This is a genomic window from Leclercia sp. GLN_9 (genome assembly GCF_043105735.1).
Taxonomy (GTDB): domain Bacteria; phylum Pseudomonadota; class Gammaproteobacteria; order Enterobacterales; family Enterobacteriaceae; genus Enterobacter; species Enterobacter adecarboxylatus.
Window position 1 is genome coordinate 57,408 of sequence record NZ_JBICLV010000033.1, and the last position, 47,788, is coordinate 105,195.

53 protein-coding genes, 2 tRNA genes and 1 other RNA gene (1 of these 56 running past the window's edge) are annotated in these 47,788 nt (G+C 55.2%); 26 read left to right on the plus strand and 30 right to left on the minus strand.

The features are described from left to right. A protein-coding gene (locus tag ACF8PE_RS19630) for a LysR family transcriptional regulator (protein ID WP_280713115.1) crosses the window boundary here: on the minus strand, positions 1-118 show its start. Its footprint begins 821 nt before the window's first position; 118 of the gene's 939 nt are visible here — the first part of the coding sequence; it begins with the start codon at positions 116-118; the stop codon falls past the left edge of the window. 109 nt (positions 119-227) lie between these two features. Between ACF8PE_RS19630 and ACF8PE_RS19635 the strand changes: the two genes are divergently transcribed. After that, entirely contained in the window at positions 228-1,442 is a 1,215-nt protein-coding gene (locus ACF8PE_RS19635; RefSeq protein ID WP_103792930.1) for an MFS transporter, read from the plus strand. Positions 1,443-1,519: 77 nt separating this feature from the next. Here the strand turns inward: ACF8PE_RS19635 and flgL are convergent, their stop codons facing one another. The 11 genes from flgL to flgB all read right to left on the minus strand — a co-directional run bounded on the left by flgL (position 1,520) and on the right by flgB (position 11,427). Beyond that, a complete protein-coding gene (flgL, locus tag ACF8PE_RS19640; protein WP_103792931.1) occupies positions 1,520-2,473 on the minus strand; it encodes a flagellar hook-associated protein FlgL in 954 nt (317 codons plus the stop codon). Between the two features lie 14 nt (positions 2,474-2,487). After that, on the minus strand, positions 2,488-4,134 hold the full coding sequence (gene flgK / locus ACF8PE_RS19645) for a flagellar hook-associated protein FlgK (RefSeq protein WP_150870486.1): 1,647 nt from the start codon (positions 4,132-4,134) through the stop codon (positions 2,488-2,490). A 75-nt stretch (positions 4,135-4,209) separates the two neighbouring features. After that, positions 4,210-5,163, minus strand: coding sequence for a flagellar assembly peptidoglycan hydrolase FlgJ (gene flgJ / locus ACF8PE_RS19650; RefSeq protein ID WP_392495200.1), 954 nt, complete (start codon positions 5,161-5,163; stop codon positions 4,210-4,212). Further along, a complete protein-coding gene (locus ACF8PE_RS19655; protein WP_032617538.1) occupies positions 5,163-6,260 on the minus strand; it encodes a flagellar basal body P-ring protein FlgI in 1,098 nt (365 codons plus the stop codon). The genes flgJ and ACF8PE_RS19655 overlap by 1 nt, the downstream gene beginning before the upstream one ends. Positions 6,261-6,272: 12 nt before the next feature. Further along, a complete protein-coding gene (gene flgH, locus ACF8PE_RS19660; RefSeq protein ID WP_032617537.1) occupies positions 6,273-6,971 on the minus strand; it encodes a flagellar basal body L-ring protein FlgH in 699 nt (232 codons plus the stop codon). Between the two features lie 57 nt (positions 6,972-7,028). After that, positions 7,029-7,811 (minus strand): flagellar basal-body rod protein FlgG, encoded by a 783-nt coding sequence (gene flgG, locus ACF8PE_RS19665; protein ID WP_032617536.1) that lies wholly within the window; start codon positions 7,809-7,811, stop codon positions 7,029-7,031. Between the two features lie 11 nt (positions 7,812-7,822). Further along, positions 7,823-8,578, minus strand: coding sequence for a flagellar basal body rod protein FlgF (locus ACF8PE_RS19670; RefSeq protein WP_032617535.1), 756 nt, complete (start codon positions 8,576-8,578; stop codon positions 7,823-7,825). Positions 8,579-8,598: 20 nt separating this feature from the next. Further along, positions 8,599-9,861, minus strand: a complete 1,263-nt coding sequence (flgE, locus tag ACF8PE_RS19675; protein ID WP_117386057.1) for a flagellar hook protein FlgE — start codon at positions 9,859-9,861, stop codon at positions 8,599-8,601. Between the two features lie 26 nt (positions 9,862-9,887). After that, positions 9,888-10,592, minus strand: a complete 705-nt coding sequence (flgD, locus tag ACF8PE_RS19680; RefSeq protein WP_032617533.1) for a flagellar hook assembly protein FlgD — start codon at positions 10,590-10,592, stop codon at positions 9,888-9,890. Between the two features lie 11 nt (positions 10,593-10,603). Next, on the minus strand, positions 10,604-11,008 hold the full coding sequence (gene flgC / locus ACF8PE_RS19685) for a flagellar basal body rod protein FlgC (protein ID WP_032617532.1): 405 nt from the start codon (positions 11,006-11,008) through the stop codon (positions 10,604-10,606). Positions 11,009-11,010: 2 nt separating this feature from the next. After that, positions 11,011-11,427: a flagellar basal body rod protein FlgB gene (gene flgB / locus ACF8PE_RS19690; RefSeq protein WP_032617531.1), complete on the minus strand. Its 417-nt coding sequence runs from the start codon at positions 11,425-11,427 to the stop codon at positions 11,011-11,013. A gap of 161 nt (positions 11,428-11,588) precedes the next feature. Here flgB and flgA point away from each other — a divergent pair, with 161 nt between their 5' ends. From flgA to flgN, 3 genes are all read left to right on the plus strand, one after another. Next, positions 11,589-12,245 carry a flagellar basal body P-ring formation chaperone FlgA gene (gene flgA, locus ACF8PE_RS19695; RefSeq protein WP_032617530.1) on the plus strand — a complete coding sequence of 219 codons (657 nt, stop codon included), beginning with the start codon at positions 11,589-11,591 and terminating at the stop codon, positions 12,243-12,245. A 93-nt stretch (positions 12,246-12,338) separates the two neighbouring features. Continuing rightward, positions 12,339-12,626 (plus strand): flagellar biosynthesis anti-sigma factor FlgM, encoded by a 288-nt coding sequence (gene flgM, locus ACF8PE_RS19700; RefSeq protein WP_392495201.1) that lies wholly within the window; start codon positions 12,339-12,341, stop codon positions 12,624-12,626. A gap of 7 nt (positions 12,627-12,633) precedes the next feature. Further along, a complete protein-coding gene (gene flgN, locus ACF8PE_RS19705; RefSeq protein WP_032617527.1) occupies positions 12,634-13,056 on the plus strand; it encodes a flagella biosynthesis chaperone FlgN in 423 nt (140 codons plus the stop codon). 71 nt (positions 13,057-13,127) lie between these two features. On the opposite strand, the gene murJ is transcribed toward flgN, so the two are convergent. The 4 genes from murJ to rimJ all read right to left on the minus strand — a co-directional run bounded on the left by murJ (position 13,128) and on the right by rimJ (position 16,984). Then, complete coding sequence (gene murJ, locus ACF8PE_RS19710; protein WP_032617526.1) at positions 13,128-14,663, minus strand: murein biosynthesis integral membrane protein MurJ; 1,536 nt, start codon at positions 14,661-14,663, stop codon at positions 13,128-13,130. Between the two features lie 150 nt (positions 14,664-14,813). Further along, positions 14,814-15,737, minus strand: coding sequence for a Gfo/Idh/MocA family protein (locus ACF8PE_RS19715; protein ID WP_392495202.1), 924 nt, complete (start codon positions 15,735-15,737; stop codon positions 14,814-14,816). A gap of 2 nt (positions 15,738-15,739) precedes the next feature. Further along, positions 15,740-16,390, minus strand: coding sequence for a YceH family protein (locus ACF8PE_RS19720; protein ID WP_392495203.1), 651 nt, complete (start codon positions 16,388-16,390; stop codon positions 15,740-15,742). Positions 16,391-16,399: 9 nt separating this feature from the next. Next, positions 16,400-16,984 (minus strand): ribosomal protein S5-alanine N-acetyltransferase, encoded by a 585-nt coding sequence (gene rimJ, locus ACF8PE_RS19725; RefSeq protein ID WP_032617523.1) that lies wholly within the window; start codon positions 16,982-16,984, stop codon positions 16,400-16,402. A 389-nt stretch (positions 16,985-17,373) separates the two neighbouring features. On the opposite strand from rimJ, the gene mdtH reads away from it, so the two are divergent. From mdtH to ACF8PE_RS19770, 9 genes are all read left to right on the plus strand, one after another. After that, entirely contained in the window at positions 17,374-18,582 is a 1,209-nt protein-coding gene (mdtH, locus tag ACF8PE_RS19730; protein WP_059308277.1) for a multidrug efflux MFS transporter MdtH, read from the plus strand. A gap of 106 nt (positions 18,583-18,688) precedes the next feature. Further along, positions 18,689-19,249 carry a lipoprotein gene (locus tag ACF8PE_RS19735; RefSeq protein WP_032617521.1) on the plus strand — a complete coding sequence of 187 codons (561 nt, stop codon included), beginning with the start codon at positions 18,689-18,691 and terminating at the stop codon, positions 19,247-19,249. A 109-nt stretch (positions 19,250-19,358) separates the two neighbouring features. Further along, a complete protein-coding gene (gene pyrC / locus ACF8PE_RS19740; protein ID WP_032617520.1) occupies positions 19,359-20,405 on the plus strand; it encodes a dihydroorotase in 1,047 nt (348 codons plus the stop codon). Positions 20,406-20,480: 75 nt separating this feature from the next. Next, positions 20,481-20,726 carry a DNA damage-inducible protein I gene (gene dinI / locus ACF8PE_RS19745; protein WP_032617518.1) on the plus strand — a complete coding sequence of 82 codons (246 nt, stop codon included), beginning with the start codon at positions 20,481-20,483 and terminating at the stop codon, positions 20,724-20,726. A 270-nt stretch (positions 20,727-20,996) separates the two neighbouring features. Beyond that, entirely contained in the window at positions 20,997-21,251 is a 255-nt protein-coding gene (bssS, locus tag ACF8PE_RS19750; RefSeq protein WP_032617517.1) for a biofilm formation regulator BssS, read from the plus strand. A 117-nt stretch (positions 21,252-21,368) separates the two neighbouring features. Next, positions 21,369-22,487: an N-methyl-L-tryptophan oxidase gene (solA, locus tag ACF8PE_RS19755; protein WP_392495204.1), complete on the plus strand. Its 1,119-nt coding sequence runs from the start codon at positions 21,369-21,371 to the stop codon at positions 22,485-22,487. Between the two features lie 55 nt (positions 22,488-22,542). Then, positions 22,543-22,656, plus strand: coding sequence for a YceO family protein (locus ACF8PE_RS19760; protein ID WP_032617516.1), 114 nt, complete (start codon positions 22,543-22,545; stop codon positions 22,654-22,656). 260 nt (positions 22,657-22,916) lie between these two features. Beyond that, a complete protein-coding gene (locus ACF8PE_RS19765) occupies positions 22,917-23,483 on the plus strand; it encodes a cytochrome b (RefSeq protein ID WP_191152901.1) in 567 nt (188 codons plus the stop codon). Between the two features lies 1 nt (position 23,484). Continuing rightward, positions 23,485-24,060: a YceI family protein gene (locus tag ACF8PE_RS19770; RefSeq protein WP_163604533.1), complete on the plus strand. Its 576-nt coding sequence runs from the start codon at positions 23,485-23,487 to the stop codon at positions 24,058-24,060. A 45-nt stretch (positions 24,061-24,105) separates the two neighbouring features. Here ACF8PE_RS19770 and ACF8PE_RS19775 read toward each other — a convergent pair whose 3' ends face one another. Further along, positions 24,106-25,155, minus strand: coding sequence for a rhodanese-related sulfurtransferase (locus ACF8PE_RS19775; protein WP_191152902.1), 1,050 nt, complete (start codon positions 25,153-25,155; stop codon positions 24,106-24,108). Positions 25,156-25,376: 221 nt separating this feature from the next. Between ACF8PE_RS19775 and ACF8PE_RS19780 the strand changes: the two genes are divergently transcribed. From ACF8PE_RS19780 to ACF8PE_RS19790, 3 genes are all read left to right on the plus strand, one after another. Then, on the plus strand, positions 25,377-26,303 hold the full coding sequence (locus tag ACF8PE_RS19780) for a Kdo(2)-lipid IV(A) acyltransferase (RefSeq protein WP_117386051.1): 927 nt from the start codon (positions 25,377-25,379) through the stop codon (positions 26,301-26,303). A 148-nt stretch (positions 26,304-26,451) separates the two neighbouring features. Next, positions 26,452-27,702 (plus strand): multidrug efflux MFS transporter MdtG, encoded by a 1,251-nt coding sequence (gene mdtG, locus ACF8PE_RS19785; RefSeq protein ID WP_191152903.1) that lies wholly within the window; start codon positions 26,452-26,454, stop codon positions 27,700-27,702. Between the two features lie 98 nt (positions 27,703-27,800). Then, positions 27,801-28,175 carry a MysB family protein gene (locus ACF8PE_RS19790; protein ID WP_032617511.1) on the plus strand — a complete coding sequence of 125 codons (375 nt, stop codon included), beginning with the start codon at positions 27,801-27,803 and terminating at the stop codon, positions 28,173-28,175. Here the strand turns inward: ACF8PE_RS19790 and ACF8PE_RS19795 are convergent, their stop codons facing one another. The 3 genes from ACF8PE_RS19795 to mdoG all read right to left on the minus strand — a co-directional run bounded on the left by ACF8PE_RS19795 (position 28,176) and on the right by mdoG (position 32,579). After that, the gene (locus ACF8PE_RS19795) at positions 28,176-28,403 is read right to left on the minus strand and encodes a YceK/YidQ family lipoprotein (protein WP_392495205.1); all 228 of its coding nucleotides are present in this window, start codon (positions 28,401-28,403) and stop codon (positions 28,176-28,178) included. A gap of 119 nt (positions 28,404-28,522) precedes the next feature. After that, positions 28,523-31,051, minus strand: coding sequence for a glucans biosynthesis glucosyltransferase MdoH (gene mdoH, locus ACF8PE_RS19800; RefSeq protein WP_191152923.1), 2,529 nt, complete (start codon positions 31,049-31,051; stop codon positions 28,523-28,525). Further along, on the minus strand, positions 31,044-32,579 hold the full coding sequence (gene mdoG / locus ACF8PE_RS19805; RefSeq protein WP_127472146.1) for a glucans biosynthesis protein MdoG: 1,536 nt from the start codon (positions 32,577-32,579) through the stop codon (positions 31,044-31,046). The genes mdoH and mdoG overlap by 8 nt, the downstream gene beginning before the upstream one ends. Positions 32,580-32,852: 273 nt before the next feature. Here mdoG and mdoC point away from each other — a divergent pair, with 273 nt between their 5' ends. Next, entirely contained in the window at positions 32,853-34,013 is a 1,161-nt protein-coding gene (gene mdoC / locus ACF8PE_RS19810; RefSeq protein WP_032617507.1) for a glucans biosynthesis protein MdoC, read from the plus strand. Positions 34,014-34,047: 34 nt separating this feature from the next. Here mdoC and ACF8PE_RS19815 read toward each other — a convergent pair whose 3' ends face one another. The 5 genes from ACF8PE_RS19815 to csgB form a co-directional block, all read right to left on the minus strand. Further along, on the minus strand, positions 34,048-35,532 hold the full coding sequence (locus tag ACF8PE_RS19815) for a phospholipase D family protein (protein ID WP_164530092.1): 1,485 nt from the start codon (positions 35,530-35,532) through the stop codon (positions 34,048-34,050). Continuing rightward, positions 35,468-36,010, minus strand: coding sequence for an O-acetyl-ADP-ribose deacetylase (gene ymdB / locus ACF8PE_RS19820; protein ID WP_059308282.1), 543 nt, complete (start codon positions 36,008-36,010; stop codon positions 35,468-35,470). Before ymdB ends, ACF8PE_RS19815 begins: the two co-directional genes overlap by 65 nt. A gap of 525 nt (positions 36,011-36,535) precedes the next feature. Continuing rightward, positions 36,536-36,862, minus strand: coding sequence for a curli assembly chaperone CsgC (gene csgC / locus ACF8PE_RS19825; protein ID WP_032617505.1), 327 nt, complete (start codon positions 36,860-36,862; stop codon positions 36,536-36,538). A 60-nt stretch (positions 36,863-36,922) separates the two neighbouring features. Further along, positions 36,923-37,378, minus strand: a complete 456-nt coding sequence (gene csgA / locus ACF8PE_RS19830) for a curli major subunit CsgA (protein WP_059308284.1) — start codon at positions 37,376-37,378, stop codon at positions 36,923-36,925. Positions 37,379-37,419: 41 nt separating this feature from the next. Continuing rightward, the gene (gene csgB, locus ACF8PE_RS19835) at positions 37,420-37,869 is read right to left on the minus strand and encodes a curli minor subunit CsgB (RefSeq protein WP_059308285.1); all 450 of its coding nucleotides are present in this window, start codon (positions 37,867-37,869) and stop codon (positions 37,420-37,422) included. A 747-nt stretch (positions 37,870-38,616) separates the two neighbouring features. Here csgB and csgD point away from each other — a divergent pair. From csgD to csgG, 4 genes are read left to right on the plus strand one after another with little or no spacing between them, the layout of a single operon-like run. Next, the gene (gene csgD / locus ACF8PE_RS19840; protein WP_032617501.1) at positions 38,617-39,267 is read left to right on the plus strand and encodes a biofilm master transcriptional regulator CsgD; all 651 of its coding nucleotides are present in this window, start codon (positions 38,617-38,619) and stop codon (positions 39,265-39,267) included. A gap of 4 nt (positions 39,268-39,271) precedes the next feature. Then, a complete protein-coding gene (csgE, locus tag ACF8PE_RS19845) occupies positions 39,272-39,661 on the plus strand; it encodes a curli production assembly/transport protein CsgE (RefSeq protein WP_032617500.1) in 390 nt (129 codons plus the stop codon). 13 nt (positions 39,662-39,674) lie between these two features. Continuing rightward, complete coding sequence (gene csgF, locus ACF8PE_RS19850; protein WP_059308287.1) at positions 39,675-40,091, plus strand: curli production assembly/transport protein CsgF; 417 nt, start codon at positions 39,675-39,677, stop codon at positions 40,089-40,091. Positions 40,092-40,117: 26 nt separating this feature from the next. Further along, the gene (csgG, locus tag ACF8PE_RS19855) at positions 40,118-40,951 is read left to right on the plus strand and encodes a curli production assembly/transport protein CsgG (protein ID WP_032617498.1); all 834 of its coding nucleotides are present in this window, start codon (positions 40,118-40,120) and stop codon (positions 40,949-40,951) included. A gap of 42 nt (positions 40,952-40,993) precedes the next feature. Here the strand turns inward: csgG and ACF8PE_RS19860 are convergent, their stop codons facing one another. From ACF8PE_RS19860 to ghrA, 4 genes are all read right to left on the minus strand, one after another. Next, on the minus strand, positions 40,994-41,476 hold the full coding sequence (locus ACF8PE_RS19860; protein ID WP_204230911.1) for a DUF1097 domain-containing protein: 483 nt from the start codon (positions 41,474-41,476) through the stop codon (positions 40,994-40,996). A 96-nt stretch (positions 41,477-41,572) separates the two neighbouring features. After that, a complete protein-coding gene (locus tag ACF8PE_RS19865; RefSeq protein WP_032617497.1) occupies positions 41,573-42,127 on the minus strand; it encodes a molecular chaperone in 555 nt (184 codons plus the stop codon). 20 nt (positions 42,128-42,147) lie between these two features. Further along, complete coding sequence (locus ACF8PE_RS19870) at positions 42,148-42,885, minus strand: phosphatase (RefSeq protein WP_117386046.1); 738 nt, start codon at positions 42,883-42,885, stop codon at positions 42,148-42,150. 83 nt (positions 42,886-42,968) lie between these two features. Then, entirely contained in the window at positions 42,969-43,907 is a 939-nt protein-coding gene (gene ghrA / locus ACF8PE_RS19875; protein WP_032617495.1) for a glyoxylate/hydroxypyruvate reductase GhrA, read from the minus strand. 228 nt (positions 43,908-44,135) lie between these two features. Here ghrA and ACF8PE_RS19880 point away from each other — a divergent pair. After that, a tRNA-Ser gene (locus ACF8PE_RS19880) sits at positions 44,136-44,223 on the plus strand. Between the two features lie 228 nt (positions 44,224-44,451). Further along, positions 44,452-44,590, plus strand: a non-coding RNA gene (locus tag ACF8PE_RS19885) — RtT sRNA. 258 nt (positions 44,591-44,848) lie between these two features. Here ACF8PE_RS19885 and ACF8PE_RS19890 read toward each other — a convergent pair. Further along, positions 44,849-45,754 carry a LysR family transcriptional regulator gene (locus tag ACF8PE_RS19890; protein ID WP_032610807.1) on the minus strand — a complete coding sequence of 302 codons (906 nt, stop codon included), beginning with the start codon at positions 45,752-45,754 and terminating at the stop codon, positions 44,849-44,851. 110 nt (positions 45,755-45,864) lie between these two features. Here ACF8PE_RS19890 and ACF8PE_RS19895 point away from each other — a divergent pair, with 110 nt between their 5' ends. From ACF8PE_RS19895 to ACF8PE_RS19905, 3 genes are all read left to right on the plus strand, one after another. Continuing rightward, positions 45,865-46,725, plus strand: a complete 861-nt coding sequence (locus ACF8PE_RS19895) for a pirin family protein (RefSeq protein ID WP_117386045.1) — start codon at positions 45,865-45,867, stop codon at positions 46,723-46,725. Between the two features lie 20 nt (positions 46,726-46,745). Then, positions 46,746-47,423: an isochorismatase family protein gene (locus tag ACF8PE_RS19900; RefSeq protein WP_117386044.1), complete on the plus strand. Its 678-nt coding sequence runs from the start codon at positions 46,746-46,748 to the stop codon at positions 47,421-47,423. Between the two features lie 146 nt (positions 47,424-47,569). Then, a tRNA-Ser gene (locus tag ACF8PE_RS19905) sits at positions 47,570-47,657 on the plus strand. The last annotated feature ends 131 nt before the right edge of the window (positions 47,658-47,788 follow it).

A 47,788-nucleotide genomic window follows, 5' to 3' on the forward strand; every position in this document is an offset into this window, starting at 1 on the left:
TCACGGTGGCCTGGGTGGTGGCCATCTGTACGGCGGCAGCGGAAAGGGAGCCTGTTTCGATGATGCGCACGAAGGTTCGCATCAGTTCGACCCTGTCTATACGCTCTGAGCGTTTCATGATTTATCCGGTTATACGTTACACGTATAAGTGTTTTAACACTGCGCCTGCTACCACCGCAAGCCGGGCTGGTAAAGAATAGCGACACACCCGAAATGAGGAACCGTATATGAACACCAGCACCTTAACCCCAGCCGTCAGCCGTTGGGTCATTTTTATCCTTGCCATCGGCGCAGGATTCAGCGTCGCGTCCATCTATTATGCCCAACCGCTGCTGCCGCTGATGGGCACCGATCTGCATCTCAGCATTGAAGGGATGGGGATGGTGCCAACCCTGACCCAGGCAGGCTATGCGCTGGGTATCCTTTTCCTTCTGCCACTGGGCGATCGCTATGACCGTCGCACCCTGATAGTGGTAAAAAGCATTGCGCTGGCGGGATTGCTGCTGGCCTGTAGCCTGACAGGGCAGATTCACTCGCTGCTGTTGGTCAGCCTGCTGATTGGGATGGCGGCCACCATGGCGCAGGATATCGTTCCGGCGGCGGCGATTCTGGCCCCGGAAGGCAAACAGGGGAAAACCGTCGGAACGGTCATGACTGGCCTGTTGCTGGGGATCCTGCTCTCCCGTACGGTGAGCGGCGTCGTGGGTGAAGCCTTTGGCTGGCGCGTGATGTATCAACTGGCGGCGGGCAGCATTGCCATTCTTGCCGCCGTGATGTGGCTGATTCTGCCCCGTTTCGCGGTGCATTCAAACCTGCGTTATCCAGATTTGATGCGCTCAGTGGTGCACCTGTGGCGTCGTTATCCGGCGCTGCGTCGGGCCGCTCTGGCGCAGGGCTTCCTCTCTATTGCCTTCAGCGCCTTCTGGTCTACGCTGGCAGTGATGCTGATGGAGCACTATCAGTTGGGCAGTGCGGTTGCGGGGGGATACGGTATTGCCGGTGCCGCAGGTGCCCTGGCAGCGCCGCTCGCAGGTGGCCTGGCTGATAAACTGGGCGCCGGTAAAGTCACCCAACTGGGTGCCGCGCTGGTGACCGTCTCCTTCGCCCTGATGTTCCTGATGCCCGCTCTTGGCGTACACGGCCAGCTGATCCTGATCGCGGTCTCCGCCGTCGGTTTTGATCTCGGCCTGCAGTCAAGCCTGGTTGCCCACCAGAATCTGGTTTATGGCCTCGAGCCGCAGGCACGTGGTCGTCTGAACGCCCTGCTCTTTACCGGCGTGTTTATCGGGATGGCGCTGGGTTCGGCGCTGGGTAGTCAGCTGTATACGATGGCTGGCTGGCCGGGTGTGGTTGCCCTGGCAACGGTGACCGCAGCCATCGCCCTGGCCATTCGTCTGGCAGAGAGCGCCCGCACTAGCGCCTCAGTGATGCAGAATTCCTGAAAAAAAAGCCCAATCCGCGCAAACGGATTGGGCACAGAACATAACCAGTTTCAAGTCATGTCCAAAGGTCAAGACGGTTATCTGTTGAGCTGGAACAGAGACATACCCTGCATATCGCTGAACGCTTTGTAGGAAGCCTGAAGCGCAGCCTGCTGCATGGTGTAAGACGAAATCGCTGCGTTCCAGTCTACTTCCACAAGATTACTCATCTGAGTTGATTGACCTAAAGCACGGTCACTTCCCAACGTATCGAGAGATTCCAGCTCCTTCAGTTTGGTCCCCAGATCGGCACGCACAGTCAGCACGTTATCCAGCGAATTACGTAAGCCGCGGTTTGCCTTATCAATGTCAACAGCAAACTGGTCAGCTTTTGTCTGATCGCCTTCAACAGGTACTTTCAGCGCTGCAATCGCGTTATCAAAAATTTTAAACAGATTTTTTTCCGTCGCGCTGCCAACAGGTTCTGGCGCCGCATTGCTGGTAAAGGATTCAAACACTTCGCTGCCAGTATGGCTAATCTGCATGGTACGTGCAGAATCAACCTGCTGGCTAATTGGCATTGAACCGCCAGTATAAGTCCCGCTAGCCTGATCGAATGCAACGGCGTCAGTTTTATAACCGGCAAAAATATAACGTCCGTTACCATCGGTACTGTTTGCCAGGTTCATCAGCTGATCGCGAATACCCTGCAGATCGGTAGCGAGCGAGTTGCGATCGCTGTCACTCAGTGTGCCGTTGCCAGCATAGACAATTTTTTCTTGCGCCGACTGCAGCGCGGTTGTCACCTGACCCAAAATATTTTCTTCCAACGACACTTTTTGCGTAGCGAAAGAGCGGGCCAGGGTGTACTGGCTGTTCTCCGACTGCGCCTGGGACAACACCACGGCCTGTGAGGCCGCGATCGGATCGTCCGAAGGACGATTAACACGTTTACCGGTGGACATCTGCTCACCGTATTCCATCCACTTGCTCTGGGAATCGGTGATCCCGCGCATGTTCTGCTGATACATCATCTGGGTGCTAATACGCATCGTTGACCTCGGCCTTAGCGAATATTAATTAACGCGTCGAAGAGCGTACTGGCGGTTTGCAGCACTTGGGCATTGGCCAGGTAGTACTGCTGGAAACGCTGCAGGTTGCCGTACTCTTCGTCGAGATTAACCCCGGAGATCGACTGCTGCTGGTTGCTCAGCTGCGTCGCCACGTTAGCCTGGGTAGCGCTGCTGGTTTTCAGCGTCGCGGTTTTGCTGCCGACGGTACTGACCAGTGAGGCATAGGCATCGTTAAAGGTTTTGTTGCCGCCCACCACTTTGGTTTTCTGCAGATCCAGCAGCGCCTGACCATTGCGGTTATCACTTTCACCGCCGTTTGCATCAGAGGCGAGAGCCAGTTTTGACTCGTCACTGATCGCCAGATCCATATTCACGATGGCATTGGCGACAGGCTTAACGATAAAGCTGTCTTTTTTATTTGCCGCACCTGATACGTTGACCGTCAGCCCATCGAAGGACAAGTTACCGTTGCCGTCGTTGGTGGCATTTACTGTGGTTTTATCGGAGAGACGGGTGATCTGCCAGTTGGAGCCATCAAACTCCATCTTGTAGTCGGTAGCCTGCACTTTGGCATAGTTGTCCATATCAACCGTCGCGGAGACGGAAGCCGAACCACTATTTTTGCTGTTAGCCAGCACCGCCGGAGCACCGATATCAAATAATTTCTCGCCGGCCTCGCCTTCTGCGTCAAAGCCCTTTGCATGCTGACTGTTCATCGAGTTTGCAAAGGAGAGCGCCAGTTGGTTTAGGGTGTTGCGTGCAGTGTCCAGCTCTTCGGTACGGAAGGTTAATATCCCGCCCAGTGAGCCGCTGGTCAGCAGCTTTTCCGGGATCTCGACCGGGCCAGAGGTGCCATCCACAAACGCCACTGTGGTACGGGACGGGTCGGCGCTGGACTTCACGGCCGCCAGCTGGTTAGAGGTGCTGCCCTGGACCAGGTTGTAGCCGTTACCGAAGGAGACGTTATAGGTGCCGCCATCCTGGACCGAGACGTCAACGCCCACGATCTGGTTCAGCTCGCTCACCAACTGGTCACGCTGGTCGAGCAGGTTGTTCGGGGAAGCCCCTGCACCCACGCCGGTCAGACGGGAGATCTGGTCATTGAGGTTCGCAATCTGCTTCGCGTAGTTATTGATCTGATCCACGCTGGTGCCGATAGCAATGTTGATCTGCTTATCCTGATCGCGCAGATACTGATCGTTCACCTTGAACTGGTTCACCAGGCCCGCAGCTTTACCCAGCACGGTCTGACGCGCCGCCGGATCTTCGGCGTTGCTGACCAGGGTCTGCAGGCTGCTGAAGAAATCCTGCAGCGTCGTCGCCAGGCTGTTTGTGCTGCCGGACAGAACGTCGTCAATTTTGGACATCTGCTGGTAGCGGGTGGTCAGGGCGCTGCTCTGGTTCTGCGCGGCGCGCAGCTGGTTGGTAATGAATGAATCATATTCGCGCTGTACCCCGGAGACATACACGCCGTTGCCAACCCAACCGCCGCCTGTCAGGGTGCTGTTTGAGGCGCTCAGCACCGTGGTCTGACGGGTGTATCCCGCCACGTTGTAGCTTGAAATGTTATTACTGGCGGTATTCAACGCAGCCTGTGCCGCGCTGAGGCCACTCATGGCGCTGTTGATCAAACTGGACATGGGGGTTCCTTTTATACTTTCAGACACGAGTCCTGTTGGAGATTATCGGCAGCCCCCAGCCGGACTTGAGAACTTTCAGAACAGATTTTCGATATCGTTGCTGTATGCTTTGCTCACTTTTTCACCCATCGCTTTAAGCTGCTGGATCATGCTGGTCAGCTTACGGGCATACTGCGGATCGGTGGCGTAGCCCGCTTGCTGCAACGCTTGCGCACCCTGCTCTGCCGTGGCGGCCTGAGTCACTGCCGCATAGCGTGGGTTACGGCTCAGCACCCCGACATAGTCCGAAAGCGCTTCCAGATATGAGCTGTAGACGCGGAACTTCGCTTTAATTTTCTTCGCTTCACCGTTTTCATATTCGGTGGTGGTGATGTCGGTGGTTGGCCCTTTCCAGCTTCCTGTGGCCTTCACACCAAAGATGTTGAAGCTTGGCTCGCCGTTCTCACGACGGATCTGCCGTTGCCCCCAGCCAGATTCCAGCGCCGCCTGGGCCAGAATCAGGTGATGCGGCACCCCGCTCTGCTGGCTGGCAAGACGCGCCGGGAGCGAGAGCTGGGCCAGGAAGTCTTTGCTGTCGCCGGTGAGCGGCTCATCGTTACTTTCTGGCACTTTCGGCACCGCTTTACGCACCATTTGCGTCAGGGACTGGTTTTGATAGCTGGTCACCCTTTCCAGGTCGAACTTCATCGGTACCTGTTGAGGGGTCTCTTCCGGCGGCACGCCCTGGGCGGCCGCCATCTGCTTAACAATCACATCCGCCAGCCCCAGCCCTTTACCGGAAGTCATCTGCTGCGCAATCTGCTGGTCATACATGCTGGTATACAGACGCGTTGAATCGCTGCTGAAGATGCCATCTTTCGGTAGCGCCTCACGCATGCTTTTCAGCATCATCTGGACAAACATCCCTTCCACCTGGCGGGCAACCGGGCGGATATTACCCGCCGGATCTTTGCCTGCTTTGGATTTCAGTTCGTTGAGCGACTGGGTATCCCAGGCCGCGCTGCTCAGCAGTTTGCTATCGGTCAGCATCAGATAATTTCCACTTTGGCGCGCAGGCAGCCTGCGCTCTGCATGGATTGCAGAATCGACATCAGATCGATCGGGGTCGCGCCGAGCGCATTCAGTGCACGCACCACGTTGTTCAGGTTGGCGCTGGAGCGCACGCTCTGCAGCGAGCCGCCGCTCTGACGCATATCAATCTGGGTCTGCGGCGTCACCACGGTTTCACCGCCGCCAAACGGCGTATCCGGCTGGCTGACGTTAGCCGAGCGGTTGACGGTGACCGAGAGGTTACCCTGCGCCACGGCACAGTTGTCCAGAGTCACTTCACGGTTCATTACCACCGAACCGGTACGGGAGTTGATGATCACTTTGGCATCCTGCGGCGTGACGTTTACTTCCATGTTCTGGATATCCGCCAGCAGGCGAACCTGGTTGCTGTTGCCGCTGGAGACACGGATCTGCACGGTGCGGGCGTCCAGCGCCGTGGCACTGCCATAGCCGCGACCACGGTTAATGGTGTCAGCGATCTGCTGCGCCATGGTGAAGTCGTCGTCGTTCAGCTGCAGGTTGATGGTGTTCCCGGTGCCGAACTGGGTCGGCAGTTCACGCTCAATGATCGCCCCGTTGGTAATACGGCCGCCATTGAGCTGGTTTACCTGCACGCTGCTGCCGCCTGCGGACGCACCTGCCCCGCCGACCAGAATATTACCCTGCGCGAGGGCATACACCTGGCTGTCCACCCCTTTCAGCGGCGTCATCAGCAGCGTACCGCCACGCAGGCTTTTCGCGTTACCCATGGAGGAGACCACCACGTCGATGGTCTGTCCCTGGCGGGAAAAGGCCGGGTAGGAGGCGGTGACCATCACGGCCGCCACGTTTTTCAGCTGCATGTTGGTCCCGGCGGGCACCGTAATGCCGAGCTGGGAGAGCATGTTATTCAGGCTCTGCGTAGTAAAAGGGGTCTGGGTCGTCTGGTCACCCGTGCCGTCCAGTCCCACCACCAGGCCGTAACCGATCAGTGAGTTTTCCCGCACACCCTGAACACTTGTGAGATCGCGGATACGGTCGGCCTGGGCAACAGTTGCCACCAGCACCAACAGGATCCCGAAGAGGGATTTAAACATAGGTCACCTCGCTTACATCGGCGATAAATTAAGGAAGAAACGCTGCAACCAGCCCATATTCTGCGCTTCATTGATGTAGCCGTTGCCGACGTACTCAATGCGCGCATCGGCCACCTGGGTGGACGGTACGGTGTTGGAGCCGCTGATGGTGCGAGGGTTAACCACACCGGAGAAGCGAATGAACTCAGTGCCCTGATTAATGGCGATCTGTTTTTCACCCACAACATGTAAATTGCCGTTCGCCAGCACCTGGTCAACGGTCACCGTCAACGTGCCGCTAAAGGTGTTGCTGGCATTGGCGCCGCCTTTACCATTAAAGGAGTTGCCGCCAGACGTCTCAACATCGGCGCGGGCATTACCGAAGAGTCCTTCGAGGTAACGTGGCACAGTGTCGAAACCAAAATTGGTTTTCCCGTCGCGGCTGGCATTGGCTGAGGAGCTTTTGCTGGCGCTGACGTTTTCCTGAAGCTGGATGGTCAGCGTATCGCCGATATTACGTGGGCGACGGTCTTCAAACATCGGCTGATAACCGTAGTTAATCGGCTGCGCTGTCTGGAAAATAGAGCCATTCGCGACTGGCATCGGGCCAGGAACGGGTTGGGCGGAAGTCGCACCCTGCACCAGAGGTTGAGACGGGATCCAGGCGCAACCGGTCAGGGTAACGGCCAGGAGGGTCACTATCGGATAACGAATCGCCGCGAGTTTTTGCATTGCCTTCATCTTCGAAAACAGGGAGCCGGTGCGGCGCGAACCGCACCGGACTACACCTTAGAGTTGCGTCAGTTTCTGCAGCATCTGGTCGGTCGTCGACACTGCTTTGCTGTTAATTTCGTACGCGCGCTGAACCTGGATCATATTCACCAGCTCTTCCGCGACGTTGACGTTTGAGGTTTCCACATACCCCTGGTACAGCAGACCTGAACCGTTCAGACCTGGCGTGCTCTCGTTTGGCGCGCCGGAAGACTGAGTTTCGATGTACAGGTTCTCACCGATGCTTTCCAGACCGGTGTCGTTCATGAAGGTGGTCAGGTTAAGCTGGCCTACCTGCACCGGCGCGGCCTGGCCCTGCTGGGTCACGCTCACAATCCCGTCACGGCCGATAGTAATGCTCAGGGCATTAGCCGGAATGGTGATGGCAGGTTGCACCTGGAAACCGCCCGCCGTCACCAGCTGGCCGTTCTGATCCACCTGGAACGAGCCGTCACGGGTGTAGGCCGAGGTACCGTCCGGCAACTGCACCTGGAAGAAGCCCTGGCCTTTGATTGCCACGTCTTTGCTGTTGTTGGTCTGAGACAGGTTACCCTGGCTGTGCAGACGCTCGGTCGCCACCGGACGAACACCGGTACCGATCTGCAGACCGGATGGCAGCGTGGTCTGTTCAGACGACTGCGCACCCGGCTGACGGATGGTCTGATAAAGCAAATCTTCGAAAACCGCACGCTGACGCTTAAAACCGTTGGTGCTGACGTTCGCCAGGTTGTTGGCGATGACGTCCATATTGGTTTGCTGTGCGTCGAGGCCGGTTTTCGCGATCCATAAAGAACTGATCATAAGGTGTCCTGTTAACTCATTGACAGCAGCTGGTTGGCGCGCCCGGCGTTTTCATCAACGCTGGAGATGACCTTCATCTGCATTTCAAAACGGCGCGCGCTGGCGATCATGTCGGTCATCGCCGCGACCGGCTTAACGTTACTGCCTTCCAGCACGCCAGACATGACGCGAATGCTCGGGTCGGCCTGTAAGGTCGCGCCACGGGTCGCCTGCGCCGCCTGGGTCAGACGGAACATGCCGTCGTCGCCACGCTGCACTTCAAAACCTTCGGCTTTTACCAGCTTCAGGCGGCCAACCGGCGCTACGGTGTTTGGCGGATCGCCGGGGTTCAGGGCCGAGATGGTCCCGTCTGCCGCGATGGTGATCTCCGAGCCTTCCGGCACGGTGATCGGGCCGCCTTCACCGATAACCGGATGTCCCTGGATGGTCAGTTGCCCGACCGAATCCACCTGGATGTTACCGTTACGGGTGTAGCCTTCGCTGCCGTCGGCCGTTTGAACCGCCAGCCAGCCGTCCTGCTGCAGCGCCACGTCGAGCGGGCGCGAGGTATAGTCCATCTGCCCCGGTGTCATATCGGCACCTGGGGTGGAGGCGGTGACCAACGTACGCGTCGGCAGGGAAAGCCCTTCCACCGGCACGGCGCGCATTGCATTGAGCTGCGCACGGAAGCCTGGCGTCGAGGCGTTCGCCAGGTTACTGGCGGTGACTGCCTGCTGATTGAGCGTCTGACTGGCAGCGCCCATCGCGGTATATATTGCGTGATCCATTAAGCTATCCCGTCAGCTACTTAGCGGAGGTTAACCAGCGTGTTGAGGATCTGATCCTGCGTTTTGATGGTCTGCGCGTTCGACTGATAGTTACGCTGCGCGACGATCATATTGACCAGCTCTTTACTCAGGTCGACGTTGGAAGCTTCCAGCGCGCCGTTGGTCAGGGTACCGAAGTTACCGGAACCGGCGGTGCCCAGCAGCGCCACGCCTGAAGACTGGGTAGCAGACCAGACGTTGTTACCTTCAGACTGCAGGCCTTCGTTGTTGGCGAAGTTCGCCATGACGATCTGACCCAGCACCTGGTTTTGTTCGTTGGAGTAGTTACCTACCACGGTACCGTCATCGTTGATCTGATAGCTAACCAGGTCGCCCGGCTTGTAGCCGTTCTGGTTGGTTGCCACGATGTTGTTCGCCCCGGTGTTCTGCTGCATGGAGTTCAGGAAGCTCAGGGAGAAGGTCACCGGCAGCGCGCCGCTCAGTGGATCGGTCGTCACGTTGATCGCCGGGTTGCCATTTGGGGTCGCGCTCAACACGCCAGCGGCGTTGTAGTTGTAGATACCGTCCAGGTTACCGTTGCTGTCGAAGTTCATCTGTGCAGCTTTAGTAATTTTACCGTTCGTCACGCTACCGTCCTGGGTGTAGAGATCCCATTTGTTGTCTGCTTTTTTTACGTAGTAGACATACATGTTGTGGGCGTTACCCTGATTGTCGTAAACGGTGATAGTGCCTTTCTTGTTGAAGCTGTCTGAATCCGGGTTGGCATTGGTCGCGTCAAACGCAATGTTCGGCACGCTGTCCGTGGAGTTCAGGTTGATCTGCTGCGCCGCAGTGCTGGTCGCTTTCGCGGGCATCAGGTCATTAGGGATGGTGATCGCCTGTGGGTTAGCACCGGTCTGAACCGTCGGAGGGCTACCTGCTGCCGGATAGCCGGTCAGCTGTAAGCCCTGCATGTTCACCAGGTTGCGGTTTTCGTCCAGGCTGAACTGACCGTTACGGCTGTAAAAAACAGAACCGTTGCTGTCGAGCATACGGAAAAAACCGCTCTGGCTGATAGCCACATCCAGACCACGACCGGTGTTGGTGGTGGTACCATCTGAAAAGTCCTGGGTGATCCCGGCGACTTTTACGCCCAGACCGACTTTGGAACCGGCGAACATGTCCGCGAATGACGCGCTACCGGACTTAAAGCCGTAGGTCGCGGAGTTGGCAATGTTGTTACCAATGACGTCGAGGTTAGTGGCTGCAGCATTCAGGCCGCTGACCGCTTGTGAAAAGGCCATGAGTTACTCCTGGTAAATGTTAGGGCTTAAATAATCTGCCGAACTTCGTCGAGCGTGGTGGTACCGTAAGTGCCGAGATCCAGCGTGTTACCGCCACCGCTGCGGATCACACCCTGCACCATTGCAAACTGCAGTGGCTGTGCCACCAGCTGCGTGCTGCCGCTGCTGGCGGAAATCGCTACGTTGTAAGAGCCGTTTGGTGCCGTGCTGCCGTCGGTCTGAGTACCATCCCAGGTAAAGGTATGGACGCCTGCTTTCAGCTCGCCAATGTCAATAGTCCGTATCACTGCACCGGACTTATCGGTGATAGTGGCCGTCACTTTGTCTGCGCTCTGCTGCAACTCAACACCAAATGGCGTGGTTGAGGTGGTGGTCGAGCCTTCGGCACCACTGGTGCCCGCCAGAACGGTCGAACCAGGGATCATCACGCCATGGCCAATCAGCGTGCTGGCCTGCATCGACTGGCTGTTGTCGATCTGCCCGGAAATAGAACCCAGCGTGGTGTTCAGTTTCTCGATGCCGCTCACCGTACTGATCTGCGCAAGCTGCGTGGTCAGTTCGTTGTTCTGCATCGGGTTGGTTGGATCCTGGTTTTTAAGCTGGGCGACCAGCAGCGTCAGAAAGCTGCCCTGCAGATCGGAAGCATTGCTTCCGGTGAGGGAGTTACTGCCGGTAGTGCCACCGACGCCAGTCGTAGCCGTCCTGTCATTTACATTGACTGCAATGGACATTGATCTCTCCTTTACTGGCCCAGAGTGAGCGTTTTAAGCATCATGCTCTTTACGGTGTTCAGCACTTCTACGTTAGCCTGGTAGCTGCGGGACGCCGACATGGTGTTAACCATTTCACCCACCACATCCACGTTCGGCATTTTGACGTAGCCACTGGCGTCGGCCAGCGGGTTGCCCGGCTCGTACACCAGTTTGTCCGGGGCCTGGCTCTCAATCACGTTGGCCACTTTTACCCCGCCGGTTGCCGCACCCGGTGCAGCATCCACCTGGAACACAACCTGTTTAGCGCGGTAGGGTTGGCCATCCGGGCCGGTCACGCTGTCGGCGTTCGCCATGTTACTGGCGGCCACGTTCAGACGTTGGGATTGCGCGGTCAGCGCGGAACCCGCGATATCAAAGATATTGAGTAAGGCCATTATTAGTTGCCTCCCTGCAGAACACTCATCATGCCTTTAATCTGTCCACCGAGAACGGTCAGCCCCATCTGGTACTTGAGACTGTTATCAGCGAACTGCGTACGCTCCCGATCCATATCGACGGTGTTACCGTCCAGAGATGGCTGATCCGGGATGCGATAAAGTAAATCGGTATTGGGGGTCGTGACGGTCTCTGCAGGAATATGACGTGCAGAGGTCAGCGCAAGGGCAACACCGCTGTTTTCGGCCCGACCACGCTCCATCACTTTCTTTAATTCACTGGAAAAATCGATATCACGCGCCTGAAACCCGGGGGTATCGGCGTTTGCGATATTGGCGGCCAGAATCTCCTGACGCTGGGCACGCAAGTTGAGCGCTTCTTGCTGAAAACGTAGCGCGGCGTCGAGTTTATCGAGCATGTCTCCTCCGCTGATGGCAAAATTTCAGTGGATAGCTTAAATCTCAACCCGTCTCCGTCATCGACGGAATAAGCGCAAAATGCGTCGCTATTTATTGCGTTGATGCCCACCCGCTACAGGTAGAATCCTGCTCATTCTGTAATCCGACGGTAACGGACGATATGGCACTCAAAGGTGGTTTGACCGCAACCCTGCTCCTCTGGAGCGCTCTCTCTCAGGCACAGGATCTGAATGCTCAGCTGACGGCGTTTTTTGCCCAGCGACTGGCTGGATTTAGCGATGAGGTTTCGGTTCAGATCCGCACGCCAGCCAACATGCTCCCCACCTGCGAAACGCCTGAATTCAGCGTCGCTGGCAACACCCGACAGTGGGGTAACGTGAGCGTCACGGCACGTTGTGACACGGGAAAACGGTTTATACAGGTTGCAGTTCAGGCGACGGGCGATTATGTTGTCGCGTCCCGGAACATCCCCCGGGGTGCGGCCTTGCAGCCAGACAGCGTTACGCTGAAACGCGGCAGGCTGGATCAGCTCCCGCCGCGCACGATTCTGGATATTCACCAGGCGCAGAACGCCGTTAGCTTGCGCGATCTGGTGCCCGGGCAACCTCTGCAACTGTCGATGCTGCGCCAGTCATGGCGAATCAAAGCCGGACAGCGAGTAATGGTGATCGCCAGCGGCGAAGGCTTTAGCGTTAACAGCGAAGGGAAAGCGTTGAACAATGCGGCCGTGGCGCAAAACGCCCGCGTCAGGATGATTTCAGGCCAGGTAGTGAGCGGCACGGTCGATTCTGATGGGAATATTCTGATTAACCTATAATCTTTTTAAAGATTATGCGGCGACTGCCGATAAATCATTAACAAATGATAATGTCAGGCGCTAACGCCGCCAACCCTCGATGAGGACACCATAATGAGCATTGATCGTACATCGTCCCTGAAGCCGGTTAGCACTGTACAACCTCGCGAAATGAATGACACTGCGACAGCTAAAACGCGCACGCAAAAATCTGCTGCGACTAACAGCACCAGCGTCACGCTGAGCGATGCCCAGGCAAAACTGATGCAGCCAGGCAGCAACGATATCAACATGGAACGTGTTGAAGCGCTGAAAACCGCGATCCGTAACGGTGAGCTAAAAATGGATACCAGTAAAATCGCTGACGCGCTGATCCAGGATGCGCAAAGTTTCTTAGAGTAATCGCCGTATGAGTCGTCTGACGGAAATAATGGATCACATGACGGTCGTATTAAACGACCTGAAAACGGTTATGGACGCCGAGCAGCAGCAGCTCTCTGCCGGGAATGTCAACGGCAGCGCCCTGCAGCGCATTACCGAAGATAAAAGCTCCCTGCTGGCCACTCTGGATTATCTGGAGCAGCAGCGACGAACCGAGCAATCTGCACGCCATAGTGCAAATGATGATGTGGCCGATCGCTGGCAAACTATTACTGAAAAAACTCAGCATCTGCGCGACCTCAATCAGCACAACGGCTGGTTACTTGAAGGGCAAATCAGCCGCAACCAGCAGGCGCTGGACGTGCTGAAGCCGCACCAGGAACCGGCCCTGTATGGCGCGAATGGCCAGACATCCAGCTCACGCAGCAGTGGGAAGAAGTTTTCGATCTAATTGCCCGAACGGGACAGACAGAGAACGGGGAGTACCGACAGGTACTCCCCTTTTTTGCTTTAGATTTTGCCTTAAGCCGTACGGCGGGCGAACTCTTTTACCTTAAAGCCCAGCACGGCGAGGGTTGCGAAGTAGGCCACAACACCCACCACCACTACCGCCATCAGGCGCAGCAGTCGATAAGGCATCGTGCCCAGCGACCAGTCCGGCATTACGTACAGCATGCCAACCAGCGCCGCAGCCATCACCAGCACCGCAATGACCAGTCGTAACAGGAAGCTCGACCATCCCGGCTGCGGGGTAAAGATCTGCTGCTTTCTCAGCTGCCAGTAGAGCAACCCGGCGTTAAGGCAGGCCGCCAGACCGATGGAGAGCGACAGACCGGCATGCTTCAGCGGGCCAATAAAAGCCAGGTTCATTACCTGCGTCATAATCAGGGTGACGATGGCAATCTTCACCGGGGTCTTGATGTCCTGACGCGAGTAGAAACCCGGGGCCAACACTTTCACCACGATCAGCCCCATCAGGCCGACGGAATAGGCCACCAGCGCCCGCTGGGTCATGGCGGCGTCAAAGGCGGTGAATTTTCCGTACTGGAACAGGGAAACGGTCAACGGTTTGGCGAGAATGCCCAGGGCCACCGCGCTCGGCAGTGCCAACAGGAAGCAGAGGCGCAGCCCCCAGTCCATCAGACGGCAGTACTCATCATGGTTGCCGCTGGCAAAGCTGCGGGAGAGTGACGGCAGCAGGATGGTGCCCAGCGCCACCCCCAGCACCCCGGACGGGAACTCCATCAGGCGGTCGGCATAGTACATCCATGAGACCGACCCGGAGACAAGGAACGAGGCAAAGATGGTGTTGATGATAAGGGAAATCTGGCTCACCGAGACGCCGAGGATCGCCGGCCCCATCTGCTTCACCACCCGCATCGCTCCGGCATCACGCAGGTTAATGCGCGGCAGCACCAGCATGCCGATTTTCTTCAGGTGCGGCAGTTGATATGCCAGCTGTAGCACGCCCCCCACCGTCACCGCCCAGGCCAGCGCCAACACCGGCGGATGGAAGTGCGGCGCGGCGAACAGCGCAAAGCCGATCATGCTGACGTTCAGGAACGTCGGGGCAAACGCCGGGACCGAGAAGCGGTTCCAGGTGTTGAGGATCGCCCCCACCAGCGACGCCAGCGAGATCAGCAGAATATAGGGAAACGTAATGCGCAGCAGCTGCGAGGTCAGGGCAAATTTATCGGCAGTATCGGCAAATCCTGGCGCGGTGACCATGATCACCCAGGGTGCCGCTAACATCCCGATCACCGTGACGATCGCCAGGGCAAGGGTCAGCAAGCCCGAGACGTAGGAGACAAACACCTTAGTCGCATCTTCCCCCTGTTTACTTTTGTATTCCGCCAGGATGGGGACGAAAGCCTGAGAGAATGCGCCTTCGGCAAAGATACGGCGCAGCAGGTTGGGCAGTTTAAAAGCAACAAAAAAGGCGTCAGTCGCCATCCCTGCGCCAAAGACCCTCGCCACAATGGCGTCGCGCGCAAAGCCGAGCACGCGCGAAAACATGGTCATCGAGCTGACGGCAGCCAGCGATTTTAATAGGTTCATTAATGTGAGCGTCCACTACCTGAAACAAAACGCCTGCAGAGCAGGCGTAATTTCGCCGGGCGGCGCGATGCTTACCCGACCTGGAAAACTGAAAACGCGCCTAGTCTACTCGTAAACATAGGAATTGCTATGGGCAGATGTTACAGCGGGTTATTCGCTCATGGCCTCGCGCCAGAGCTTCTCCACGATACGCTGGGCGCGGATCGCCTGTTCGCCCGAGGTTTCAGGAACCGTCTGATTTTGCACGCATTCGATAAAGTGACGCGCGCAGCCCGCAAAGCCGCGCTGTTCAAGCGTGCTTTGCCAGCCCGGGATGGCTGGCGTAATAACTCCTGCCCCCCGCTCCTCACGCCACTCGCGCATGTCGGTAATATCCAGAAGCGCACCGTCGGTCACCGCCTGGATCCACTCCCGCTGGCTGCCCGCCCGGCGGTGCATGGAGGTGGTGATTTGCACATTGCCTGCGCTGAAATGGTGCTCAGCATAGACCATCGCCCCCTGATCGTTGGTTTGCAGCGTGCCGCCGGTAAGCCGGGCATCATCCCCCGCTAGCCACAGCGCGGTATCCACCACATGGAGATAATCATCTAGCAGGGTAAAGCGCAGATCGTTTGGCCCGATACTGTCGGCCCGGTGCTTGTCCATCCGCAGCGATGCCGCACCGGTGAGCTGCGTTTTGAGCTGCCGATAGAGGGGCGCGAAGCGGCGGTTAAAGCCGACCATCAGGGTGAGCTTCTTCTGTGCAGCGAGGTCAATGAGCCGCTCAGCGTCGGCCTGGTTGTCGGCCAGCGGTTTATCGACGCAAACATGAACGCCCGCCTGCAGCAGCTCGCTGACAACCTGATAGTGAGTGACGGTGGAGGTGTGGACAAAGACCACATCACAGTCGCGGGCCAAATCCTGTAGCGACGGATAATAAGGCATGCGCACGGACTCGCAGATGCGCAGCGCCTTATCCCGCGACGGCGACCAGGCACCCTGCAATGTCCAGTCTGTTGCAGTGCTCAGCACCGGCAGCCAGGCTTTCTGTGCGATTCCGCCCAGCCCTACAACGCCTACACGTAATTTTGTCACCGTTAATCTCCCAGATGTGCCAGCAGCGAATCGAGTCGCTGTTTCAGTTCTTCGACTTCATTTTCCAGCGCTTCAACGCGAGCCAGCAGGGTCTCATCCGCAACCGGCGCTACGGCCTCGGGTGCCGCGTCGGCGGTATCAACTTCACCGCTGAAAAGGTGCATATAGCGGCTCTCGCGCTTGCCCGGCTCGCGCGCCAGACGCAGAACAAAAGGACCATCTTCCCGGGTGGCAAGGCCCTCAAGCGCCTGCTCTACTTCCTGCATATCTGCGAACTCGTGCATGCGCGCGGCCCGGGTACGCAGTTCGCCAGGCGTTTGCGCCCCACGCAGGAGCAGAGTGGCGATCAGCGCCACTTCAGCCGGGTTCAGCTTTAACGCGCCAAACTCGGAGTTACAAAACCGCTGTTCATATTTGGTGACGCGGTTGCCAAAGCCGCTGACGGTGCGCAGATAGTGCCGTTTTACCAGCGCATCGAGTTGCTCCTGCACTTCATGTTCAGCCAGATTCATCACCGGTTCACGGTTGGTTTTTTGATTGCAGGCCAGGGTAACGGCATTCACCGAGAGCGGATACTGTTCCGGCGTGGTGACCTGTTTTTCCAGCAGGCAGCCAATGACGCGCGCTTCTGTGGCGGTTAGTTGATATTTCATCTCTGTTCCTTAGCGTCCTGCGCTCCACTCTTTAGTCGTCAGCGCTGTCAGGACATGATCGCGCCATTCGCCGTCAATCAACAGGTAGTCCTTGGCATAGCCCTCTTTGTCAAATCCGAGGCGCGCCAGCAGATCGCCACTGCGCTGATTGTGCGGCATATAGTTGGCCATAATGCGGTGCATATGCTGGGTGCGCTGCATATAGCGGATAGCCGAGGTTAAGGCCTCAAACATTAGCCCCTGCCCCTGCCATTTTTGCCCGATGGAATAGCCCAGGTAGCAGGCGTGAAAAGATCCCCGCACCACATTAGAAAAGTTGGCGATCCCGATGATCTCTTTCTCATCGGGGTCGAGCAGCGCAAAATAGAATGCCGAGCCTTGCTTGTGAAACTCGGCAATCATGCTCAGTCGGGCCTGCCAGCCAGAAGGATAACAGTGGCTCTCATCCCGCACGGGCTCCCAGGGTTTTAAAAACTGACGATTCTCTGCGTAGTAGTCCGCCAGACGCCAGGCATCACGCTCATGCACCAGACGAACCACCAGCCGGTCAGTCGTCAGGCGCACTTTAGGCACATTACTGCGATAGCCAAACATGGATACAACTCCTTCCAGTTACAACCTTGACCCGTTAGCTTTACTATACCTGCGCCGCTGCCGTCTGGGAAAACAGTGACATACCATTTTGAAGACTTTTCACATTTTTCGATTAAAAGCCTCAATCAAAGTACCTTTTTGATAAAAAAATATTGTCGCCTGCGCTGTGGGAAAAAACCGGGCGAGGCCGCAGAATATTAGCGCGCTCATCATCTTTATACCCTAAATAATTCGAGTTGCAGGAAGGCGGCGACGCAGCGAATCCCCAGGCGCCTACCCCAGTAAGTGACAGCGCTTGCGCTGGCCCCAAAGGGGCGAGGCCATGGGCCGAGTCATGTCAACGCACCGGCAACTTGAAGTATGGACGGGTATATTTCCCTGGAGGGGAAATGTCCCGTATCTCACACGCACGCCGTCTGGGCAAATACTTCCTGCTCGTTGATAACATGCTGGTTGTGCTCGGCTTTTTTGTCGTTTTTCCGCTAATTTCAATTCGCTTTGTCGATCAGATGGGCTGGGCGGCGCTGATGGTCGGCATTGCGCTGGGTATGCGCCAGTTTGTTCAGCAGGGGCTAGGGGTGTTCGGCGGCGCAATTGCCGATCGCTTCGGCGCCAAACCGATGATCGTCACCGGCATGCTGCTGCGGGCGGCAGGGTTTGCCACCATGGCTATTGCCCATGAGCCATGGGTGCTGTGGGTCTCCTGCATTATTTCCGGGCTGGGCGGCACGCTGTTCGACCCGCCGCGTACGGCGTTGGTGGTCAAACTGATCCGCCCTCAGCATCGCGGACGCTTTTTCTCCCTGCTGATGATGCAGGACAGTGCCGGGGCGGTGGTGGGCGCACTGCTGGGCAGTTGGCTGCTGCAGTATGATTTTCGTCTGGTGTGCGCCACGGGCGCGGTGCTGTTTATCCTTTGCGCAGCCTTTAATGCCTGGCTGTTACCGGCATGGAAACTCTCCACCGTGAAAGCGCCGGTGCGCGAAGGGCTGGATCGGGTCTGGCGCGATAAACGCTTTATCACCTATGTGCTGACCCTGGCAGGCTATTACATGCTGGGGGTGCAGGTAATGCTGATGCTGCCAATCATGGTCAATGATGTGGCGGGCTCCGCAGCAGCGGTGAAATGGATGTACGCCATTGAAGCCTGCCTCTCTCTTTCTCTGCTCTACCCGATTGCCCGCTGGAGTGAAAAACGGTTCCGTCTTGAGCACCGTCTGATGGCGGGGCTGCTGCTGATGTCCCTGAGCATGCTGCCCATCGGCATGGTAGATTCCCTGCAACAGCTGTTTATGCTGATTTGCCTGTTCTATATCGGCTCAATCATTGCCGAACCGGCCCGGGAAACCCTGAGCGCCGAACTGGCCGACCCGCGCTCGCGGGGAAGCTATATGGGCTTTAGCCGTCTTGGGCTGGCGATTGGCGGCGCGCTGGGGTATGCCGGTGGCGGCTGGTTATTTGATGCCGGAAAAGTCTTCCACCAGCCTGAGTTGCCGTGGGTCATGCTGGCGTTGATCGGGGTTCTCACCTTTTTTGCGCTGGGCTGGCAGTTCAGCCATAAACGTCGCGTGCCCGGCATTCTGGAACCCGGCGCCTGATCGACGGGCAGACCCAGATATCAGTTTTTTCTGCTGGTCTGCCACTCTCTCCCCTGACATACTGGCGCGTCAGGATTGAAGCGCTGACACTATGTCGAGGAAAACCATGAAAAAATTCGTTATTGCCACTGCGTTGATCGTCAGCGGCCTGCTGGTTGGTTGTAATCAGCTCACCCAGTACACCGTCAGTGAACAAGAGATCAATCAGGCCCTGCAAAAGCGCAATAACTTTGCGAAAGATATTGGCGTCCCGGGTGTGGCCGATGCGCATATTGTCCTGACCAACCTCGCCAGCCAGATTGGCCGTGAAGAGCCGAACAAAGTGATGCTCTCCGGGGATGCAAGCCTGGATATGAACTCGCTGTTCGGCAGCCAGAAAGCCAATATCAAACTGAAATTAAAAGCGCTGCCGGTCTTCAATAAAGACCAGGGCGCAATCTATCTGCAGCAGATGGAGATTACCGACGCTGTGGTGTCCCCGGATAAAATGAAACCGGTTCTGCAAACGCTCATGCCCTACCTGAATCAGTCGCTGCAAAACTACTTCAACCACCAGCCGGCCTACATTCTGCGTGAAGACAACAGCAAGGGCGAAGCACTGGCGAAAAAGTACGCAAAAGGGATCGAAGTGAAACCGGGTGAGATTGTTATCCCCTTCGTCGATTAACCTCTGAGGCGCTTCGGCGCCTTTTTTTGCGGAAAAGAGTGCAAACGAAAACGTTTCCCTCTATTCTTTGTGTCCGGCAAAAATCATCTCACTCAGCCGGAGCCTATCCATGACTGCACCATCCCAGGTTTTGAAAATTCGCCGCCCAGACGACTGGCATATCCATCTTCGCGATGGCGATATGCTCAACACTGTCGTGCCGTATACCAGTGAAATTTATGGCCGCGCGATTGTTATGCCAAACCTGGTACCGCCCGTCACCACGGTCGACGCGGCGATTGCCTATCGTCAGCGCATTCTTGCTGCCGTGCCTGCCGGTCACGATTTTACCCCGCTGATGACCTGTTATCTGACCGACACGCTCGATCCAAACGAGATCGAACGCGGCTTTAACGAAGGGGTCTTTACCGCCGCCAAGCTCTATCCGGCCAACGCCACCACCAACTCCAGCCATGGCGTGACCAGCATTGATGCGATTATGCCGGTGCTGGAGCGCATGGAAAAACTGGGAATGCCGCTGCTGGTGCATGGCGAAGTCACCCATGCCGAGATCGACATCTTCGACCGCGAAGCACGTTTTATCGAGTCTGTGATGGAACCGCTGCGCCAGCGCCTGCCGGGTCTGAAAGTGGTGTTTGAACACATCACGACCAAAGACGCGGCCGAGTACGTGCGCGACGGTAACGAACTGCTGGCCGCTACCATCACTCCGCAGCACCTGATGTTCAACCGCAACCACATGCTGGTAGGCGGCGTGCGCCCACACCTTTATTGCCTGCCGATCCTCAAGCGCAACATCCACCAGCAGGCGCTGCGTGAACTGGTCGCCAGCGGCTTTGAGCGCGCCTTCCTCGGCACCGACTCTGCCCCGCATGCCCGTCACCGCAAAGAGGCCAGCTGTGGCTGCGCAGGCTGCTTCAACGCCCCTACCGCACTGGCCAGCTACGCCCAGGTGTTTGACGAGATGAACGCCCTGCAGCACTTCGAGGCCTTCTGCTCCCTTAACGGCCCTCGCTTCTACGGCCTGCCGGTCAATGAGACCTACGTTGAGCTGGTGCGTGAAGAGAGCCGCGTGGTGGAGTCTATTGCGCTGACGGATGACACGCTGATCCCGTTCCTCGCGGGTGAAACCGTGCACTGGACGGTGAAAGGTTAAAAATTGTTGGCCCCCCTGTTGTAAGTTCCACAATATGACTGTATAAATAAACAGTATATTACACAGGGGGCAACTATGCGTATCGAAGTCACCATTGCCAGAACAACTGCTTTGCCTGCTGGTGCGCTGGACGCGCTGGCGGGTGAATTTTCCCGCCGTATAAATGACTCCTTTCCCGAACGCGAAGGTGCTGTCACCGTGCGTTATGCCGGGTCTAACAATCTTTCGGTTATCGGTGGTGCCAAAGAAGATAAAGAACGCATCAGCGAAATTTTACAGGAAACCTGGGAAAGCGCTGACGACTGGTTTATTACCGATTAATTTTCTCCCTCTTTGTTTTTTTTGCCGGGTCGCCCCGGCTTTTTTTTCGTTTGCATAACGGAACTGCGAATAATCTGACTGACTCCATCAAAAATCATCTGCAAGATGATGTTTTAATGTTCAAACAATCCTAAAAGATACAAAAATGTCTTGCTCCCTGTTTCTTTTTCCCTTCATAAGCCTTATTTATTGATATACTGAAATTGCTTCAGAAAAACACGCATTGAACCTCACAGTCGTTGTCTTTTAACACGTATTCAGGGGGTTATGATGGAAAAGAATAATGAAGTCATCCAGACACATCCACTTGTTGGCTGGGATATCAGCACTGTAGATAGCTACGACGCACTGATGCTGCGTTTGCATTACCAGACCCCGGACCACCCTGACACCGAAGAAGCGGAGGTTGGGCAGACGCTATGGTTAACAACAGATGTTGCACGTCAGTTTATTTCTATTTTAGAAGCCGGTATTGCAAAAATAGAATCCAGTGACTACGAGGCAAATGAGTACCAGCGACATTAATGTAATGTCTCATTCTCACCCCAAAAGGCACCTCACGGTGCCTCATTTATTTCGCCCTTGTATAACCGTCCGGTCTTAATTACCCTGCTAAGCAACGAAACGCGTAAAGAGAACCCGATGAAATACGATCTAATTATTATTGGCAGCGGATCTGTCGGTGCAGCGGCAGGTTATTACGCAACCCGGGCGGGGCAAAACGTACTAATGATTGATGCCCATATGCCGCCCCATACCGAAGGCAGCCACCACGGCGACACCCGCCTGATGCGTCATGCTTACGGAGAAGGTGAACGCTATGTGCCGCTGGTATTGCGTGCGCAGGCGCTATGGGATGAACTGGCCCAAATCAGCGGTGAGCCGGTCTTTGAACGCACCGGCGTCGTCAATCTCGGGCCGTCTGAGTCGTCCTTCCTGGCAAACATTGAGCAAAGCGCCCGTCAGTTCAATCTTAACCTTGAGCGGCTTGACGCGGCGGCGGTGATGAAACGCTGGCCTGAAATTCAGGTGCCCGAGGGCTATATCGGTCTTTTTGAGGCCGAATCCGGTGTGCTGCGCAGCGAACTGGCGATAAAAACCTGGATTGCACTGGCGAAAGAGGCTGGCTGTGCGCAGCTGTTTAACTGTCCGGTCAACGCGATTACGCATCAGGACGACGGCGTCACCGTCGAAACGCCCGAAGGCCCATACCGCGCCAATCGCCTGCTGGTGAGTGCTGGCACCTGGGTGTCGCGTCTGGTGCCAGACCTGCCGATCCAGCCTGTGCGCAAGGTTTTCTCCTGGTTCCAGTCCGACGGCCGTTACAGCCACCAGAATCACTTCCCGGCGTTCACCGGCGAGCTGCCTGACGGGGATCAGTTCTACGGCTTCCCGTCGGAAAAAGATGCATTGAAGATTGGGAAACACAACGGCGGGCAGGTGATTAACTCCCCGGAAGAGCGCAAGCCGTTTGGTGCTTACCCTGGCGATGGCTCCGAAGCGTTCAAATTCCTGCGCAACATATTGCCGGGTATCGGGGGCCTGTTATATGGCGCAGCCTGTACCTATGACAACACGCCGGACGAAGATTTCATCATCGACACCCTGCCGGGTCACGACAATACGCTGCTGATTACCGGCCTGAGCGGTCACGGTTTCAAATTCGCCAGCGTACTGGGTGAGATTGCCGCGCAATTCTCTCAGCAGATCGCCCCGCCATTTGATCTCACGCCTTTCTCCCTGTCGCGCTTTAGCCGATAATGCTGTCAGGCTTCGGGTTGCCGAAGCCTTTCTTCCTTTTATTATCGGTATCCTCATGCGTCGTATTGTGAATTATCTGGTCAATAATATTCGCGAGCATTTAATGCTCTATATTGTGCTGTGGTCGTTACTGGCGCTCCTCGATATTCTGTACATTGTATTTTTCTGATGAGATATATTGACACAAATTGACAATTCTTCAGGTAACTATAATTACAGAATAAATTATTTGAACATCATAAATTTGTCATAACCCGCCCCAGAGCAGCTTTCCTACAAACCATTAACAACCACATTGACTATCAATATCAACATTCATTCGAAAATACTGAACAACAAAAATTAATAATGAATATCTGTAAATATCATTTGCATTAATGTTTCACCCACGCCATTTTTAGCGCTCGCTAATTAATTTCGGTATTCACAATGCAGGTGCGTAATTCCCCCACACGCTATGGCGTTATTTCCATGAGTTTACATTGGCTGATGGCTATTGCGGTATATGGCATGTTTGGCCTTGGATTATGGATGGTTACTCTCAGCTATTACGATGGCTGGTATCACCAGGCACCGGAGCTGCATAAAAGCATCGGCTTTATGCTGATGCTGGCCCTGGTGGTGCGTCTGCTGTGGCGACACTACTCCCCGGTTCCCCCGGCGCTGAAAAGCCAGTCGCGCGCCACGCGCCTGACCGCCGCTGCGGCGCATTTAGCTCTGTACGCGGTGCTGTTCGCCATTCTCATCAGCGGCTATTTAATTTCCACTGCTGACGGCAAGCCAATCAGCGTCTTCGGTCTGTTTGACGTCCCTGCCCTGTTGGCCGATGCCGGAGCGCAGGCCGATCTGGCCGGGACAGTTCATCTGTGGCTGGCCTGGGGCGTGGTCTCGTTATCTGCACTGCATGGTCTTGCGGCCATCAAACACCACTTTATCGACAAAGACGCCACCCTGACACGTATGTTGGGCAAAGCGTCACCTGACTCTGGAGCATAAAATGAAAAAAAGCCTGCTGGGATTAACCTTAGGTTCTCTGCTGTTCACCACCGGTGCCGCGGTAGCAGCCGACTACAAAATTGATAAACAAGGTCAGCACGCCTTTGTGAACTTCCGCATCCAGCATCTGGGCTACAGCTGGCTGTACGGCACCTTCAAGGATTTCGACGGGTCCTTCACGTTTGATGAGAAAAATCCGGCGGCCGATAAGGTGAATGTCACCCTGAACACCAACAGCCTGGATACCAACCACGCCGAGCGCGATAAGCACCTGCGCAGTGCGGATTTCCTTAACGTTGCGAAATACCCGCAGGCCACCTTTACCTCTACCGAGGTGAAAAAAGAGGGTGAAGATCTGGATATCATCGGCAATCTGACGCTGAACGGCGTGACCAAGCCGGTTAAGCTGGATGCAAAACTGATTGGTCAGGGTGATGATCCGTGGGGCGGTAAACGTGCTGGCTTTGAAGCGACAGGTAAAATCCATCTGAAAGACTTCAACATCACGACCGATCTTGGCCCGGCGTCGCAGGACGTGGAACTGATTATTTCAGTGGAAGGGGTTCAGCAGAAGTAATGCCCTCGCCCGGTCAGCATCCTGCGACCGGGCAAGGTTTTAGCGTTATTCCGGGTCAGGAATACCCAGACGGGTGTTCAGACGCCCACGCGACTTATTGAAGATCTTATTGCCATTCTCACGACCGGCACGGCGGCGGCGCTGCTCCTCTTCCGGCAACATGCTCTCCTCGCTACACAGCTCGCTGCAACAGCCGTTGAACTTCTCTGCACAGGACGGGCACTGAATAAACAGCAGGTGGCAACCGTCGTTTTTGCAGTTGGTATGGGTATCACAGGCGGTGCCGCACTGATGGCAATGGGCGATCACATCGTCAGAAATACGCTCTCCCATCCGCTCATCAAAGACGAAGTTCTTACCGATAAAGCGTACCGGCAGCCCTTGCTCACGCGCGCGACGGGCATACTCAATGATCCCGCCCTCGATATGCCAGACCTTGTTGAAGCCTTTGTGTTTCATGTACGCGCTGGCTTTCTCACAGCGGATCCCCCCGGTGCAGTACATGACAATTTTCTTGTCCTTATGCTCCTGCATCATCTCAACCGCTTTTGGCAGTTGCTCACGGAAAGTATCCGCCGGGATTTCGAGCGCGTTTTCAAAGTGGCCCACTTCATATTCGTAGTGGTTACGCATATCGATGAACACGGCGTCGGGATCGTCAAGCATGGCGTTCACCTCGGCCGCTTTCAGATATTCGCCCACATCGCTGGCGTTAAACGTCGGATCGTCGATGCCGTCGGCCACAATGCGTTCACGCACTTTCAGACGCAGCACCCAGAAGGATTTACCGTCGTCGTCGAGCGCCACGTTCAGGCGCAGGCCATCCAGCGCCGGATCGAAGGCGTACAGAAATTCCCGCAAGGCGTCGACTTTGCTCTCCGGCACGCTGATCTGGGCGTTAATGCCTTCATGGGCCAGATAAATACGGCCAAAGACGTTCAGGGCGGTCAACGCCTTGTACAGCGTGTCGCGCGTCGCCTGTGGGTTAACGATGGTGAAATATTTATAGAACGAGATCGTCGTGCGCGGTTCGGTTTCAGCCAACATACGCGCTTTCAGCTCTTCGTTCGAAATGAGGTTGTGTAACACTGGCATGGTGTACGGTTCCTGCAATCGTAGTAAGAATGAAAATCGGGCGGCATCATATAGCAAACAATGAGAATTTACATCCCCTCATTTTGCGCTACATTTCTCACCTCAAAATGCGCAGAGCATAACAATTGCGGCTTCAATGAACATTTCGTTGCTATGCGTTTTGGATATGAAACGAATAATGCGACAATCTGCCGACAGGACGTATCAATAACAGGAATGACATGACTCAATTACCTAAATTTTCCATTGCGCTATTACATCCTCGTTACTGGCTGACCTGGGCTGGCATCGGTTTATTATGGTTACTGGTGCATTTGCCCTATCCCGTGATCTACCGTCTTGGCTGCGGCATGGGTCGCCTGGCGATGCGCTTTATGTCACGCCGCGCCTACATTGCCCGACGCAATCTGGAACTCTGTTTCCCGCAAATGAGCGAGCAAGAGCGTCACGAGATGGTCGTGAAGAATTTTGAATCCGTCGGCATGGGGCTGATGGAGACAGGCATGGCGTGGTTCTGGTCCGACAAACGCATGGCGCGCTGGACCGAAGTGACCGGCACCGGAATGGAGCCAGTGCATCAGCTTCAGGCGCAAAAAACGGGCGTACTGCTGATTGGCGTCCATTTTTTGACCCTTGAGATCGGCGCGCGGATGTTCGGCATGCAGGCTCCCGGCATCGGTGTCTATCGCCCGAACGATAATCCGGTGATCGACTGGCTGCAAACCTGGGGTCGGATGCGCTCCAACAAGAGCATGATCGACCGTAAAGACCTTAAGGGGATGATCCGGGCGCTGAAATCCGGCGAGGTGATCTGGTATGCGCCGGACCATGACTACGGCCCTGGTGCCAGCGTCTTTGTTCCGTTTTTTGCCGTTGATGAAGCGGCCACCACCACCGGCACCTGGACACTGGCCCGTTTGTCACAGGCAGCCATTGTCCCCTTCGTACCGCGCCGGAAGGCCAACGGTAAAGGCTATGAGCTGATGATGCTGGAACCTGAGTGTTCTCCGCCTCTGGACGATGCGAAAACCACTGCGGCGTGGATGAATGAGGTGGTTGAGAAGTGCATCCTGCTGGCACCTGAACAGTATATGTGGCTGCACCGCCGGTTTAAAACCCGTCCTGAAGGGGTGCCTTCCCGCTATTAACATCTTCTCCTGCGGCCTGACCGGCCGCATCTCCCCTTTGACGTATGATGCTTTCCACATTGCAGCAACCATCACCCAGGCGCATAATTAGCAGGCTTATTAATTCCTTCAAATAATGATGCCGCTGCGCATCATAACGTGGGTAGCTATGTCTCCTTCAGAAACGCCAATAAACTGGAAGCGCAACCTTATCGTAGCCTGGCTGGGCTGCTTTCTTACGGGAGCCGCCTTTAGCCTGGTGATGCCTTTCCTGCCGCTGTATGTCGAACAGCTGGGCGTCAGCGGCCACAGCGCCCTTAACATGTGGTCCGGGCTGGTGTTCAGCATTACCTTCCTCTTCTCCGCCATCGCGTCGCCATTCTGGGGTGGGCTGGCGGATCGCAAAGGGCGTAAAATCATGCTCCTGCGTTCGGCGCTGGGCATGGCAATTATTATGTTGCTGATGGGGATGGCGCAAAACATCTGGCAATTTCTGATCTTACGCGCCGTGCTGGGGCTACTGGGCGGATTTGTGCCCAATGCCAATGCGCTTATCGCCACGCAAATCCCCCGCAACAAAAGCGGTTGGGCGTTAGGTACGCTCTCCACCGGTGCAGTAAGCGGCGCCCTGCTTGGCCCGCTGGCCGGAGGATTACTGGCAGACAGCTACGGCCTGCGCCCGGTATTTTTCATCACGGCGGTCGTCCTGTTTGCCTGCTTCTTGCTGACCTTTTTCTGCATCCGGGAAAATTTCACCCCCGTACCCAAAAAAGAGATGCTGCACGCCCGTCAGGTGTTTGCCTCGCTGAAAAATCCCCGTCTGGTGCTCAGTCTGTTTGTCACCACCCTGATCATTCAGGTGGCAACCGGGTCCATTGCGCCGATCCTGACCCTGTACGTCCGTGACCTTGCGGGCCACGTCAGCAACATCGCCTTTATCAGCGGCCTAATCGCCTCGGTTCCTGGCGTGGCCGCCCTGATCAGCGCCCCGCGGCTGGGGAAACTGGGGGATCGTATCGGCCCGGAAAGGATCCTGATTGTCGCGCTGGTGATCTCCGTCCTGCTACTTATTCCGATGTCCTTCGTGCAAACGCCGTGGCAACTGGGCGTGCTGCGCTTTTTACTCGGGGCAGCCGACGGTGCCCTGCTGCCCGCCGTACAGACCTTGCTGGTCTATAACTCCACCAACCAGATTGCCGGGCGTATCTTCAGCTATAACCAGTCGTTTCGTGATATCGGCAACGTCACAGGCCCGCTTCTCGGGGCCGGTATTGCTGCCAGCTACGGCTTTCGCGCAGTGTTTGTTGTCACCGCTTGCGTGGTGATGTTTAACGCTTTTTACTCCTGGATCAGTTTGTCGCGCGCCGTCCGGCAGCCACGGGCTGTTGCTACGCCGGATAAGGTATCTGCGCCTGATTAAGATAACTCCGTGAATGCTTTTACGGCTTTCATACTTGCAATCATGGAGAATCAGCTATTCTTTCCCTGAACACCATGTCAAATCACAGGGAGACGCCGATGACTATGTTTGCCACTCTAGAGGAAGCGATTGATGCCGCGCGCGAGGAGTTCCTCGCTGATAATCCCGGCATTGAGGAAGATGACGCGAATATTGAGCAGCTCAATATTCAGAAATATGTCATGCAGGATGGGGACATTATGTGGCAGGCCGAATTCTTTGCCGATGACGGTGAAGATGGCGAATGCCTGCCGGTGCTGACCGGTGAAGCGGCCCAGGCAGTGTTTGATGGCGATTATGACGAGATTGAATTGCGTCAGGAGTGGCTTGAAGAGAACACCCTGCACGAATGGGATGAGGGTGAGTTTCAGCTCGAGCCGCCGCTGGATACCGAAGAGGGCCAAACCGCAGCGGATGAGTGGGATGAGCGTTAATTACTCATAAAGCCCATGATGAGCGTCGATGGGCAGTAGCAGGGTGTCGAAAACCAGCGAGAATGGCAGATCCAGCACCGTCAGGTAACGCCATGCGGAGTCGCGAACGTCCCACTGCACGCCCGGGTAGTATTGATTGCCGTGTCCCTGTCCAGGGATGGTCCGGCTGATAATACTTCCGCAGCCGCTCAGTAATAGCGCCATCGTAATGACGATGAAAAATCGCATCCAGTACCTCCAAAGATAAAAATACCGGCTCGAGAGCCGGTATTTATTTGCCCCGCAACGCGTCGCCTGCACGGGCCTGCAGATTCACAGGCCAGTCAGGCATAGCGCCACTCTGCGTATTACTTCGCTTTTAACGCCTTCGGATTCATCTGCAACGTCTGGTAATAGTTCACCCATGAAGAGTATTTCTCCGGGGCAGACCAGACACGATAATGCAGGCGCGACATCGTTACCGGGTCGCTCAGCAGCACCAGACGACGATCGCGGTTCAGCTTCTCTGGCGTCTCGTTCAGCGCCTGTTCAACGTGACGATCGCGGGCGATCTCCAGCACGCGGCTGGCACGGTGACGGGCAGTCGCCATGGCGGTGGCCAGGGCGTTGAAGGACGGGTTAAACACCGCGTGCATAAACCCATCGTCCAGCGAACGGCTGCGGTTGAGTTCCAGATACTTGTCGGTATCCACCAGCACCTGTGGCGGAGAATACTCTTCCGGGATCAGGAACAGCTTCCAGCGTTTGGTGCGCAGCCCGATCGTTGAACGGCTGGAGAACACCGACACAAACGGCGACAGGATCAGCGAGAACACAATCGGTGCCAGCCAGAACAGGAAGCGCAGATCCAGCCACGCCATCCCGACTGCCCACACCAGGCCGAGCAGCATTTGCGAGCCGTGACGCATAAAGGCTTCACCCCATGGGGTGGAGTCATCATCACGCTGCGGTGAGTTCCAGACCACTTCCCAACCGAGGAACGCACTGACCACGAAAACGGTGTGGAACAGCATACGTACCGGTGCAAGCAGCACTGAGAACAGCACTTCCAGCAGCAGGGAGAGCGTTACGCGGAAGAATCCGCCGTACTCTTTCGAGCCTTTACACCAGATCAGCACGATACTCAGCAGCTTCGGCAGGAACAGCAGCACCATTGTCGACGCAAAGAGCGCAATCGCAAGTTCAGGACGCCACTGCGGCCATACCGGGAACAGCTGACGCGGTTGCAGGAAGTACTGCGGCTCGGTCAGGGCGTGGACGACCTGCAGCGCGGTCGACAGGGCCAGGAACATGAACCACAGCGGCGCGGAGAGATAGGACATCACGCCGGTCAGGAACACGGCACGGTGTACCGGGTGCATCCCTTTGACGAGGAACAGGCGGAAGTTCATCAGGTTGCCGTGACACCAGCGGCGGTCACGCTTCAGTTCATCCAGCAGGTTCGGCGGCAGCTCTTCATATGATCCTGGCAGGTCGTAGGCAATCCACACCCCCCAACCGGCACGACGCATCAGCGCCGCTTCCACGAAGTCATGCGACAGAATCGAGCCAGCGAACGAGCCTTCACCCGGCAGCGGTGCCAGCGCACAGTGCTCGATGAACGGCTTCACGCGGATAATGGCGTTGTGCCCCCAGTAGTGGGACTCGCCCAACTGCCAGAAATGCAGACCGGCAGTAAACAGCGGCCCATATACGCGGGTTGCAAACTGCTGACAGCGCGCATACAGCGTGTCCATGCCCGATGCTTTTGGCGAAGACTGGATGATCCCGGCATTCGGGTTAGCTTCCATCAGACGTACAAGGCCAGTCAGGCAGTCACCGGTCATCACCGAGTCGGCATCCAGCACCACCATATAGCTGTACTGATTGCCCCAGCGACGGCAGAAGTCATCGATGTTGCCGCTTTTACGCTTCACACGGCGACGGCGACGACGGTAGAAGATCTGCCCTTCGCCCTGCACTTCGGCGATCAGCTCCATCCAGGCTTTCTGTTCCGCCACGCAAATGTCGGGGTTGTAGCTGTCACTCAGAATGTAAACATCGAAGTGTGCGGCGTTCCCGGTGGCCTTTACCGACTCCCAGGTGGCGCGCAGGCCGGCGAAGACACGATCCACGTCTTCGTTACAGATAGGCATGATCAGCGCCGTACGGTGCTCAGGGCTGAGAGGTTCATCCCCCACCGTTGACGCAGAGATGCTGTATTTGTCCCGACCTATCAGCAGCTGTAAAAAGCCCATTAGCGCGGTCCAGAAACCGGCCGATACCCAACAGAAAAGGATGGCGAACAGCAGCAGGATGCCGCTTTGCAGCACATACGGCAGGATCTGCATAAACGAAACCAGCAGATCCTGGCCGAACATATCGGCCGGATTGATCAGCGCCCAGCCCTGGTAAGGCAGAATGGTCTTCATATACCAGGTGGCGACGACGGTCTGCGCGATGGTCAGCAGCAGCAGGATGTAGCGGCGAATGCTGCCGACAGTACGCCATTTTTCCTCACTGGCCTGTTGCTCTTTGGTCAGGCGGGAAAGATACCGCGGGGTCACGTCACGGCCACGCAGGCGATCCCAGAAACGGCCTACCGGGTTGGTACGCCAGGGATCCGGGAACATAGAGGAGCGCGTGGCTTTCGGCATGGCCTCAAGCTGGGTACGCCCTTCGTCATCGCGAATCAGCTGGCCTTCGGCCAGTGAGTCGGGCCAGGCCTGCTCAAGGCGGCTTTTAACCGAGCCAAGCGGGGTATCATCTTCACGGGTAAACGCGTGATGATCGGCATCCAACGCGGTATGCACCTCGCTGATGTCACCCTTCGGCAGTGCCGCCTTCTCGATATCGGTCAGCGGCATGGCATCGATATACTCAGTTATCTTATTCATTGGCAGGTAGCTGATAGCTCCAGGTTTCACTCAGCGGCTGGTCAGCGTTCACCAGGGCGGCGCGCATCTCAGTCGGTTGTTTCGCGTCTTTCAGTTTCACACGCAGGGTTAAACGCCAGCCTTTGGTGACCGGGTTATAACGCACGCTGTTTTCAACGATTTCACCGTTATCACCGATGCTCGCCTGCGCGGTGACCGGGGTCTCCGGCGCCAGTTTACTCATCTCCTGACCGGTGAAATCCACCACGAAGGCGATAGTGCCATCAGGCTGACGGATCAGATTCGACTGTTTCACATCGCCGGTGGAACGACGGGTCTGCAGCACATACGCGCTTTCTGGCGCATGCAGCTTGTCTTCGTCGCGGCTCATGGTGATGGAGTAGTTAAAGTTCATCTCTTTACCGGCTTCCGGCAGTTGATCCGGCGTCCAGTAAGCGACGATGTTGTCGTTGGTTTCGTCGTTGGTTGGGATCTCCACCAGCTCCACTTTACCTTTGCCCCACTCGCCTTTCGGGGTGATCCACGCGCTTGGACGCAGATCGTAACGATCGTCCAGATCTTCAAAGCGGGAGAACTGACGACCACGCTGCAGCAGGCCGAACCCTTGTGGGTTTTCCATGCTGAAGCTGCTTACCGCCAGGTGTTTCGGATTGTTCAGCGGACGCCAGATCCACTCGCCGTTCCCGGCCAGGATCGACAGACCGTTAGAATCATGCAGTTCCGGGCGGAAATTGGTGGCTGGTGACGGCTGGTTAGGCCCGAACAGGAACATACTGGTCAGCGGTGCCACGCCCAGTTTGCCCACTTTATCGCGCAGATAGACTTTAGACTGCACATCAACCACAGTGTCGCGGCCCGGAATGATGGTAAAGCGATAGGCACCGGTCGCACGAGGGGAGTCCAGCAGCGCATAAATGGTCAGGCGTTTGTCGGTAGGTTTTGGACGCTCGATCCAGAACTCGCGGAAACGAGGGAACTCTTCCCCGGAAGGCAGTGCGGTATCGATCGCCAGGCCTCGTGCAGAGAGGCCATATACCTGGCCGCCGCCGATGACGCGGAAATAGCTTGCCCCCAGCATGCTGACAATTTCGTCGTTCTTATCTTTACTGTTAATGGGGTAAAGCACTTTAAAGCCCGCGAAGCCCAGGTCTTTTACGGTGTCTTTATCGTGTTGCACATTGCCGAAATTAAAATAGTCCGGGCTGTACTTGATTTTGCGTACCGCGTTGGATGTCACTTCATTAATGGTGACAGGCGTGTCGAAGTACATCCCCTGATGATAAAACTCAAGCTTGAACGGGGTTTTAATCTTATTCCAGTACGCTTTATCGTGATTAAACTGGATCTGCTGATAGTCCGCATATTTCATATCGCGGAAAACGGAGGGCAAGTTACTTTTTGGCGCTTCGTACCCCTTACCTGCCATCGATTTTGCCTGTTTTGCGACGTCGTCGATGGTAAAGGCCAGGGCCGATGAGGTATACAGAGACAACAAGACGGCTGCCCCTAACCAACGCATTTTCATCATTTGTGGTTTATGTTTCATAATAAGTAAGCACTTCCCCCTTTGTGTGCTTATATCGATCCGATCCATTTTAATGGAAAATCAGGCATTCCGACAACATAATCACCGCTTTGTTCAGCGTGCTGGCTCATGGAGTAAGCAAGTGAAAGTAACCCGTATTCACTTTGCGTGCTTATCCTGGAGACAGTCTGTCGGACTTCGTGTAGGGTTGGCCCCGAATGTAACCACTATTGGTCTTAGGGATAAGGCGATAAGTCTGAGAATGCATAACGCACTATGAGTACCGTACCCGCACAACGCGAATATTTCCTTGATTCTATTCGGGCCTGGCTCATGCTGCTGGGGATCCCGTTTCACATCTCCTTGATCTATTCGAGCCACGTCTGGCATGTCAATAGCGCCGAGTCCTCATGGTGGCTGACGCTGTTTAACGACTTTATTCACTCATTCCGAATGCAGGTCTTTTTTGTTATTTCGGGTTATTTTTCTTACATGCTGTTCTTGCGCTACCCGCTAAAGCGGTGGTGGAAAGTGCGCGTGGAGCGCGTCGGTATTCCGATGCTCACCGCCATTCCCCTGCTGACGCTGCCGCAATTCATTATGCTGCAATATGTCAAAGGCAAAGCGGACACTTGGCACACCCTGTCGCTGTACGAAAAATACAATACTCTTGCCTGGGAGCTGGTCTCGCACCTGTGGTTCCTGCTGGTGCTGGTGGTGATGACCACGGTTAGCCTGTGGGTGTTCAGCCGCATGCGCCACCGTCTTAGCACCCAATCAGGGACACTTCTCGCGGACATCACCTGGGGCAAACTGTCGGTCCTGTTTTTACTGCTGGGTATTGCCTATGCCGCCCTGCGCCGCACGCTGTTAATCGTTTATTCGCCGATCCTCAGCGATGGCCTGTTCAATTTTGTGGTCATGCAGACCCTCTTCTATCTGCCTTTCTTTGTTATTGGCGCCCTGGCGTTTGTCCATCCCAAACTGAAAGCCCTGTTCACCACGCCATCGCGCGGCTGCACCCTTGGCGCGGCACTGGCGTTTGTCGCCTATCTGCTGAATCAGCGTTATGGCAGCGGCGATGCATGGATGTATGAAACCGAAAGCGTGATTACTATGGTGTTGGGACTGTGGATGGTGAATGTGGTCTTTGCGCTGGGGCATCGGCTGCTGAACTTTAAATCCGCGCGCGTCACCTATTTCGTTAATGCGTCGTTGTTCATTTATCTGGTGCATCATCCGTTGACGCTGTTTTTCGGCGCCTACATCACGCCGCATATCAGCTCAAACCTGCTGGGCTTTATCGCCGGACTGGTGTTTGTGGTCGGGATCGCGATTGTGCTATATGAAATTCATCTGCGTATTCCGCTGCTGCGCTTTTTATTTTCCGGTAAACCGGCCAGCAAACCCGCCAATTCTCCGCAGACCACCAGCTAAACCTTTGTGCGCCGGTTACGTAACCGGCGCCGCTTTACAGAAGCCACTCTACAGGCAGCCAGTAGGCAAGCCGCACCAGCATCCGCTGCCAGAAGCGGGTTTTGGGTTCCTTTTTATGTACAATTTCCTCCCCATCCTTGCGCTCAATCCAGTTCAGACGCCCCAGCTTGTCCAGCTTTAACTGCCAGGCCTCGTGACGCTGACTGCGTACAAAACGGGTATGGATCAGTCGCGCCAGCACCTCGCTTTCTATAACGAAACCCATTTCTGTGTTGAGCATGGTTGAACGGGGATCAAAATTGAGCGAACCAATAAAAACCTTCTCGCCGTCGATACTGAACGTCTTGGCATGCAGGCTGGAGCCGGAGTTACCGGTGATGCCGCGATCGTGAATGACCGGCACGCCATCCTGGGTCGGCTTAAGTTCATACAGCTCAATGCCGTGGCGTAACAGCTTCTTGCGCCAGCGGGCATAGCCAGCATGCACCACGGCGACATCGTTGGCCGCCAGCGAATTGGTCATGATGGCGACTTTTACCCCTTTGCGCACCATCTGCAGCAGGAGCGCCACCCCCGCCCGGGTCGGGACAAAATAGGCTGAAATAATTGCAATTTGCTCAACCGGCGAACCCATCACGTCCAGCAGGCGCTGGGGCAACAGCGAATGGCGCTTTGCCCGGCCCTGCCCTTTACGCGGATCGTCGCTAAGCAACCGGGTTTTAGCCCAGATCAACGGCAAATTACCGGCTTCCAGGCGGGTGATAAACTCGCTGGACTGGAGTTTATCCAGATAGCGGCGGGTGATATCGTCCCGATACCACTCTTCAGGCGGCTGAATTTTATCTTCGATCTCGGTTTCCGACAGTTCCAGCACCTGCTGGAGCGTGGAGACCGACGCACAGTTCCAGTAGCGTTCAAAGTCATCCGCTACATCCTGCACCACCGGGCCTGTTGCCATCACATCCAGATCGGAGAACAGCGGCTCCTCACCCGCCCCAAAATAGGCATCCCCGATGTTTCTGCCGCCAACAATAGTTACTTCCCCATCCACGGTAAAACTCTTGTTATGCATCCGCCGATTAAGGCGGGCAAAATCGGTGAGATAACCCAGGGCGCGCAGAGTGCGAAACGAGAAGGGATTAAACAGGCGTACAGAAAAATTGGGATGCGCGTCCAACAAGCGCAGGATGGCGTCCAGCCCCTGCGTGTTGTTGTCGTCTAAGAGCAGGCGTACACGCACGCCGCGCATGGCGGCGGAGAGCAGCACGGAAAACAGCAGCCTTCCTGACATGTCGTCTTCCCAGATGTAGTACTGCACATCCAGGGTTTTTTCCGCCATCTCCGCCAGCCGGTAGCGGCAGGCGAAGGCGTCCAGACTGTTATCAAGAGGGAGAAGTCCACAAAGGCCAGGGTGTGCAGAACTGACCGGTGCAATAGCGCGTCCTAGTCGCGTGTTATGCGTCGGTTTCCTGTCCTCGTTGGGTAAGCAGTCGCTTGTATAGCCGGGCATTTTCTTCATCATAGCAGACAAAGTATACCCGCTCCGGCAGAGGCTTGCGGGTGAGATAATCCGAAACCGTATTAACGGCGATTTCCGCGGCGGCGGCGCGGGGATAACCGTACACGCCGGTGCTTATCGCCGGGAATGCCAGGGAATGATAACCGTTGGCTGCCGCCAGGTTCAGGCTGTTGCGGTAAGCCTCTTCCAGAATGCGGGCTTCATGATGATCGCCCCCATGCCAGACGGGACCGACGGTATGGATCACCGCTTTGGCCGGCAAATCACCCGCCAGGGTAATGACCGCCTGGCCCGGCGCGCACTCGCCCTGCTGCTGACGCACCACCTTGCAGGCCTCAAGCAGGGCTGGCCCCGCTGCCCGGTGGATGGCGCCATCCACGCCGCCGCCCCCCATTAATGAGGGATTAGCGGCATTGACGATCACATCAACATGCAGGGTGGTGATATCACCCAGAAAAACTTCAATACGCGAGTTCATATTCAACCTCTGCTGACGTTTTTCTCTTAAGTGTATCGCAGAGGATGGGCCATGTAAGGCCTGTAAACAGAAAACCGCCCCGCCATGGTGGTAATCCACCCGAACGATAGCCCGCGATTTTTCAGGACTGGGGGGTATGTCATGGTGATGGCCACGCGATCCCCGAAGACCGCCGCGCCCTTTACGACATCGGAATCGCGCCGTTGACGGGTGCGCATTTTACTCTTCTGCGGGCAGGTCACGGAAATCGTCTGCGATGCAGGCGGAATGATGCAAGGCTCGTCGCGCCCCTTATCGGTAAAAGGGATACATTGCTGGGGTTAGCGAAGCGGCAGGGAGAGGATTTAAATAGACAGGATATCTGGCAAGACCACCGGGAGGAACTTCACTAAACATTATCCCTGCAGATGAAACAACAGGCCTTAAAACGGGCCGTCGACTGGCATCGGCGATGCCAGTAACATCAGACGCGAGTCAATTTCAGTAACATCAATCAATCCATAAACTTAAAGAATATTTCATCCCTTATGCTTTCGACGGCGGCCACTGTTGCGACAGATGCAGCGATTTACCGTCCGACACCGTGACTATGACATTTATCTTATCGTTGGGACCTGAGTTAAGGGTCATTCGGGAAAGATTGACCGTTTTATTAGCGGGTAACGAGACGGTATTTTGCTGCCGCGAAGTGCTTTGACCACCGGGGCCGCTGCGCGAGGTGAGAATTTGCACCTGACATAAACAGGGTTCCGTCACCGTGACTTGGGGAATAATGGTCAACATGTCGCCCTCAGTGGCCGTCTGAAAGGTGATCTGACTGCTAAGTGCAGCAAGCAATAAAAGTGTATTCATGATCTTCTCCCAAAAAAAAACAGGGCCTCAGCCCTGTTTTATCGTCGTACGGACGTCAGCTTAGTACTGGCCAGCAGTCACGGTGTTGCCGAAGCCAACCTGAGTGATGTTAGCAGTCGCGCCGTTCATAGTTTGATTCAGCTGGACGTCGTTACGACCACCAGACTGACGAACGTTAGCGGTGAGGTCACGACCACTCCACTGGCTGATAGTTGCCGAGTTACCCTGGCCTCTCTGGTTCAGATCGATTTCGCTGCTATCAGCGCCCTGTGACAGGTCAGCATCGTTACCGAAACCGCTCTGGCTAACGGTGATTTCAGACCCACGAGCGTCGCTTTGCAAAGCGTCTACGTTGTTACGACCACCGTACTGATAAACAGTCAGTGTTTCTGGGCTGATGTTATTACCACCGTTGTTGCCGCCGCCATGATTATTGCCCCATTGTGGAACGGAGCCAGCCATAGCACTGCCAGAAACCACGATTGCTGCAATTACTGCCACTTTTAAAAGTTTCATTGTAAAGCCCCCATCGGATTGATTAATTCGTCATCAAATAACTAGCGTTGGATAACGCGAATTGCCATTTGTGACTGTCTCTGTACTACAACTGCCGTTTTTTGCGTACCGTACTGCGTAATATTCGCTCTGTTACCAGAACCTTTCTGAATAATCATTGCGGTATTACCATATGCACCTTGATTAATACTCGCACTGTTCGAGTTCCCTTTTTGATCAATGTAGGCAAGGTTATAACTGCCTGATTGTTCAATGTTCGCCCGATTATTTCCGCCTTCCTGGGAAACGACAGATAACAATTTTGTGCCCTGCTGGAGAACAGTCGCGTTATTGTTAACGCCCTGCTGTCCAATAATAGCGGCCTGGTTATAAGATGATTTACTCAATTCATTCACCGCAAAATTGTATTCTGAAGCTGCCAAATCAGAGCTAGCGAAAACAAATCCAGGTGCACCCAGTAATGTAAACATTAATAACAAACTGTTCTTCATGTTATCACCCTGGACCTGGTGGTAAAATAACTTGTGTTAACAAGGCTAAATATTTTGTTAACCCGGCGTTACGATGAAGAGTATGTCTGCCGAAACAATTTTAATATCTCACCCGCCAGTTGTATTTTTATTTTCCCCGTCACCCCAAAGTATTAAAAAAAATTAAACAGCGTGGCGATACAGCCATTTAACAGGCGACATTTAATGGCGAAAGCCGGGTTTTGGAAATGGATAGAAGAGAAAATCCTGATTTGCCGTTTCGCCTGACTTGCAGGTGCGCCATCACGATATATCCATGATAGCGTGACAAAGTGCGTGATTTCTTAAGACGTTTACACATTGTAAAAAGAGGCTTAGCGTTTTGACCTCGCTCATACCTTCCCGCTAATAACCTCAAAACTATAAATTATAGTAAAATCATTAAGATAATATAATTTGTATGATTTTTTAAATGTGTGCATCAATATCTTTGTGTACAACTTTATGATGAACTCTAAGCAATTCATGAACTCATTTTTTACAAGTTAATATTGATTTTTACATCTTGTTACACGTTTAACACTTGCTTTAAAAACCGTAATAGCTAGATTGAAAACAGAAGTTCGCAATTGTTTTTTTATTTTCCCTTACTTCGAGGGATATGGTCTTTCTTCTACACACAGCAGTGCCACATCTGTCAGTACTTCTGGTGCCCCCAATAATATTATTGGGGGCAGCTGCCAGGTGTTTCAAAAAAGGGGTTTCATCATGTTTAATGAAGTCCAAAGTTTTCATGGCCAGACATTATTGTTAGTGACCAAACCTTCTTTGCAGGCGACAGCCTTACTACAGCATTTAAAGCAGAGCCTTACATTGAGCGGGAAATTGCATAGTATTCAACGCTCTTTTGATGACATTACACCTGGCAGTATTATTCTTTTCGATATGATGGAAGCGGATAAAAAACTTATCCAATACTGGCAAGATATTTTAAGCAGAAAAAACAACAATATCCGTGTGTTATTGTTGAATACGCCTGAAGAGTATCCATTCAGAGATATTGAAAGTTGGCCGCATATCAACGGTGTCTTTTACGTCAACGAGGACGAGGCACGCGTGGTTGACGGCCTGCAGGGCGTTCTGCGTGGGGAATGCTACTTCTCGCAAAAACTTGCCAGCTACCTCATAACGCATTCCGGAAATTATCGCTATAACAGTTCAGAGTCTGCTTTGCTGACCCATCGCGAAAAAGAAATTCTGAATAAATTACGCATCGGAGCTTCAAATATTGAAATCGCCCGTTCGTTATTTATCAGCGAAAATACGGTAAAGACCCATCTTTATAATCTTTTCAAGAAGATAGCTGTTAAAAACCGGACGCAGGCGGTTTCATGGGCAAATGATAACCTCAGGCGTTAACAGTATGAAACGCACAACGAGTTGGATTGCCGCAGCAAGCTTTTGGCTTGCTGCCGGGAATCTGCATGCGGTTGAAGTAGAGATCCCAGGATTGTTAACCGATCACACTGTCTCGGCTGTTGGTCATGCTTTTTATCGTGGCTTCAGCGACAAATGGGAAAGTGACTATCCTGGGAACTTAACGATCAATGAACGGCCCAGTGCGCGATGGGGTAGCTGGATCACCATAACGGTGAATCAGGACGTTATTTTCCAGACCTTTTTATTCCCAACGAAAAGAGATCTGGATCAGAACGTAATCTTCGCTCTGGCTCAAACCGAAGAAGCAATAAATCGTCTGCAGATTGATAAAGCTCTGCTCAGTACCGGCGATTTAGCGCAAGACGAGTTTTAATTCGGAGGCATTCATGCGTGTTGTCTATGCAGTTATCGCTCTACTGCTCATTCCATCATTGAGCTGGGCCGGAAATATGACGTTCCAGTTCCGTAACCCTAACTTTGGGGGAAACCCTAATAACGGCTCTTTTCTTTTAAACTCGGCCCAGGCGCAAAACTCCTATAAGGACCCAAGCGCCGATGATGACTTCGGTATTGAGACCCCAAGCGCACTGGATAACTTTACCCAGGCGATCCAGGCCCAGGTTCTGGGCGGATTATTGACCAACATCAACACCGGTAAACCGGGCCGTATGGTGACCAGCGACTTTATTGTCGATATCGCCAATGCGGACGGACAAATGCAATTAAATGTCACAGACCGGAAAACGGGGAGAACCTCCACCATTCAGGTCGCTGGCTTGCAAAGCAATTCCACCGACTTTTAGACATAGTTGAGATAAGGACAATAATCATGCAGCGCTTTCTCATACTTGTTGCAGTGTGCTTATTGAGCGGTTGTTTAACTGCTCCCCCCAAACAGGCAGCAAAACCGACATTAATGCCTCGCGCCCAGAGCTATCGCGATCTGACCCAGTTACCGTTACCAACGGGTAAGATCTACGTGTCGGTATACAATATTCAGGATGAAACGGGTCAATTTAAACCTTATCCGGCAAGTAACTTCTCCACCGCAGTCCCGCAAAGCGCCACCGCGATGCTGGTCACGGCGTTAAAAGATTCTCGCTGGTTTATTCCTCTGGAACGTCAGGGGCTGCAAAACCTGCTCAACGAACGCAAAATTATTCGTGCAGCGCAGGATAACGGCACCGTGGCGATGAACAACCGTATTCCGTTGCACTCACTCACGGCGGCAAACGTCATGGTTGAAGGCTCGATTATCGGTTACGAAAGTAATGTGAAATCGGGGGGTGTGGGGGCGCGCTACTTCGGTATCGGCGGTGATACTCAGTACCAGCTTGACCAGATTGCAGTGAACCTGCGTGTGGTTAACGTGAGTACCGGGGAAATTTTATCCTCGGTCACCACCAGCAAAACCATTCTCTCGTACGAGGTTCAGGCCGGGGTGTTCCGCTTTATCGACTACCAACGACTGCTGGAAGGCGAAATCGGCTATACCTCTAACGAACCGGTGATGCTCTGCCTGATGTCGGCTATCGAAACCGGGGTCATCTTCCTGATTAACGACGGTATCGATCGCGGTCTGTGGGATCTGCAAAACAAAAACGAAGTGAAAAACGATGTTCTGGTGAAATACCGCGAAATGTCATCGCCGCCAGAATCCTGATAGAAAGCGCATTAAAAAGGCGAGACCCTGGTCTCGCCTTTTTTATTTGCTTAACGCCGTGACGTTTCGCGCGCTGTGTTTGCGCGCCGCCAGCCACAGTCCGCTGTTTTTCATGGCATAGCCAAACACCAGCCCTAACGCCAGCGAAGGCACCACCAGCCGCCAGTCACCCTGCCCTGCAAAAGTGGCGCAAGCACCCATAAAGGTGCCAGGCACAAACGACAGCAGAAGATGCTTTGCCTGGATGCACATCAAAAACGCCACCACGCCGGTCATGACGTAGCCGACGATCTCCAGATGGGGTGCCAGCGCGCTGCCGTGGATGATGAGCATCGCCCACGCCACGCCGCTCATCAGCGTACATGCAGAGATAAACAGCCCCTTCACGCCACCCTGCGGGCAGGCGAAATAGGCTGTACAGCCCAGAAAGCCCGCCCAGCTCAGGAGTCCGAGGGAGACGGCAACCCAACCCCATATCCCGGAGAGGATGCCTGTCGTGATTGCAATAGAAAGTAGTATGTTCATGGCGCGCATCTTAGCAGATACGCTGCCATGAAATGAGATCAGGAACACAAAATATGCAAAATGAGATTTGCTGTTACATTAAGAAGGTGATCTAGATCACTCTTCGTTCTCTTCCTGCAGTTCGTCCCACATAGCGGCAATGGCGTCACGGGTCAGCGGTGCCATGGTGCGCCAGAATGGCGAGGTGGCATGAGCCTCGACCTTGCCGAGAAACGCCCCGCACCAGGGTAAAATATACTCACCGAAAAGGGTTTCCAGCGCCTCGTTTTCGTCTTCTGCCGCGTGGTCTTCAATCCAGGAAGCCGCCAGCAACAGCGTGCCAATATGGTCGGCCGGGGTATCCGTCAGCGGCATACCGCGTGAAGAGAGAAACGCACGCACTTCGGCTTCGGTTGCGCCCTCTTCCCAGGCGGAGCGATAAGGCGACACGCGACACTCTTCGCCAACAAAGAGCGCGTTGTAATCAGCTGAAATCTGCTGCATGTCGCAGCTGTTTTGCAGACGTTGCAGCAGCTCATCCTGCTCAAGTGGCCAGCTTTCGGCCAGCTTGCCTTCGCGGACCAGGGTAAATAGCGGCACCAGCAGCGGATCCTGCGGCTGGCGATAATAAAGGGAACCCAGTACGCGACAGAGGATGGAAAACTCGTTCATTTATTTAGTCCATTACACAGTTAAAATTCAGCAAATTCGGGAATCGGTGCCATGCCACGCGACGCCAGAAAATCAAGTAAACGACGAGGCGTTACGTTCAGAATGCGCTCTTCAGGGAAGCCCACCGCATCGAGGATCTTAAGGCACTCGCTAAAATCACCCAGCGTAAAGGCCGTGTGGGAATCCGAACCCAGCGCCACGTAGCCACCGGCGTCACGCACCGCAGCCGCGACTTCACGGCAGTTGGCTTCACTGCCTTTGCGGGAGTGAATAAACGAAGAGTTGTTGATCTCCAGCGCCACGGAATGCTCAGCCGCCGCCCGGGCGACAGCCTGAATGTCGATAGGGTATTTCGGGTTACCCGGATGGCTGATGATATGCACGTTGCCGCTGGCGATGGTAGCAATCATCGCCTCGGTATTGGTAGCTTTGTCCTGCGGAGCAAATACCGGCTCATGAAAACCGGCAAGGATCAGATCCAGCGAGGTCAGCATCGGGCCGGTACAGTCGATCTCACCCTGGGTGTTTTTGATGTTGGCCTCAATGCCGCGCAGGATCCCTACGCCATCCACCACCCGCGGCCAGATGCGCATATTCACAAAGTGCCAGTAGTGCGGAGCATCTGCCATATCCGGGCCATGATCGGTGATCGCAAAGAGTTTAATGTTCTTTAGCTTTGCCTGGGTGATGTAGTCATGAAGATTGCTGTAGGCGTGAGTACTGGCAACGGTGTGCATATGCAGGTCAACGGGGTACATCGTTCTCTCCTCTCGTGTTTCCCAAAGGATAGCAGTTATCCCAGGCGTTTATTAGCAAAAACCCGGCGATGGCCGGGTTTGACTCAGTAACCGCGCTGCCTGTCGACCTGCCCGGTGACCGGCTCGCCTTTTTCCAGCTGAGTGATGGTGCGCGCGATATAAGCCACGGCTTCGGCCGGACGCGTTACCGCCGCCACGTGCGGCGTCATCGCCACCCGCGGGTGCGCCCATAAAGGATTGTCGGCGGGCAGCGGCTCTTTACTGTAGACATCGAGCATTGCGCCTTTGAGTTTGCCGCGCTCCAGCGCCGCCAGCAGATCGGCCTCCACCACATGAACGCCGCGGGCAAGATTCATCAGGTAGCTATTATCCGCCAGCTGATTCAGCAGGCTGCTATTGATAATCCCCACGGTCTCCGCCGTGTTCGGCAGAAGGTTAATCAGCACGCGCGTGCCCTGTAAAAATTGCGGCAGTTCATCCATACCGGCAAAACTGGTGACACCCGGATAGTCTTTGCGCGTCCGGCTCCAGCAGCGAAGCGGGAAGCCCCAGGGTGCCAGCGCCTCGGCCACCTTCGACCCCAGCACCCCTGCCCCGAGGATACCGATGGTGAAATCTTCACGCTGATAATCGGCCAGCGGCTCCCAGCGCGCCTGCTGTTTTAACGCCTGATAGTCGTCAAACCGGCGGAACCAGTGCAGTACCTGACTGGTGGCGTACTCCTGCATCTGCTGCCCCATCCCCGTATCTTCAAGACGAAACAGAGGAATGGATTCTGGCAGCATCTCCGGGTGCGCCTTGAGCTTGCTGAGGATCGAATCCACCCCAGCTCCCAGGGCGAAGACCGCTTTCAGTTTACGCCCTTGCAGCATTTCTACCGGAGGATGCCACACCAGGGCATAATCCGCCGGGTCGTTATCGCCGCGTTTCCACTCACGAACCCGTGCGCCCGGCAGCGCCGCCGAAAGCGTTTTTATCCAGTAAGCGTTATCAAATGTCGGGTGGTAAAAAATGATGTCCATTGCGATTGCCTTCTGTTGCGCTGTTTTACGTTCATTTTCAACTGCATCGCAGCATAACAAAATTTGTGCCCTTGGTCGTTGTAGATAAAAGAGGCACTTTCAGCACATTAAGAAATCAGGTTGGTTGAAGTTTGTCTCAACGCGCTAATTTACTGAAAAAGTTGATTGACGTCCGTAAGGCTTTTCCTTACATTAGCGCCCGTCCCAGCAACAACGGGATAACAATATGGTGAGGTGTCCGAGTGGCTGAAGGAGCACGCCTGGAAAGTGTGTATACGGCAACGTATCGAGGGTTCGAATCCCTCCCTCACCGCCATATTTAAAGAAGAGCTCGCATGAAAATGCGGGCTTTTTTTTCGCATGTAGCACGCCTGCGGGAGTGATGAGAACCCTCGACTGAGGGTTCGACAACTGGCGCAGCCAGTTGGACAGCCTGAGCGCGTAGCGAACAGGCTGCCCGTAGGGCGAGCGCAGCGAGTCCATCCCTCCCTCACCGCCATATTTAAGATGAGAGCTCGTACGAAAGTACGGGCTTTTTTCGTTTATATTCTCCCGAAAGGGAGGGATGAGAACCCTCGACTGAGGGTTCAACAACTGGCGACAGCCAGTTGGACAGACCACGAACGCAGTGAGTGGGCTGCCCGTAGGGCGAGCGCAGCGAGTCAATCCCTCCCTCACCGCCATATTCAACATGAGAGCGCGTACGAAAGTACGGGCTTTTTTCGTTTATATTTTCCCGAAAGGGAGGGATGAGAGCCCTCGACCGAGGGTTCGACAACTGGCTACGGCCAGTTGGACAGTCTAAGAGCGCAGCGAACAGGCTGCCCGTAGGGCGAGCGAAGCGAGTCCATCCCTCCCGGTGCTTAATGCGACACCGTGCGGTCTAGGTCCCTCACCCTAAACCTTTGCCCAAGGGAGAGGGAACAAAGCGCCACCAGGCCTCACTCCTCCACCATCCTCGCATATTCCTCAGTCAAAAAATCCACCAGCGTTCTCACCGAAGGTAACAGCCCACGCCGGGAAGGATAGACCGCATGAATAACCTCCCTGCGCGGCTCCCATGCCTCAAGCACTTTAACTAACTCCCCGGACGCCAGTTGCTCCTTGACCATCAAAATCGGCAACTGCACAAGACCCACCCCAGCCATGGCGGCCTCTCGCAGTGCCAGCATGTCGGTGGTGATCAGACGCGGTTGAAAATGGATCTCCGCTTTGGCCCCTTCCGGCCCGCTCAGCGCCCACTTATGAACTTGTTTCCCCTCCCCCATGCTCAGGCCGGGCCAGGCGCTCAGTTCAGACGGCGCACGCGGCGTTCCCAGCCGGGTAAGCAGCTGCGGTGCCGCCACCAGACAATGGCCTCTGTCGGCCAGCACCCGCAAAACCAGATCGCTGTCGTCAAACGGACGCGGGCGAACGCGGATCGCCACATCAATCCCCTCGGCCACCAGATCCACCCGCCGGTTAGTCGCCTCCAGCTGCAGATTAATACCGGGATAGCGCGCCATAAACCTCGCCAGCATCGGTCCGACATGCACATGCAGGAGCGTCACCGGACAGGTGATCCTGACCACGCCGCGCGGTTCCGCCTGCAATGCCGCAACGGCCTCTTCTGCCGCTTCGGCTTCTACCAGCATCGCCTTACAGTGCTGATAGAAGGTATGCCCCACCTCCGTGACCGTAAACTGGCGGGTGGTACGCTGGATCAAGCGCACGCCGAGCCGCGTCTCAAGCTGCGCAATCCGACGGCTTAGTTTCGATTTAGGCTGATCCAGCGCCCGGCCCGCCGCCGCGAAGCCACCGTGATCCACCACTTTCACAAACCACACGAAATCATTCAGATCCTGCATAACGCCCTCATAGTTCCATATCAGGAACAGTGCATGTCATTTTCACCATCTACCGGGATATTAAGCCTGAATATAAGCTAATTACATCGACAGAACATCAGGAGAAGAGGATGAAAAACGTAACAGGTATTTATACCGCACCCCGCCAGCACTGGGTTGGCGACGGTTTCCCGGTGCGTTCGATGTTTTCTTACCAGACCCACGGCGAGCCGCTTAGCCCGTTTTTACTGCTGGACTACGCCGGGCCGTACAGCTTCCCGCCAGATGGGGCAAAACGCGGGGTGGGCGAGCATCCCCACCGCGGCTTTGAGACGGTCACGATTGTCTATTCCGGCGAAGTGGAACACCGCGACTCGACGGGTAAAGGCGGCGTGATTGGCCCGGGCGATGTGCAGTGGATGACAGCTGGCTCCGGCATTCTGCATGAGGAGTTCCACTCCAGCGCCTTTGCACAGCAGGGTGGCGAGCTAAAAATGATGCAGCTGTGGGTCAACCTGCCCGCCAAAGACAAGATGGCGACGCCGGGCTACCAGAGCATCACCAAAAGCCAGATCCCGGTGCTGACATTATCCGATAAGAGCGGTGAACTGCGGGTAATCGCCGGACGCTACGAGGAGGTCACCGGCCCGGCGCAGACTCACTCTCCGCTGAACCTCTGGGATATCACCCTGCGTCAGGGCAGCCTTCTGACGCTCACTCAACCTGAAGGCTGGAGCACGGCGCTGGTTGTGTTGGAAGGCAGCGTGACGGTGAACGGCTCCGCCCAGGCGGGTGAAGCGCAGCTTGTCGTGCTGAGTCAGGAAGGCGAGAAGCTGCATCTGGAGGCCAGTAGCGACACCAAAGTGCTGATGATGGCCGGAGAACCCCTGAATGAACCGATCGTTGGCTACGGCCCGTTCGTGATGAACAGTAAAACCGAAATCGCAGAAGCGATTCGCGATTTCAATTCCGGCCGCTTCGGCCAGATCTGAACATAATAAAGGAGAGAACCATGTCGACCCCAGCTAACTTTAACGGTGCGCGTCCGATTATTGATGTGAATGATGCTGTGATGCTGCTGATCGACCACCAGAGCGGGCTGTTCCAGACCGTTGGTGACATGCCAATGCCGGAGTTGCGCGCCCGCGCCGCGGCGCTGGCCAAAATTGCCAGTCTGGCGAATATCCCGGTGATCACCACCGCCTCCGTACCACAAGGGCCAAACGGCCCGCTGATCCCGGAGATCCACGCTAATGCACCGCATGCGCAGTATGTGGCGCGTAAAGGCGAGATCAACGCCTGGGACAACCCGGAGTTCGTGGCAGCCGTGAAGGCGACCGGGCGCAAGACGCTGATTATTGCTGGCACCATCACCAGCGTCTGCATGGCCTTCCCGTCGATCAGCGCGGTGGCTGACGGTTATAAAGTCTTTGCCGTGATTGACGCTTCGGGTACCTACAGCAAAATGGCGCAGGAGATCACCCTGGCGCGTGTGGTGCAGGCAGGCGTTGTGCCCATGGATACCGCAGCCGTGGCCTCTGAGATCCAGCGCACCTGGAATCGTGAGGATGCCGCCCAGTGGGCGGAAGTCTACACGCACATTTTCCCGGCATATCAGTTGCTCATGGAAAGCTACGGCAAGGCGCAAGAGGTGGTGAAGAACAGCGAAGCGCTCGATTCACAGCGTTAATGGTTCGCTCCATGGTCTGAAACCCGTGGAGCTGATTATTGCTTAACCGAACGCGCATTAATGCAGAAAATCTGCTTGACCGATTTAGCCTGACTCCCTATAGTAGCGCCCCGTTGCCCCCGAGAGGAAAGGCAGCAAAACAATATGGTGAGGTGTCCGAGTGGCTGAAGGAGCACGCCTGGAAAGTGTGTATACGGCAACGTATCGAGGGTTCGAATCCCTCCCTCACCGCCATATTTAAGATGAGAGCTCGTACGAAAGTACGGGCTTTTTTCGTTTATATTCTCCCGAAAGGGAGGGATGAGACCCCTCGACAGAGGGTTCGACAACGGGCGACAGCCAGTTGGACAGCCTGAGCGCGTAGC

Bases quoted from the DNA above. Each gene is read 5' to 3' on its own strand.
- ACF8PE_RS19635 (WP_103792930.1), top strand. From the start codon at position 228: ATGAACACCAGCACCTTAACCCCAGCCGTCAGCCGTTGGGTCATTTTT.
- flgL (WP_103792931.1), bottom strand. From the start codon at position 2,473: ATGCGTATTAGCACCCAGATGATGTATCAGCAGAACATGCGCGGGATC.
- flgK (WP_150870486.1), bottom strand. From the start codon at position 4,134: ATGTCCAGTTTGATCAACAGCGCCATGAGTGGCCTCAGCGCGGCACAG.
- flgJ (WP_392495200.1), bottom strand. From the start codon at position 5,163: ATGCTGACCGATAGCAAACTGCTGAGCAGCGCGGCCTGGGATACCCAG.
- ACF8PE_RS19655 (WP_032617538.1), bottom strand. From the start codon at position 6,260: ATGTTTAAATCCCTCTTCGGGATCCTGTTGGTGCTGGTGGCAACTGTT.
- flgH (WP_032617537.1), bottom strand. From the start codon at position 6,971: ATGCAAAAACTCGCGGCGATTCGTTATCCGATAGTGACCCTCCTGGCC.
- flgG (WP_032617536.1), bottom strand. From the start codon at position 7,811: ATGATCAGTTCTTTATGGATCGCGAAAACCGGCCTCGACGCACAGCAA.
- ACF8PE_RS19670 (WP_032617535.1), bottom strand. From the start codon at position 8,578: ATGGATCACGCAATATATACCGCGATGGGCGCTGCCAGTCAGACGCTC.
- flgE (WP_117386057.1), bottom strand. From the start codon at position 9,861: ATGGCCTTTTCACAAGCGGTCAGCGGCCTGAATGCTGCAGCCACTAAC.
- flgD (WP_032617533.1), bottom strand. From the start codon at position 10,592: ATGTCCATTGCAGTCAATGTAAATGACAGGACGGCTACGACTGGCGTC.
- flgC (WP_032617532.1), bottom strand. From the start codon at position 11,008: ATGGCCTTACTCAATATCTTTGATATCGCGGGTTCCGCGCTGACCGCG.
- flgB (WP_032617531.1), bottom strand. From the start codon at position 11,427: ATGCTCGATAAACTCGACGCCGCGCTACGTTTTCAGCAAGAAGCGCTC.
- flgA (WP_032617530.1), top strand. From the start codon at position 11,589: ATGGCACTCAAAGGTGGTTTGACCGCAACCCTGCTCCTCTGGAGCGCT.
- flgM (WP_392495201.1), top strand. From the start codon at position 12,339: ATGAGCATTGATCGTACATCGTCCCTGAAGCCGGTTAGCACTGTACAA.
- flgN (WP_032617527.1), top strand. From the start codon at position 12,634: ATGAGTCGTCTGACGGAAATAATGGATCACATGACGGTCGTATTAAAC.
- murJ (WP_032617526.1), bottom strand. From the start codon at position 14,663: ATGAACCTATTAAAATCGCTGGCTGCCGTCAGCTCGATGACCATGTTT.
- ACF8PE_RS19720 (WP_392495203.1), bottom strand. From the start codon at position 16,390: ATGAAATATCAACTAACCGCCACAGAAGCGCGCGTCATTGGCTGCCTG.
- rimJ (WP_032617523.1), bottom strand. From the start codon at position 16,984: ATGTTTGGCTATCGCAGTAATGTGCCTAAAGTGCGCCTGACGACTGAC.
- mdtH (WP_059308277.1), top strand. From the start codon at position 17,374: ATGTCCCGTATCTCACACGCACGCCGTCTGGGCAAATACTTCCTGCTC.
- ACF8PE_RS19735 (WP_032617521.1), top strand. From the start codon at position 18,689: ATGAAAAAATTCGTTATTGCCACTGCGTTGATCGTCAGCGGCCTGCTG.
- pyrC (WP_032617520.1), top strand. From the start codon at position 19,359: ATGACTGCACCATCCCAGGTTTTGAAAATTCGCCGCCCAGACGACTGG.
- dinI (WP_032617518.1), top strand. From the start codon at position 20,481: ATGCGTATCGAAGTCACCATTGCCAGAACAACTGCTTTGCCTGCTGGT.
- bssS (WP_032617517.1), top strand. From the start codon at position 20,997: ATGGAAAAGAATAATGAAGTCATCCAGACACATCCACTTGTTGGCTGG.
- solA (WP_392495204.1), top strand. From the start codon at position 21,369: ATGAAATACGATCTAATTATTATTGGCAGCGGATCTGTCGGTGCAGCG.
- ACF8PE_RS19760 (WP_032617516.1), top strand. From the start codon at position 22,543: ATGCGTCGTATTGTGAATTATCTGGTCAATAATATTCGCGAGCATTTA.
- ACF8PE_RS19765 (WP_191152901.1), top strand. From the start codon at position 22,917: ATGCAGGTGCGTAATTCCCCCACACGCTATGGCGTTATTTCCATGAGT.
- ACF8PE_RS19770 (WP_163604533.1), top strand. From the start codon at position 23,485: ATGAAAAAAAGCCTGCTGGGATTAACCTTAGGTTCTCTGCTGTTCACC.
- ACF8PE_RS19775 (WP_191152902.1), bottom strand. From the start codon at position 25,155: ATGCCAGTGTTACACAACCTCATTTCGAACGAAGAGCTGAAAGCGCGT.
- ACF8PE_RS19780 (WP_117386051.1), top strand. From the start codon at position 25,377: ATGACTCAATTACCTAAATTTTCCATTGCGCTATTACATCCTCGTTAC.
- mdtG (WP_191152903.1), top strand. From the start codon at position 26,452: ATGTCTCCTTCAGAAACGCCAATAAACTGGAAGCGCAACCTTATCGTA.
- ACF8PE_RS19790 (WP_032617511.1), top strand. From the start codon at position 27,801: ATGACTATGTTTGCCACTCTAGAGGAAGCGATTGATGCCGCGCGCGAG.
- ACF8PE_RS19795 (WP_392495205.1), bottom strand. From the start codon at position 28,403: ATGCGATTTTTCATCGTCATTACGATGGCGCTATTACTGAGCGGCTGC.
- mdoH (WP_191152923.1), bottom strand. From the start codon at position 31,051: ATGAATAAGATAACTGAGTATATCGATGCCATGCCGCTGACCGATATC.
- mdoG (WP_127472146.1), bottom strand. From the start codon at position 32,579: ATGATGAAAATGCGTTGGTTAGGGGCAGCCGTCTTGTTGTCTCTGTAT.
- mdoC (WP_032617507.1), top strand. From the start codon at position 32,853: ATGAGTACCGTACCCGCACAACGCGAATATTTCCTTGATTCTATTCGG.
- ACF8PE_RS19815 (WP_164530092.1), bottom strand. From the start codon at position 35,532: ATGAAGAAAATGCCCGGCTATACAAGCGACTGCTTACCCAACGAGGAC.
- ymdB (WP_059308282.1), bottom strand. From the start codon at position 36,010: ATGAACTCGCGTATTGAAGTTTTTCTGGGTGATATCACCACCCTGCAT.
- csgC (WP_032617505.1), bottom strand. From the start codon at position 36,862: ATGAATACACTTTTATTGCTTGCTGCACTTAGCAGTCAGATCACCTTT.
- csgA (WP_059308284.1), bottom strand. From the start codon at position 37,378: ATGAAACTTTTAAAAGTGGCAGTAATTGCAGCAATCGTGGTTTCTGGC.
- csgB (WP_059308285.1), bottom strand. From the start codon at position 37,869: ATGAAGAACAGTTTGTTATTAATGTTTACATTACTGGGTGCACCTGGA.
- csgD (WP_032617501.1), top strand. From the start codon at position 38,617: ATGTTTAATGAAGTCCAAAGTTTTCATGGCCAGACATTATTGTTAGTG.
- csgE (WP_032617500.1), top strand. From the start codon at position 39,272: ATGAAACGCACAACGAGTTGGATTGCCGCAGCAAGCTTTTGGCTTGCT.
- csgF (WP_059308287.1), top strand. From the start codon at position 39,675: ATGCGTGTTGTCTATGCAGTTATCGCTCTACTGCTCATTCCATCATTG.
- csgG (WP_032617498.1), top strand. From the start codon at position 40,118: ATGCAGCGCTTTCTCATACTTGTTGCAGTGTGCTTATTGAGCGGTTGT.
- ACF8PE_RS19860 (WP_204230911.1), bottom strand. From the start codon at position 41,476: ATGAACATACTACTTTCTATTGCAATCACGACAGGCATCCTCTCCGGG.
- ACF8PE_RS19865 (WP_032617497.1), bottom strand. From the start codon at position 42,127: ATGAACGAGTTTTCCATCCTCTGTCGCGTACTGGGTTCCCTTTATTAT.
- ACF8PE_RS19870 (WP_117386046.1), bottom strand. From the start codon at position 42,885: ATGTACCCCGTTGACCTGCATATGCACACCGTTGCCAGTACTCACGCC.
- ghrA (WP_032617495.1), bottom strand. From the start codon at position 43,907: ATGGACATCATTTTTTACCACCCGACATTTGATAACGCTTACTGGATA.
- ACF8PE_RS19890 (WP_032610807.1), bottom strand. From the start codon at position 45,754: ATGCAGGATCTGAATGATTTCGTGTGGTTTGTGAAAGTGGTGGATCAC.
- ACF8PE_RS19895 (WP_117386045.1), top strand. From the start codon at position 45,865: ATGAAAAACGTAACAGGTATTTATACCGCACCCCGCCAGCACTGGGTT.
- ACF8PE_RS19900 (WP_117386044.1), top strand. From the start codon at position 46,746: ATGTCGACCCCAGCTAACTTTAACGGTGCGCGTCCGATTATTGATGTG.